Origin of the sequence: Diaphorobacter sp. MNS-0 (assembly GCF_019602835.1) — a bacterium.
Classification (GTDB): Bacteria; Pseudomonadota; Gammaproteobacteria; order Burkholderiales; family Burkholderiaceae_C; genus Diaphorobacter; species Diaphorobacter nitroreducens.
Genome location: NZ_CP080761.1, coordinates 3,557,648 through 3,612,891, shown reverse-complemented (window position 1 = coordinate 3,612,891; position 55,244 = coordinate 3,557,648). Strand labels below are relative to the sequence as shown.

Genomic DNA, 55,244 nt, shown 5'->3' with positions numbered 1-55,244 from the left:
GGGAGTTTGCGCCTTCGGTGAAACGGCACATGGCCGTTTGCTCTCCTGCGCCGGCCATCGTAGCGGCCCGGGCGCGGCGCCCCCAGCGGGCTAACCCTCAGACCATGAACACGCTCTCAGGGCGGGGCGCTGGGTGCATGCTCAGGGGTAGACCGCTTCGCCCAGGTTGAGCATGAGGCGGTTGGCCCAGGCGAACAGCGCGGCGGCGTGCACCGTGTCCAGGATTTCCAGGTCGCTCAGGCCCGCGGCGCGCAGCGGCGCGAGGTGCTGCGGCCCGAATGCACCGGGCGCGCGCGTGAGCGCGGCGCTGGCCTGCGCCAGGGCGCGCTCGCGGGCGTTGGTGCCGGCGCTGTCGGGGTCGGTGAAGATCTGCGCGATCACGTCGTTGCGCTTGGCCAGCTGCTCGAAGCGCTGCGCATGCACCGACGCGCAGTACACGCAGCCGTTGATGCGCGAGACCACGGTGGTGGCCACCTCGCGCTCGGCGCGCGGCAGGCCGCCAGGCGCATACATGATGGCGTTGAACGCCTCTGAGCGCTCGGCCAGCACGCGGGGCTGGTGCGCCAGCACGAGGTAGAAGTCCGACGTGCGTGCCTTGGGGTGGCTTGCGTCCAGCACGGCGTTCTGCTCGGCGCTGGCGGTGGCGGGGTCCACTACGGGCAGCCAGGCCTTCCAGTCCAGCGTCTCGCTGGTGTAGCCGGCCAGGCGCAGCGGCTCGCCGGGCGGGGGCAGGTTGGCGGGGTGCACGAAGGGCGCTTCTGGCGTTGTGGCGGCAGCGACCGGCTTGGCTGCGGTGCCCGCGGGGCCGAGGGCGGCCAGCGCCGCCACGCCGGCCACCAACCGCGCCTGGTAGGCCACGAAGCCGATGAGCTGCGCGAGCAGCACCACGTCCGGCGTGGCGAGGCCCGCCTGGGGCAGGGCGAGCAGGGCCGCGCGGTCGGCCGCAGCGGGCTGCGTGGCCAGCAGCTGCGTGAAATGCGTGATGGCTTGCCAGCGGGCATCCGCCGCGGGGGCGGGCAGGCCGGCCAGGCGCGCGCCGTAATGGTCGGCCAGCGTTGCCACGCCGCTGGCGGCCGCCACGGCCTGGGCCACGGACAGGCGCTCGGCCAGCGCCAGGCCCCCGGGCAGTGCTGGCGCGAGCAGCAGGTCTTCGCAGGCCTGGGTGGCGGTGATGGCCTTGGCGCGCTGTTGGCGCGCGGCCTGGGCATGGGGGGCATGGCCCAAACGGGCGAGCTGGTCGATGGTGTCGGTCATGGCGAAGGCAGGATGCGTTGGGAGGTGTCGGCGGGCGTCCATTCGTCGCCGAGCAGTTCGGGCTCGGCATAGGCCTGCAGCGCGGCGAAGTGGTGCTCCACGTCCTCGCGGTACAGCAGGCCGGCGATGCCGCTGGCCAGGCGCCGTGCGCCGTCGCTGATGGCGGGAATGTCGCCCGACACCGTGCCGTGTGACAGCGCCGCGGGGTAGCAGAAGCAGTGGATGCGGTCCAGGCCGGGGCAGGCGCCGGCGGCTTTCTCGCGGAATTCGAACACCGGGCCGAGGTCGGGCGAGTCGGACAGTTCGCGGTCTTCATCGCCGGCGGGCGGCTGGTAGCGCTCGCCCCAGGTGCGCACATGGCGCGCAAACGGCGCGAACTCGGGCTTTTGTGCCCAGTCGATCACGAAGCCTGTGGCGAGGACCAGGAAGTCGAACGCAAACGTGCCCTTGGCCGTCGCCACGTGCAGCGCGTCGCCCACCTGCGTGACGCCCTGCACCGCGCAACCGAAGTGGAAGAACGCATGGGCGTGCCGCGACACGCGCAGCGTGCTGCCGTGCGGCGGCGGCACCTGCTGCACGTTGATGTAATGGCGGATGCGCCACTTCCATGCGTCGGGCAGGTCGTGGTGCCCCTGCGTGAGGCCGGGCACGCCCGAGCCCTTGGACTTGTTCACCGTGGGCATCACCGCGCGGCGCGCGATCAGGTCCACGCTGGCAGCGCCGCATTCCAGCGCCGTGCCGGCGCTGTCCATGGCGGACGAGCCCATGCCGATCACGCCCACGCGCTTGCCCTTGAGCGTGGCGTAGTCCAGCACGTCGGACGAATGCGCCCACAGGCCGCCCTGCGCGGCGTGGGCCACGCCCCGCATGAACGCAGGGACCTGCGGGCCGCCCAGGCCGTCGCGGCCCGTGGCCAGCACCACGCGGCGCGCCAGCCAGGTGGCGTGGCCGGCGGGGGCCTGCACGTCCACCGCCACCAGGCCGTCGGCGCGTGGGTGCACGGCGGTGACGGTGTGCTCATTGCGCACGTCGGCCTGCGTCACGCGGCGGTACCAGCGCAGGTAGTCCATCCACTGCAGGCGCGGGATCTTGTCGAGCGCGGCCCAGGCCTCGCGGCCCCACTGGGCCTCGAACCAGGCGCGGAAGGTGAGCGAGGGCACGCCGAGCGCGGGGCCGGTGAGCTCCTTGGGCGAGCGCAGCGTGTCCATGCGCGCCGTGGTGGCCCAGGGGCCCTCGTAGTCGGCGGGCGCGCGGTCCAGCAGCACGGCGGCAATACCCTGCTGCGCCAGCGCCATGCTGGCCGCCAGGCCGGCCTGGCCGGCACCGATGATGAGCACGTCGGTGACGGGCTGCCCTTCATGGGCGCGTGGCGGCAGCCATGCGCGGGCACGCCAGTTGAGGGTGAGCAGGTCGTGCCGCAGGCGGTCTTCGAGGGCGGCCAGGCCGGCCGCCCCCAGGGGAAGCGAAAAAGACATGGAGGGCGTCGAAGAAAGCGTGGAGGGCGAAATCAGTCGATGCTGATTTTGGCGTCCTTCACCACTTGCGCCCACTTCGCGCGGTCCTTGTGGACCGTCTGGCGGAACTGCTCGGGCGTTTCGATGCGCACCGTGTTGCCCTGCGACTCGAAGCGCTGGCGCACGTCGGGCTGCTCCAGCACCTCGCGCAAGGCGGTGTTCAGCTTCTGGACCACGGCTGGGTCGGTGCCCTTGGGCGCGAAGATGCCGAACCAGATCGAGCTGTCAAAGCCCTTGGTGCCGGGCAGGCCGCTGGCGCCGATGGGCGGCACCTCCTTCACGGCCGCCACGGGCTTGGCCGTGGTCACCCCCAGCAGGCGCACCTTGCCGGTCTTGTAGTGCGGCAGCACGGTCTGCACCTGGTTCATGATGCAGCAGGTCTCTCCACGCAGCACCGAGGTGATGGCCTCGGGCCCACCTTTGTAGGGCACGTGCACCATGTTCAGGCCCAGGCGCGCATTCAGCTCGGCAAAGGCCATGTGCGTGCCCGTGCCGTTGCCGGTGGATGCGAAGTTGTACTTGCCCGGGTTGGCGCGCACGGTCTCGACGAACTCCTTGAGGTTCTTGGCGTCGATCACCGCGGGGTTGATGGTGAGCACGTTGGACACGTCGATCAGCGGGGCGACGGGCACGAAGTCGGCCTCCACGTCGAACGGCAGGTTCTTGTAGAGCGCGGCATTGCTGCCGTGCGTGGCGGCCGTGCCGAAGGCCAGGGTGTAGCCGTCGGCCTTGGCCCGGGCCACGTACTCACTGGCGATGTTGCCGGCCGCGCCGGACTTGTAGTCGATGACCACGGGCTGGCCGAGTTTCTGGCCCAGCGGCTCCTGCACCGCGCGCGCCACCACGTCCACGCCCGATCCGGCCGGAAAGCCCATGATCAGGGTGACGGGCTGCTTGGGCCAGTCCGTGGCCTGGGCGAGGGCGGATGTGACGGTCAGCAGCGTGGCCAGGGCGGCGGTGGCGTGGCGCAGGAGAGGCATGGCGAATTTCCTTGTGATGGGTCAGTGCAAGGCGGCGCCCTATCGTGTAGGCACAGCCGAAACACGCCCATTGTGGAGAAATTCACATGCGCACGCGCTATATGCATATGGACGGCCCGTCGCCGTCCCGGGCCATGCTGGGCGCGGACGACCGGCGCTCGGCCGTTCATCTCCGGTAGGGGTTGTCGGGCCGGCGGTCGTGGCGGTTGGGCACGCCGTCGCCATCGCGGTCCCAGCCGCCGCGCACGAAGCGCCATTGGTCACCGCGCTGCACCCAACGCGGCTGGCGGTAATGGTGGCCGTGGCGCACCTGCATCCACTGGCCGGGCACCCACACATGGCGGTGGCCGCGCCATTCCCAGTGGCCCTGCGACCAGACCATGCCGCGGCGCGGCGGGGGCACGCGCTCGTAGCGTGGAGGCGGTGGCGCGTGGTATTGCACCGCGTAGGCGGGCGGTGCCGAGTAGTGGGGCGTGCCGGCCTGGATCACGACGGTGGCGTTGGTGGCCGCATGCGCGGCGCCTGCCAATGACAGCAGGGCGACGAGGCTGCCGGCTGCGGCAAGGGTGGTGGTGCGGACCATGGCGTTCTCCTGTGTTGTGGGATGCGGCGCGGGGCGCTGCGGGAGACTCCATGCTGCGGGCCGCAGGTCAACGTTTCGGGCGCGTTGTTGCATCCCCGGCAAAGGTTTGTGAGCAGGTGTGACGGCGGCCTTTCGGCGGGCAGGACTCAGGTGCTGGTAGGGCTGAAGCCCTTGTCAGCGAAGCGGTACAAGCTCCTTTTTCAATAGTGAGAGAGGCGCGACCAGTGCGCGACCAGTGCGCGGCGAGGCGCCGCGGTGCTTGGCGCACCGCCCGCCACGCCACGATTGCTTGCATGTACCGTGGGATTGACCCCTCTGGGGCCGCCCCCCAAGATCAAACACCGCACACGGCTTGGAGAACTGGCGGGCTTGCATGGACACACCCAACTGGGCCCTGGTGGCCAATGGCTCGATGGCGCGCCTGCTGGAGCTTGACCCTGCGGCAGCCACGCACTGGACGGAAAGGCAATGCCTGACGCATCCGGCCGCCCGCCTGCATGGCAGTGCGGCGGGGCATGAGCCGCCCGGACATTCGATCGCAGGACGCAGCGGTCTGGCGCCGCGCAGCGAGGCCGCCGCGCAGGAGCGGCGCACCTTCGCGCGCGAGGTGGCCCACGCGCTGCGCGAGGCCGTGTTCGCGTCCAACCCCTTCCTCGGCGAGCTGATGGAACAGCTGGATGGTGTCACCCATCAGCGGCTGGTGGCCAGCCATGCAGAGGATCTGACGCACATGAGCTTGCAGGAGCTGGCGCGGCATTTGCAGGCGGAACGCGGCGGCTGACACGGCCCCGGTGTGAGGACCGACCATGCGCGCCATGGTGCTGGACGGACCCGGCCAGCCGCTGCGGCTGGCGGAGGTGCCGTGCCCCGTTCCGCAGGCAGGCCAGTTGCTGCTGGCGGTGCAAGCCTGCGGCGTGTGCCGCACGGACCTCCATCTGCGTGACGACGAGCTGCCGGATGCGGTGTGGCCCCTCGTGCCGGGGCATGAGATCGTGGCCCGTGTCGCCGGCCTGGGGCCGGGCGTGCGGGGCTGGCGGCAGGGACCGCGGGTAGGCGTTCCTTGGCTGGGGTGGACCTGTGGGCACTGCCGGTTCTGCACCAGTGGGCGCGAGAACCTGTGCGTGCAGGCGTGTGGGGGCGACGGATGGTCCAGTGTGGGCACCGCGAAGGGGGAAGTCAATGGCAGGCCGACTGCGTCGGGTTTTGGGTGTTTTAAGGCGCTGGCACCCGTCCATCAAGCGCCATAAGCTATTAATAAAGGAGCATCACGGCCTTGCGGTGCGGCGCATCTGGGCAAAGGCCTCGAACTCCCAGCTGCGCATGGCCAGCAGCAGGGTGTAGCCCTCGCGCTCACGCTCGGGCAGGCGCTGGTCGGCCAGGTGCTGCTGCGCGAAATCCTGCGCCACGCGCTGCAGCCGCTCGGTGAACGCGGGCGCCAGGCTGCGTGCGATGGAGCCGTGCACCAGCAGCACGCCCTCGCCCGGCGCGTCGAAGCCGCCGTTGAAGTAGTCCAGCAGTGCATGGTCGCGGAAGTAGTGCATCACCGGCCCGTGCGGGCGCCAGCGGAAGGTCTTGGCAAGCTTCAGGCGGTAGCGGTTGAGCGGGCGCAACTCGATGATGCCGATGCGGTCGAGCTGCGCCAGGTACTGGATGCCCTCGGCCTCGCTCAGCCGGTAGGTGGTGGTGATCTGCTCCAGGGTCCACTGGCTCAGCACGCAGATCGCCATCAGCAGCAGCTTCTTGTCGGCCACCACGGCCTTTTCCTGCTCCTGCGTCAGCTCGCTCAGCAGCGGCTGGCTGTCAGCCACGCGCCGCGCCAGGTCGGCAAAGTCCAGCCGCAGCACGCGGCAGATGGCGTCGATGCGCGACAGCGGCATGTCGCCCTTGGCCAGCATGCGCTTGACGCTGGACTCGGCCATGCCCAGCGCCTGTGCCAGGCTGGCATAGGTCATCTGGGCGGACTTGAGTTCCTTCTTCAGGGCGATGACGAGGTCGGCGGTGGTGCTCATGGGGTGCTGGAGGTGAAAAGTATCGAATGGCGATACCCTAAGTGTGATCCAAGCCACCAAGGCCCACAAGCGGCTGGCCTGTGCGGGCTTTGTGCGCACAATGCGCGGCACCTTCACACCCCAGCACACCGCATATGAGCGCGCAGCACCCCGTGACCTTGTCGCCCACCGCCCAGCCTGCCGAGGCGGCGGCGCACCCCAACCAGTTCGCGCTGCTGCGTCAGCGCCGCTTCGCGCCGTTCTTCTGGACGCAGTTCGCCGGCGCGGCCAACGACAACCTGTTCAAGTTCGCCTTCACGGTGATGGTGACCTACCAGCTCAGCGTGTCGTGGATGCCGCCGGCGCTGGCGGGACTGGTGATCGGCGCGCTGTTCATCCTGCCGTTCCTGCTGTTCTCGGCCACGGCGGGGCAGCTCACGGACAAGTACGAGAAGACGCGCATCATCCGCTTCGTGAAGAACCTGGAGATCGCCATCATGCTGGTGGCGGGCGCGGGTTTCGTGGCCGGCAGCGCGGCCATCCTGCTGGGCTGCGTGTTCCTGATGGGGCTGCATTCCACGCTGTTCGGCCCCGTGAAGTTCGCCTACCTGCCGCAGGCCTTGAACGAGCGCGAGCTGACGGGCGGCAACGGCATGGTGGAGATGGGCACCTTCGTCGCCATCCTGCTGGGCAACGTCGCGGGCGGTCTGCTGGTGGCGCTGCCGGGCATCGGCCACACCACGGTGGCGGTGGCCTGTCTGGCGCTGGCTTTGCTGGGCCGCCTGGTGGCGCAGTTCATTCCGCCGGCCCCGGCCACCGACCCGGGCCTGACGGTGAACTGGAACCCGGTCAGCGAGACGTGGCGCAACCTGAAGCTGGCGCACGGCAACACCGTGGTGTTCCGCTCGCTGCTGGGCATCTCGTGGATGTGGTTCTTCGGCGCGGTGTTCCTGTCGCAGTTCCCCAGCTTCGCCAAGGACGTGCTGCATGGCAACGAACAGGTGGCGTCGCTGCTGCTGGTGGTGTTCTCGGTGGGCATCGGCATCGGCTCGCTGCTGTGCGAGGTGCTCTCGCGCCGGCATGTGGAGATCGGCCTGGTGCCGCTGGGCGCCATCGGCATGAGCGTGTTCGCCATCGACCTGTACTTCGCCTCGCGGGCCCTGCCGCCGTCGGAGGTGCTCACCCTGGCGGCCTTCGCGGCGCAGCCCGCGCACTGGCGCGTGATGGCCGACCTCCTGCTGCTGTCGCTGTTCGCGGGCCTGTACAGCGTGCCCATGTACGCGTTGATCCAGATGCGCAGCCAGCCCACGCACCGCGCGCGCATCATCGCCGCCAACAACATCCTCAACGCGCTGTTCATGATCGCCAGTGCCGTGCTCGCGGGGGCGCTGCTGTCGGCGGGCTTCACGGTGCCGCAGATCTTCCTGTTCACCGGCATCGCCAATGCGGTGGTGGCGTTCTACATCTTCCTGCTGGTGCCCGAGTACCTGCTGCGCTTCGTGGCCTGGGTGCTGTCGCGCTGCATCTACCGTTTCAAGGTGCGCGGCGACGAGCACATTCCCACGGAGGGCGCGGCCATCCTGGCCTGCAACCATGTGAGCTTCGTCGATGCCGTGCTGCTGATGGCGGCCAGCCCCCGCCCCATCTACTTCATCATGGACCACCGCATCTTCCGCATCCCGGTGCTGGGTGCGCTGTTCCGCCTGGCCAAGGCCATTCCCGTCGCGCCGCAAAAGGACGATGCCGCCACCTACGAAGCCGCGTTCGAGCGCGCGGCCCAGGTGCTGAAGGACGGCGACCTGCTCGCCATCTTCCCCGAGGGCGGCATCACGCGCGACGGGCAACTGCAGGCGTTCAAGGGCGGCATCATGAAGATCATCGAACGCGCGCAGGCCGACGGCGTCCAGGCGCCGGTGGTGCCCATGGCGCTGACCAACCTGTGGGGCTCGTTCTTCAGCCGCATCGAGCAGGGCGGCGCCATGGTGCGGCCGTTCCGCCGGGGCATGTTCAACCGCGTGGGGCTGAACGTCGGCGCACCGCTGCCGGCTGCCGAGGTGCAGCCCGCCCTGCTGCGTGAGCGGGTGGCGGGGCTGCTTCAGATCAGCGCCTGAGCCAGCAGGCGCCCCAGAGCCTGCGCATCCGCTGCGGCTTCAGCCGTTGCGAAAAAGAAAGCTGTACGCGTTCAGGGCCGGCACGCCGCCCAGATGCGCGTACAGCACCTTCGATCCGGCCGGGAATTCGCCGTTGCGCACCCGCTCGATCATGCCGTGCATGGACTTGCCCTCGTACACCGGGTCCGTGAGCATGCCCTCCTGGCGAGCGCACAGGCGGATGGCCTCCAGCGTGCCTTCATTGGGCAGGCCGTATTCCGGGCCGCCGTAGCGCGTGTCCAGCACCACATCCTCGGCGGTGATGTCCTGGCCCAGCTCCACCAGATCGGCGGTGCTCTGCGCGATGCGCAGGATCTGCGCGTGGGTCTTCTCGGGCGTGGCCGATGCGTCGATACCGATCACCCGGCGCGCGCGCCCGTCGGCGGCAAAGCCCACCACCATGCCCGCCTGCGTGCTGCCGGTGACCGAGCACACGACGATGTAGTCAAACCGAAAGCCCAGCTCTTTTTCCTGCTGGCGCACCTCTTCGGCAAAGCCGACGAAGCCCAGGCCGCCATAAGGGTGCTCGGAGCAGCCAGCAGGAATGGGAAAGGGCTTGCCGCCGGCCTGCTTCACGTCCGCCATGGCCTGCTCCCAGCTCGGGCGGATGCCGATGTCGAAGCCCGCCGCGTCCAGGCGCACGTCGGCGCCCAGGATGCGGCTCATCTCGATGTTGCCGACGCGGTCGTACACCGCGTCGCTGTAGTTGACCCAGTTCTCCTGCACCAGCACGCACTTGAGTCCCAAATGCGCGGCCACGGCGGCCACCTGGCGCGTCTGGTTGGACTGGATGCCGCCGATGGACACCAGCGTGTCGTAGCCGCCGGCAATCGCCTCGGGGATCAGGTACTCCAGCTTGCGCGTCTTGTTGCCGCCGAAGGCCAGGCCCGAGTTGCAGTCCTCCCGCTTGGCGTACAGCTCTACCTTGCCGCCCAGGTGCTGCGACAGGCGCTTGAGCGGCTGGATGGGCGTGGGGCCGAAGGTCAGGGGATGGCGGGGGAATTTCTGCAGGTTCATGGCGGTGTTCCGGTCGATGGGGAAGGTGCCTTGCATCGTAGGAAAACCGCGCATTAACAGGGTTGTGAAATAAGATGATTTCAAGAATCAAAAAAAGTACTCAACGCCAAATAGCAGTATTTCATTTCTCCAATCAAGCCATGGCCGCAATAAAAAAACGCAACGTGAATGCCGCGGCAGAGGGTGCCGAGGTGGACCGCACCGACCGCGCCATCCTGCGCCTGCTGCAGCGCGACGCGTCGCTGTCCAACGTGGCCCTGGCGGCCAAGGTGCACCTGAGCCCGCCGGCCTGCCTGCGCCGCGTGGAGCGGCTCAAGCGGCTGGGCTTCATCGATGGCGTGGTGGCGCGGCTGAACCCGCAGGCGGTGGGTGCGGGCATGCTGGTGATGATCGGCGTGGTGCTGGACCGCTCCACGCCCGAGTCGTTCTCGGCCTTCGAGAAGGCGGCGGCCAAGATCTCGGGCTGCATGGAATGCCACGTGGTCACGGGCGAGTTCGACTACTTCATGCTGATCCGCACGCGCGACAGCGAGAGCTTCAACCGCCTGCATGCCGAGCAGCTGCTGTACCTGCCGGGCGTGCGGCAGGTGCGCTCGTTCATGGTGCTGCGCAACGTGCTGTCCACCACCGAGCTGCCGCTGGCGATCTGAATGCGGTATCGCATGGCGATACTTTTCGCCGCTGGATAGGTTACTGCGTCGGAATATCGGCTGCTTTGGCGCCGCGCGGCCGCAGCATCCGCCCCGTGTTCAACCAACGCCTGCGGGCACCGACCACCATGCATTCCTCTACCCCCACCCTCCAGCGCGACACGCGGGCCTGGCAGTTCCAGGTGTGGGCCTCGTTCGGCATCGCCGTGTTCCTGTGCGCCACCGGCCTGGCCTGGCTGCCGGGCGAGCGGCTGGAGGTGGCCTTCATGTTCATGGGCTACGTGTTCTGCCTGTCGGCGGCCTTCATGCTGGCCAAGTTCGTGCGCGACAACCAGGGCGCGCGCCGCGGCGCCGGCCAGGGTGGTGGCGACACCCCGCTGTGGAAGCTCGTCGTCTGGGGCGGCTTTGCCGTGGCCATGGGGCTCACCGGCTGGGGGCTGTGGGGCATGGCGATCAGCGCCACCTACAAGGCCTTTTTGGGCGTGAGCTGGCTATACCTCATCACCTGCGCGTTCACGCTGGCCAAGATGCTGCGCGACCGCCACGAGGCGGATCTGGCCGACGCCCGCCTGCGCAGCCGCCTGCAGGCCCGCACCGAGGCCGCTGAATGATGCCCGCCGCGCAGGAGACCCACATGCCAACCTTTTTTCGCAAAACCTTCGCCCCCGCGCTGCTGGCGCTGGGCCTGCTGTGCGGCGCGGCGCTGCCGGCGCGGGCGCACAGCGAGGCCTCTGCCGCGCTGTCGCTGATGCCGGTGGCCTCCGTGGTCGTGGCCGCGGGCGGGGCGTCCGCGGCGGCGGGCGCCGTGGTGGCCCTGCCGGCGGCGCTGTCGGTGGGCGGCGCGGTGCTCACGGTGAAGGCCGTGCAGGCCTCGGCCACGGGCACGGTGTACCTGCTGGAGCGTGCGTCGGACGGCGCCCAGGCCAGCGTGGAGGTCTCGGGCCGCGCCGCCGGTGCCGCCAGTGGTGCCGTGGGCACGGTGCTCACCTGCACCGTGATTGGCACGGGCGTGATCCTGTCGGCCGCGGGCGAGGTGCTGGCCTTCGTGCCCAACGCGCTGGGCCGCGCGCTGCTGCACAACGAAAGGCTCTGACCATGCGCACCCTGCACTGGATCGCGGCCGCCGCCCTGGCACTGGCGGGCGTGGCGGCGCATGCGGGCCGCTCCTGCGAGCCGCGCCAGCCCACGGCGCAGACCATCGCCCAGGGCATGCAGCTGGCGCAGCAGACGGCCCAGGCGCTGGACGCCAGCGGCGCCCGCGTGGTGGTGCTGGCGCGCGCGGGGCAGGACTTGTCCCGCTACGGCCTGCGCTACTCGCACCTGGGCTGGGCCTACAAGACGCCCGAGGGCCCGTGGCGCGTGGTGCACAAGCTCAACGACTGCGGCACCGGCGTGGCCGCCGTGTACCGCCAGGGGCTGGGCGAGTTCTTCCTGGACGACCTGTGGCGCCACGAGGCCGTGTGGGCCGTACCCACGCCCGCCGTGCAGCAGGCGCTGCTGCCCGTGCTGGCCGACGGCGCGCGCGCCACGCGGCTGCACCAGCGTGCCTACAGCATGGTGAGCTATGCGTGGGGCACGACCTACCAGCAGTCCAACCAGTGGGCGCTGGAGACCCTGGCCCTGGCCATGGAGCCCGAGCGCGCCCAGACCCGCGCGCAGGCCCAGGCCTGGCTGCGGCTGCAGGGCTACCAGCCCACGGTGCTGCGCATCGGGCCGCTCACGCGGCTGGGCGGGCGCATGACGGCGGCCAACGTCGCCTTCGACGACCATCCGCCCGCGCAGCGCTACGCCGACCGCATCGAGACCGTGACGGTGGACTCCGCCCTCGCATGGCTGCAGCATGCGCGGCTGGCGGGCGCCCCGCAGGTGCAGGTGCTGGGTCCGGAGAAGTTTTAAGCAAAAATGGGCTCCTGCGCTTATCCATAAAGCGCGAGCAGCTGCTATTTCAATAGCAAACATCGTGAGGGATCACACATGAGCAAGGCATTGCGACTGTCGGAGAAATGGTTTCGCCGCGGCCTGTGGCTGGTGGCGCTGGTGTTCGCCAGCTTTCTGATCGGGCTGGGCGGCACCATCGTGGGCGACCTGCCCAAGGTGGAGGCGCCCCTGCAGCTGGACGACTTCCTGGACCGCAACGCCGCCCAGGCGCTGCGCGCCCAGGTCAAGGAAGCGCGCCAGGCCGAGCAGGAGGCCCAGACCGCGCTGGAGCAGGCCCGGCTGCAGCACGCCAAGGCGCGCAGCGAGACGCAGGCCGAGCGGGAGACCTTCAGCAACTGGCTGGCCGCACGCCGCGCCACCCAGCGCGCCGAGCACGACCCCGAGGTGATCGCGCGCACCCAGGCGCTGGACGCCCTCAAGGCCCAGGAGCGCCGGGCCCAGCAGGCCGTGCAGGCACAGGACCAAGCCCTGCTGGATGCGCGCCAGGCCGCGCAGGCCGCGCAGCAGCGCCTGGGGCGCCTGGAGCAGGGCGGTTACGAGAAGATGGCCGCCGAGCGGCGCAAGGTGGAGCTGCGCGTGTTCCTCTACCGCCTGGCGCTCACGCTGCCGCTGCTGGTGGCGGCAGGCTGGCTGTTCGCCAAAAAGCGCAAGAGCACCTGGTGGCCGTTCGTGTGGGGCTTCATCTTCTTCGCGGTGTTCGCGTTCTTCGTGGAGCTGGTGCCCTACCTGCCCAGCTATGGCGGTTACGTGCGCTACGTGGTGGGCATCGTGGTCACGGCGCTGGTGGGGCGCTACGCCATCCTTGCGCTCAACCGCTACCTGGAGCGCCAGAAACAGGCCGAGGCCCTGCCCGAGCAGGAGCGCCGCAAGGAGCTGGGCTACGACGTGGCCCTGGCGCGCCTGGCCAAGGGCGTGTGCCCGGGGTGCGAACGGCTGGTGGACCTGAAGGACGGGGTGACCGACTTCTGCCCGCACTGTGGCATTGGCCTGTTCGACCGCTGCGGTGCCTGCGGCACGCGCAAGAGCGCCTTCGCCCGTTTCTGCCATGCCTGCGGGGCCGGTGCGGCGCCGTCCGGGGTGGCCTCGCCCGGTGTGGCCCCTGCGGGTGCTGTCCCCTCGGGCATGCCGCCCGCCGGCGCGGCCCCCACCGGTACGCCTCCCCACGGTGCGATGCCCGGCGCGGCAGGGAATCGCTAGGCGCAGGCCTGGTGCAGGTCCAGCGCGTTGGCAGCCGCCGCGCCGCTGGCCGTGTTGTCGAAGATGCACCACACGCTGCGCGCTGCCAGGGTGGCGACCCGCAGCCGTGCCGCAAGCGCGTCGACCAGCGCCGCGTCATAGGCCGAGTAGTACACGCGCGGTGCGCCGTGCAGCCGGCAGTAGACCAGGCCGGGCCAGCCGCCGGGCACTTCGCCGCCCGCGTGCAGCACCGGGTCGGCCAGCACGCGGCCGGCCTGCCAGGCGCGCAGCAGCGCGTCGCCCTCCGGCGTGAACCAGCTGGCGTGGCGCGGCTCCACGGCAACGCTGCGGTGGGGATGCCGTTCGCGCAGGCCGCGCAGGAACGCCTCGGCGACGGGTCGGTCGAGCCGCAGGCTGGGCGGCAATTGCACCAGCAGACAGCCCAGGCGCTCCCCCAGCCCCTGCACCTGTTCCAGGAAAGCCTCCAGCAGCGCGTCCGTGCCCTTCAGGCGCGCCGTGTGCGTGATGCTGCGTGGCAGTTTGACGCTGAAGCGGAACGCTGGCGGCGTGGACGCGGCCCAGCGCTCGTACGTGCTGCGCTGGTGGGGGCGGTAGAACGATGAATTGATCTCCACGGCGGGCAGCCGGGCGGCGTAGCGCTCCAGGTGCGAGCCTTCGGCCGGGAACCGGTGCCGGCTGCCCTGCGGCACGTTCCACCCCGCGGTGCCGATGTGCAGCGGTGCGGCCGTCGACGGTCGGGTGTCCATCGCGCCAGCATAGGAAGGATGGCGCGGCGCCGCGCGCGGAATGCGCCGGCCCTCGCCGTCAGCCGCCGCCTACGCGGCGCTATACGCCGCGTGCGCGCTCGGCCTTGAAGCGCGCGCGGAATGCGCCGAACTGGCCGGCCTCCAGCGCTTCGCGCACCTCGCGCATCAGGTTCAGGTAGTAGTGCAGGTTGTGGATGGTGGTGAGCATGGGCCCCAGCATCTCGCCGCAGCGGTCCAGGTGGTGCAGGTAGGCGCGCGAGAAGCCGCCGCGGCCCCCGTCGTTCCAGCTTACGCCCTCGGTGCCCGCGCAGGCGTGGCAGGTACAGCTCGGGTCCAGCGGCTGGTGGTCGGTCTTGTGGCGGGCGTTGCGGATCTTCAGGTCGCCATAGCGCGTGAACAGTGTGCCGTTGCGCGCATTGCGCGTGGGCATCACGCAGTCGAACATGTCCACGCCCTGGGCCACGCCCTCCACCAGGTCCTCCGGCGTGCCCACACCCATCAGGTAGCGGGGCTTCTCGCGCGGCAGGCGGTGGGGGGTGTGCGCCATGATGTCCAGCATCTCGTCCTTGGGCTCGCCCACGCTCACGCCGCCCACGGCGTAGCCGGGGAAGTCCATCTCCACCAGGGCTTCGAGCGATTCCTGGCGCAGGTTCTTGTACATGCCGCCCTGCACGATGCCGAACAGCGCGTTGGGGTTGCCCAGGCGCTCGAATTCATTCTTGGAACGCACCGCCCAGCGGCGGCTCATCTCCATGCTCTTGCGCGCCTCGGCCTCGGTGGTCTTGTGGCCGTTGGTCTCGTAGGGCGTGCACTCGTCCAGCTGCATCACGATGTCGCTGTTGAGCGTGGTCTGGATCTGCATGCTCACCTCGGGCGACATGAACAGCTTGTCGCCGTTCACGGGCGAGGCGAAATGCACGCCTTCTTCGGTGATCTTGCGCATGCTGCCCAGGCTCCAGACCTGGAACCCGCCCGAGTCCGTGAGGATGGGCTTGTCCCATTGCTCAAAGCCGTGCAGGCCGCCAAAGCTCTGCATCACGTCCAGGCCGGGCCGCATCCACAGGTGGAAGGTGTTGCCCAGGATGATCTGCGCGCCCATCTCGCGCAGGCTGCGCGGCATCACGCCCTTGACGGTGCCGTAGGTGCCCACGGGCATGAAGATGGGGGTCTGCACCACGCCGTGGTTGAGCGTGAGCGTGCCGCGGCGCGCGTGGCTGGAGGTGTCGGTGGCCAGGATTTCAAACTTGAGCATGGGCGCGATTGTCCCAGACTGCACCGGCGGGGATTGGTGCCCGTGGCGCCCCGCGCGGCCTACACTGACCCTATCGACACAGCATTGCAAGGAGGTGCCCCCATGTTCCGAATCCTGATCGCCGTTGATGGCTCCGAACTCGCGCTCGACGCCGTGCGCCATGGCGTGGCCCTGGTGCGCCGTGGCGGCCTGCAGGCCACGCTGGTGCTGGGCCACGTGCAGGAAGAGGCCTCGCTGATCGAGCTGGCCACGCAGGGCGCGGACGCTGTGGCCGCCGCGAGCGTGGAGGCGGGCCAGCACCTGATGGCGTCGGCCGTGGCGATGGTGGAGGCCGCGGGCGTGCCGTATGAGACCGAGATCGGCCTGGGCCCCGTGGCGGCCACGCTGGTGGACATGGTGGAGCGCTGCGGCTGCGACGCGCTCATCATCGGCGCGCGCGGCCTGGGCGGGCTGCGCGGCACGCTGCTGGGCTCGGTGTCGCAGGCGCTGGTGCAGCAAAGTCCCGTGCCCGTCACCGTGGTCAAGCATGCGGAGCCGGAGGAGCTGCCCGAGGATGACGACCAGGACGACGACCTAGGCGCGCAGGACTGACACCAGAAACAACGGGTCCCGCGGGACCCGTTGTGCTATTGAATCAAGAGCTGCTGGCGCAGAGGAGAAGGGCGTTCAGGCCGCTTTTTTCCATTGCTGCGCCGCGCGCTGCAGCTTGCCGTGCGGCAGGCTGGCCAGGCGCGTGAACATGCGCCGGCAGTAGCCGCTGATCCACAGGCATTTGTTGAGCTCGTCCACGGGCAGCGGGCCGGAGACGACCACGATGTCGTTGGCCACGTCCGCCGCGCCTGCGGCGCGCAGGCGCCGGCGCGTGTGCGTGGCCCAGGACTGGATGCGTGCCGGGCTGCCGTGCTGGTGCACCTCGCCGGTATGCAGGTCGAAGGCAATGGCCACGGTGTCGGTCTTGAGCTTGAAGCGACGCTCGCCCGTGACTGCGCTGGGCGTTTCGCGCATGTCGTACAGGTAGTAGCTGCCGGCCTTCAGCTGGTATTGCAGGTCCATGGTCGTCGTCCTCCGGGCTGCATTGTGCGGACGGCGCTGGCCGGTGATGGGGCGAATACCGCGCGAAAGCAGGCGCTTATTGCGCAGGGCGCGGGCCCGCCCCCGGCGGCGCCGGGGTGCGCCCGATTGTGTCGGCGCACCGCGGCGCCTTCAACCCGCCGGCCCGGTCAAAGGGTAACCGGTTGTGATCGGGCCGGCAGGCGCGCGTGGCGCGCCCGCCCATCCATTCGCGCTGTGGGGTTCAGAAATCCACCAGGCTCAGGCCCACGCTGAACACGGTGCGCTTGCGGTTGTAGTCGATCAGGCTGTCGCCGTAGCCCGTGAACAGCTGGGTGTGCAGGCGCAGGTTGGTGCGGTTGCCCACCAGGCTGGTTCCGAGGGTTTGCAGCCATTCCAGCCGTGCCGAGCCGCGCCCGGTGGCGCCCAGCGAATGCCGTGCGGTCAGCGCCAGGGTGTTGTCCTTGTCCACGTTCCAGGTCAGGCCCAGCTCGGCCCGGCCCACGTAGTTGCTGATGCCGGGGTTGTCGTCGCTGTCCGCGCTCTCGTGCAGGCGCTTCCACAGACGGCCGGTGACGGTCCAGCGGTTGTCCAGCTCCATGCCGGTCATCAGGTACACGCGGTTCCAGCTGCGCGACAGCGGCAGGCTCTGGCCGTTGGACTGGTGCACCAGGCCGATGCCGCTGTAGCGCCAGCGCCAGCCGAAGGGCAGCTTGGCGTCGGTGGGGTACACGTACATGATCTCGGGCTCGTGGTCCGTGTTGCGGAACGGCCGCGAGATGCCCGGCGAGAACAGCTGCCAGTACGACTGCTGCGTGTAGCCCGCCCACAGCGAGTCGCGCAGCGTGGGGTGGCCGCGCGTGAGCAGGCCCTGCGCGAGCTTGGTACGCACCGACAGCTGCACGCGCATCTCGGTCTTGCGGTAGTCCACCTCTCTGGTGGCGTTGTTGTCCGGGCTGCCCGAGGTGGGCAGGCGGTTGACGCTGGTGGCGCCCACGACGGACACGCTCATGGGCCAGTACCCGCGAAAGCGGAACGCCCCGCAGTCGCTGCCCGTCTCCAGCTCCCAGAAGCGCGACAGGGTGCTGTACTGGCCGTCGCGGCAGCCGTCCACCTGCGCCACGTCGATGATGCGCGTGGCCGGCAGCGTGGCGTCCACCGGCGGGGGCGGCGCCTGCGTGGCGGCGGCGGGCTGGGCGCTGGCCGAAGCGGGCGGCGCCTGCCAGCTCTGCTCGCCGGCCCACTGGTCAAAGCAGGCCAGGCGTGCCTGGCTGTCACCGGTGAGGGCGGCGCACTGGCGCCAGCCGGCCGCCCGGTTGACGGCGGGGGCTGCGGCGGTTTCGGCCAGGCTGACCAGCGGCAGGGCCGTGCCCAGCAGCGCGGTGGCCAGGCCCAGGCGGGACAGGGGGTGTGAAGGCTGTGTCATGGTCGGATGATGCGCGTGGTCGGTGACGGCTGGCATGCAGGTCAGGGCCGGGAAGGGGCCTGCTTGCGCAGGGTGAAGGTGTAGGGCCGGTCGGCCTCGTCGGTCCATTCGCCGCGGATCTCGCGCGCGCAGCTGCCTTCGACGACGTCGCCGCTCCAGCTGCCGCTGACCCGCGTGCCGTCGCGCGACTCTTCCAGGGTGAGCCGGCCCTGGTGCACGTCGCCCACCACCACCGAGGTGAAGCCCGGCCACTGGATGCGTCCCTTCACCGTGCCGTCCCATTCGGGGTGGGGGCCCAGTTCCAGCAGCACGGGCTCGGCCATGCCGTCCAGCCGCGCCTGCCAGCGGCCCACCAGTTCGGGCTGCTCCATCTGCGCGGCCGTGGGGCAGGCCGGGCGGGGAGGTTGAGAGGGTTTTTGGGCGCAAGCGCTTGCCAGTAAAGCGCTGGCAGCTATCAAAAATATAGTTTTCAACATGGGTTCAGGGTGTGGCGGGGCTGGGGGCGGCCTGGGCCTTGCGCGCGAATTCCTCGCGCAACTGGCGCAACTTGTCGCGTGGGTTCTCGCGCGCCGTGGCGGCGTCCAGTTTCATCTCGGCAATGAAGCGGCTGGGCTGGCAGGCCACCATCTCGCGCCCCTTCTTGCGTTTCTTGGTCCAGCTCACGGCCAGCGTGCGCTGGGCGCGGGTGATGCCCACGTACATCAGGCGGCGCTCCTCCTGCAGGCGCTGCAGGGTGTCGTCACTCACCTTCTGCTGGCGGCCGTCGTCATCGTCCAGCTTGAAGGGCAGCATGCCCTCGGTCACGCCGGCCAGGATCACGTGCGGCCACTCCAGCCCCTTGCTGGCATGCAGCGTGGACAGCACCACCATGTCCTGCTCCTGTTCGCGCTCGGAGATGGTGGACAGCAGGGCGATGGTCTGCGCCACCTCCAGCAGGCTCTTGGTCGCGGCCTGCACCGTCGCGCCCGCGGTGTCGTCGATCTGGCCGCCCGCGCGCTGCGCCATCCAGTCGCAGAACTCCAGCACGTTGCTCCAGCGCGCTGCGGCCACCTTTTCGCTGTCCTCGCTGTCGTACAGGTGCTGCTCGTAGCCCATGTCCTTGAGCCAGTCGGCCAGGAAGGCACGCGCGGCTTCGTGGCCGTGCGTGTGGCGTGCGCGGTGCTCCAGGTCGTTGACGGTGCGGCCGAACTCCAGCAGGCCTTCCAGGCCCCGCTTGGGGATCACGGCGGGCAGCATGGCGTTGAACAGCGCGCCGAACATGCTTTGCTTGTGCTGCGTGGCGAACTCGCCCAGCGCCGCCAGCGTGGTGTGGCCCACGCCGCGCCGCGGGCTGGTGACGGCACGCAGGAAGGCCGGGTCGTCGTCGTTGTTGATCCACAGGCGGAACCACGCGCACAGGTCCTTGATCTCTGCGCGGTCGAAGAAGCTGGTGCCGCCCGAGACCTTGTAGGGGATGTTGGCCTTGCGCAGGGCCTTCTCGAACGGTTTGGCCTGGTGGTTGGCGCGGTAGAGGATGGCGAAGTTCTTCCACGCCGGCGGTGGATTGCTGGCTGCCCGCAGGCCCTGGATGCGCGCCACGGCGCGCTCGGCCTCGTGCTCCTCGTTGTCGCAATCGACCACGCGCACGGGCTCGCCCTCGCCCAGCTCGCTGAACAGCGTCTTGGGAAACAGCTTGGGATTGGGCTGGATGACGTGGTTGGCCGCGCGCAGGATGGCGCTGGTCGAGCGGTAGTTCTGCTCCAGCTTGATGACGTTGAGCTGTGGGAAGTCCTGCGGCAGCTTCTTCAGGTTGTCCAGCGTGGCGCCGCGCCAGCCGTAGATGCTCTGGTCGTCGTCGCCCACGGCGGTGAAGCGCGCGCGCTCGCCCACCAGGTATTTCAGCAGCTCGTACTGCGTGGCGTTGGTGTCCTGGTATTCGTCCACCAGCACGTGGCCCAAGAGGCGCTGCCACTTTTCGCGCACCTCGGGGTGGTGGCGCAAGAGGCGCATGGGCATGCCGATCAGGTCGTCGAAATCCACGCTCTGGTAGGCCGTCAGGCGCTCCTCGTAGCGCTGCATGATCAGGGCGATGCTGCGCTCATGGTCGTCCTGGGCCATGGCCAGCGCCTTGCGCGCATCCCAGCCCTGGTTCTTCCAGTTGCTGATGGTCCATTGCCACTGGCGCGCGGTGGCCAGGTCGGTGGTGCCGCCCGCGCAGTCCTTGAGGATGCCGGTCACGTCGTCCTGGTCCAGGATGCTGAACGAGGGCTTGAGGCCCAGCACATGGCCGTCCTCGCGCACCATGCGCACGCCCAGGGCGTGGAAGGTGCACACCAGGACGTCCTTGGCCTGGCGGCCGATCAGGCCGGCGGCGCGCTCGCGCATCTCGGCCGCGGCCTTGTTGGTGAAGGTGATGGCGGCAATGCGCCGGGGCGCCAGGCCCGTCTCGATCAGCCGCGCGATCTTGTGCGTGATCACCCGCGTCTTGCCAGAGCCCGCGCCCGCCAGCACCAGGCACGGGCCCTCGGTGTAGTGCACTGCCTGCAACTGAGCAAGATTGAGACCGGACATGGATGCAGCGGGAGGAACGGGGCGCGCCTGCGCCGCGGGTTGCGGGGCGGGCGGCGGGTGAGAGGGAGAACAGCGGGTGTGCATGATAGCGGCGTGCGCCCACCAGGGTGATTGCCCGGGGTGGCACGCCCGGTGACAAGGCGTTTCAGCGCGCGGCGGCGCTGCGACAATCGCGCCCGTGCTGTCCGTCCTGCTGATCACCTTCCCCTTCTTCGCCCTCGTGTTGTGCGGCTACCTGGCCACGCGGGCCGGGGCGCTGCCGGTGTCCGCCATCGGGGGGCTGAACAGCTTCGTGCTGTATTTCGCGCTGCCATGCATGCTGTACCGCTTCGGCGCCAGCACGCCCATCGCACAGCTGCTGGACCCGGCCGTCGCCGGGCTGTACCTGCTGTGTGCGCTGCTCATGGTGGGCGGCACGGTGGCCCTCACGCTGCGGCGCCAGGGGTGGAACGATGCGGCCTTTGGCGCGCTGGTGGCTGCCTTTCCCAACACCGGCTTCATGGGTGTTCCGCTGCTGGTGGCGTTGCTGGGCGAGGCCAGTGCCGGCACCGTGATCGTGGTGCTGGCGGTGGACCTGGTGATCACCAGTTCGGCGTGCATCGCGCTGTCGCGCCTGGATGGCGCGGGTGCCCACGGCGTGGCCGTGGCGCTGCGCAACGCGCTGCGCGGCATGGCCACCAACCCCATGCCCTGGTCCATCGTGCTGGGCGGCGTGGCGTCGGTCCTGCAGTGGCAGCCGCCGGGCCCCGTGGACCAGACGCTGGCCATGCTGGCGGGCGCGGCATCGCCGGTGGCGCTGTTCACCATTGGCGCGGTGCTGGCGCGCTCGCAGATGAACCAGCAGGAATACGTGCCGCCGGGCCAGTACGTGCCGATCGCGCTGGCCAAGCTCGTCGTGCACCCGCTGCTGGTGTGGTGCCTGGGGCGTGCGGCGATGGCGCTGGGGGTGGACCTGTCGCCGTTCACGCTCACGGTGATGGTGCTGCTGGCCGCGCTGCCCAGCGCGAGCAACGTGGCGCTGCTGGTGGAGCGCTTCGGGGCCCACGGCGGGCGCGTGGCGCGCATCATCCTGGTGAGTACGGCGCTGGCTTTCCTCAGCTTTTCGGCCGCCGTTGCGCTTTTGGTTCAAAAATGAGAGCGCTTGGCGCAGGGTGGGACTGCGCTAGGTGTCGATTTGGCTAAAAAATATCCACCTGAAGCGCAGCCGTTGTACCGCGTGCGCCAGACCAACGGCCATTGGCAAGGACCTGGACCGGCCACGCCGCGCAGCGAGGGTGCCGTCCCCCTGCCCGTATTGCGACGCGAGGGGAGGGCAGGGGAAGGCGCGGGCGCCTGACGGGCAGACCTCAATACTCCCAGAACATGCGCTGCAGTTCCTGCGTGCTGGCGCCCTTGGCCAGCGCGAGCATGGTCAGGATGCGCGCCTTTTCGGGGCGCAGATCGTGGGCCACCACCCAGTCGTGCTTGTCGTCGGGCTGCTCGGCGTTGCGCAGCACGAAGCCGTAGGGCACCCGCGCCGAACGCACGATGACCACGCCCTTAGCGCGCGCGTCCTGCAGCGGCTTGACCATGCGGTCGGCCACTGAGCCGTTGCCCGTGCCGGCATGGATGATGGCCTTGGCGCCGCCGGCCACCAGCGCGTTCACGGCCGTGGGCTGCACGTTGCCGTAGGCATAGACGATGTCCACCTGGGGCAGCGAGGTGATGCTGTCGATGTCGAATTCCGATTGCGTGGTGTGGCGCTTCACCGGCGCGCGGAACCAGTAATTCTTCCCCTCCACCACCATGCCCAGCGGGCCCCACTGGCTCTTGAAGGCGCTGGTCTGGATGTTGATGTCCTTGTTCACGTCGCGCGCGGTGTTGATCTCGTCGTTCATGGTGACCAGCACGCCCTTGCCGCGCGCATCCTTGGAGGCCGCCACGCTCACGGCGTTGACCAGATTCAGCGCGCCGTCGGCCGACAGGGCAGTACCCGGGCGCATGGAGCCGACCAGCGCGATCGGCTTGTCGGTGCGCACTGTCAGGCTCAGGAAGTAGGCGGTCTCGGCCAGCGTGTCGGTGCCATGGGTGATGACGATGCCGTCCACGTCGCCCTGCTTGGCCAGTTGCGACACGCGCTGGGCCAGCTTCAGCAGGTGTTCGTTGGTGAAGCTCTCGGAAGCGATCTGGAACACCTGTTCGCCCGACACCTGGGCGACGTTGGACAGCTCGGGCAGGCCGGCCAGCAGCTTGTCCACGGGCACCTTGGCGGCCGTGTAGGTGGCGCTGTTCATGGCCGAGGCGCCGGCGCCGGCGATCGTGCCGCCCGTGGCCAGCACCACCACGCGGGGCTTGGCGGCGGCCGGCTGGGCCTGCGTGGCCGTCGTGGCGCGCGTGTCCTGCGCGTGGGCGAGGGTGGGGGCGCCGGCAAAACCGGCAACGGTGATGGCAGCGGCCACCAGCGACATGCGAAACGCTTGGAAGGTCATTGTGGGTTCCAAAAAAGAAAAGCGGTCTCGTGGACCGGGGGCGGAACTTTGCCCCGATGGCACAGCGCATGCCATGCGAGAAAACCCGCGGGCACCGCCCGCAGCGGTGGCGGCCTCAGATCGCCTGCGGGTCCACGTCCACCAGCCAGCGCACCAGGCCGCGGTGGCGCGGGCGCTCGGCATGCAGCAGCGGCTGCCATGCGGCCAGAAAGCGCTGCAGCGCACCGCGCTGGGGACTTTCCAGCAGCATCTGCGCGCGCTCCACATTGGCCACGCGCTGGATGGCGAGCGGCACCGGCGGGAACAGAAAGACCTGGTCCAGCCCCGGCAGCCCGGCGGCGCGCGCGGCGTCGCTGCCGGCCTGCAGGAAGGCCTGGGCCGCCTCCTGCGTGCGGGCGTCCGCGCGCACCAGCGCCTGATAGGCGAAGGGCGGCATGCCGGCTTCCTGGCGTTCGGCCAGCTGGCGCGCGGCAAAGGCCGGGTAGTCGTGGCGGCGCAGCGCGGCATAGACGGCGTGGTCGGGGTGCCAGGTCTGGATCCACATCTCGGGCGGGCTGCCCTGCGCGGCCACATAGCGCGCATCGCGCCCCGCGCGGCCCGCAGCCTGCATCAGCAGGGCGAACATGCGCTCGGGCGCGCGGAAGTCGCTGCTGAAGAGCGCTCCGTCGGGCTGCACGGCCGCCACCAGGGTGATGCGCCGAAAGTCATGCCCCTTGGCCACCATCTGCGTGCCGACCAGCACGTCCACCTCGCCGCTGTGCACCTGGGCCAGTTGCTCCTCCAGCGCCCCCTTGGCGCGGGTGGTGTCGGCGTCGATGCGTGCCACGCGCGCGGCGCGGCGGTCCGGGGTGATCACGTTGCGCAGCAGGGCGGCCAGTTGCTCTTCCAGCTGCTCGGTGCCGCGGCCCAGGGGCAGGATGTCCGGGTTGCCGCAGCTGGGGCAGGCGCGCGGCACGCGTTGCGTAAAGCCACAGTGGTGGCAGCGCAGCGTGCGGTCGCTCTTGTGGAACACCTGGTGGGCGCTGCAGTGCGGGCAGTCGCTCTTCCAGCTGCAGTCGTGGCAGTGCAGCACGGGTGCAAAGCCGCGGCGGTTGAGCAGCACGAGGCATTGCTCCCCGCGCTGCACCCGTTCGGTGATGGCGGCCAGCAGGGGGGGCGAGAACACGCCACCCGCCCCCGAACTGCGCGGCTGTTGTCCCATGTCCACCAGGCGCACGCGCGGCAGCTCGCCTGCGCCGGCGCCTTCTGCGGAGCCGATACGGCTGGGCATGTGCAGGCGCAAGTAACGGCCCGGGCCCCCCTCGCTGGCCGGGGTGCTGGCATGCCAGCTCTCCAGCGACGGGGTGGCGCTGCCCAGGATCACCTTGGCGCCCTGCTCGCGTCCGCGCCACAGCGCCAGGTCGCGCGCGGAGTAGCGCGCGCCCTCCTGCTGCTTGTAGCTGGCGTCGTGCTCCTCGTCCACCACGACCAGTGCCAGCCCCGGCAGGCTGGCGAACACCGCCATGCGCGTGCCGAGCACGATGCGCGCAGCGCCCGTATGCGCGGCGAGCCAGCTCTTCAGGCGCTGTGCCGGCGTCATCCCACTGTGCATGCTGACCACGGCCGCCTCGCCGTACAGGGGCGCGAAGCGCTCGCGAAAGCGCGCCTCCAGCTGCGGGGTGAGGTTGATCTCGGGCACCATCACCAGTGCCTGTGCGGCGGGATGGCCGGCCAGGGCGCGCTGCACGCAGTGCAGGTACACCTCGGTCTTGCCGCTGCCCGTGCTGCCGAACAGCAGGAAGGGGCCGCGCTCTGCATCGATTTGGGCTGTAGCGCTTGCCTGTTCTGCGGTAAGTGCTATTGTTTTTGCAACTGCTTCGGACGGGTGCGCCGGCGGTGCGGGGCGGCGCAGGCGCCGCGCCAACTGCTCGGGCGTGAGGTCGCGCAGCTGTGGGGGCAGGGCGGCCAGCGCCACCTCGCCCACCGCGCGTTGGTAGTAGCGCGCGGCGAAGGTCACCAGACGGCGCCAGGCGGCGTCCAGCGGCGCCACGCCTTCGAGCACGCCCGCCACCGTGCGCGGCACCATGCCCGGCGGTAGCGCCGCTGGCTCGGCGGGCGCGTCCCAGACCACGCCCAGCACCTCGCGCGCGCCCAGCGGCACGCGCACCAGTGTCCCGGGAGGCAGCGGGCGCGGGCTGGCATAGCTCAGCGGTTCGCCCACGCCACTGTGCGCCGGCGTGCTCACGGCCACGCAGAGCAGGCAGGCGGCGCTGTCATGCGGCGTGGTCGGGGGCGGGGAACGGTCAGGCATGGGCGGTGGGTGAAAACGCGGACGGCACCGGGGCGCGGCCCCGCATGATTCCACAAGCGTGCCCACTGCTACGAGAGATGCTGTGGATAACTTTGTTGAAAAGCAGCGTGCAACAGGCTGCGGGGCGCGCCCCGGTTGGACTGCGCGCTAGCGGATTTGTAGACGGCGCGATGCAAAAAAAGCTTATGAATCAACGTTCTTTGCTGCGCCGCAAACAGTGCCGCAGCGGTTGTCGGGCGACGCTCTGCGCAGGGGGCCGCAGTTGCCAGCATGTGAACAACTGGCGCTGTCAATAGGGAAGAGCATCCCCGGATGTGGTAGGCGTTGCAGCCACTGTGGGACTTTTCCTTCACTTCGTGCGGCAAGTGCTTGATTTTGCGAGGGAAACACAGGAAGTTCAGGTTTTCTGTGGATAACTTTGTTGATATCCCGGCTGGGCCGCCCGAAAGCCCTTGTCTGGCCGTGGTTTGCTTAGGGTGCCCACAAAATCGGCAGGTGCAGGACTTTCATATGAATCAACCACTTACGAGGTTCGCCGTGATTTGTTGCCGGTTGTTGCGCTGCTGGCTGCGGGCCGCGCGGCACGCCGGATGCGGCTGCCGCAGTGTGAATAAGTCATGCCGGCGCCGCAGCCCTGGTAAGTAGGCATTCACCGCTGCCGCAGGCTGCGTGAATAGCCATGCACGGCTTCCACCAGCGCGGCCACGTGCTCGGGCGGGGTGAACTGGCTGATGCCGTGGCCCAGGTTGAAGATGTGCGTGGGGCCGGTGCTGGTCTTGTCGGTGTGCGGCGTGCCGAAGCTGTCGAGCACGGCGCGCACCTGGGCTGCCACAGCCTCGGGCGGGGCGAACAGGACGTTCGGGTCGATGTTGCCCTGCAGCGCCTTGCCGGGGCCGTCCACCTGCCCGCCGACGATGGCGCGGGCCTTGCCCAGGTGGGCCGTCCAGTCCAGGCCGAGCACCTCGCAGTCGATGTCCTTCATGTCGTCGAGCCAGATGCCGCCGCCCTTGGTGAAGACGATGCGCGGCACGTCCTGGCCGTCCACGCCCGTGCGCTTGAGCTGCGCCAGCACGCGCCGGGTGTATTCCAGGCTGAAGTCCTGGAAGCACCCGTCGGCCAGCACGCCGCCCCAGCTGTCGAAGACCATCACGGCCTGGGCGCCGGCGTCGATCTGGGCGTTCAGGTAGGCGGCCACGGCGTCCGCGTTCACCGCCAGGATGCGGTGCATCAAGTCCGGGCGGCTGTACATCAGCGTCTTGACGAGGCGGTAGTCGTCGCTGCCCTTGCCCTCGACCATGTAGCAGGCCAGCGTCCAGGGGCTGCCCGAGAAGCCGATCAGCGGCACGCGGCCGTTCAGCGCGCGGCGGATGCTGGTGACGGCGTCGAACACATAGCGCAGCTTGTCCAGGTCGGGCACGGCCAGCGCGGCCACGTCGGCCTCGTCGCGCACCGCCTTGGCAAAGCGCGGGCCTTCGCCCTCGGCGAACGACAGGCCCAGGCCCATGGCGTCGGGCACGGTGAGGATGTCGCTGAACAGGATGGCCGCGTCCAGCGGGAAGCGCTCCAGCGGCTGCAGCGTCACCTCGGTGGCGTACTCCACGTTCGTGGCCAGGCCCATGAAGCTGCCGGCCTTGGCGCGCGTGGCCTTGTATTCGGGCAGGTAGCGCCCGGCCTGGCGCATCAGCCACAGCGGGGTGTAGTCGGTGGCCTGGCGACGGCAGGCGCGCAGGAAGGTGTCGTTCTGGAGGGGGGCGAAGCTCATGCGCGCGATTGTCGCAGGCCGGCTCCCGCAGGCCTTGGGCAAGCCCCGCGGGCTTGCCTCAGATCAAGGAAAGGGCGCTGCAGGACGATGCGCCGTCTCCTCACACGGGGGAACGGGTGGGGTCCGGGTTCCACAGCGTCCCATCGGCTCCGGCCTCCAGCAGCCGGGTCAGCAGCGGGTGCATCACCTTGCGGGCGCTGTAGATCAGGTGGAACTGCTCATGCACCTCGGGGGTGGTGCCCACGGGCACGAGGCCATGGGTCTGCTCCAGGTGCGCGCCCAGGGTCTCGGGCGCGGGCATCACGCCCATGCCGGTGGCAGCGAAGGTGCTGAGCAGGGCGCTGTCCTCGAATTCCCCTGCAATGCGTGGGCGGATGCGCTCGCGTTCCAGCCAGTGGTCGATGCGCGCGCGCAGCGCGGCGTGCTCGGTGGGCAGCAGCACAGGGACCACCGCCAGGCTGCGCGGGAATGCGTGGCGCGCGGCCTGCGCCCACAGCGGCGGGGCATACCAGCCAATGGCGCTGGTGCCCAGCAACTGGCTGGTGGTGCGCAGCGCCGGGTTCGGCGGGGCGGGGCGGTCGGCCAGCACCGCGTGCAGCTTGTGCAGCGCCAGCTCGCCCAGCAGGGGCTGGAATTCCCCCTCGTGGCACAGCAGGCGCAGGTGGGGCTCGTCCAGCACGGGCGTCAGCAGCCGGTGCACGGCCAGCTTGGCAATGCCGTCGGAGATGCCCAGGTTCAGGCGCAGCGTGGGGCCGCTGGCGGCCTCGCGCACGCGCTGGGGCAGTTGCTCGCCCAGGGCGAAGATGTGGTCGGCCTCGTGCAGCGCGGCCACGCCGGCCTCGGTCAGCATCAGGCTGCGGCCTTCGGTGCGCAACAGGCTCACGCCCAGGGCTTTCTCAAGCTCGCGCACCTGCGCGCTGATGGTCTGCACGGCCATGTCCAGTCGCTCGGCGGCGCGCGCCATGCCGCCCTCTTTGGCAACCACCCAGAAGTAGTACAGATGGCGGTAATTGAAGCTCTGGCTCATGGGCTGTGCTGGGCTGGATAGCGGGTTACTTCGTAAAAACCGAAGTCATCGTACTGATAAGGCAGGTTTTTATTCATTCATGCTGCCTCTACATTGCACCACCTCGGGCCGCTGGCCCAGTGGCACAAACCCTGTCGGGAGAAGGAATCATGGAAACCATAGGAACCTGGTGGATGTGGGCGGGCTTCGCCGTCTTTGTGGTGGCGGCGATCGCCGTCGATCTTTTGGTCATGGAGCGCCAGGGCGCGCACAAGGTCACCATGGGCGAGGCCGTGCGCTGGAGCCTGCTGTGGTTCGGCCTGGCCTTCGTGTTCGTCGCCATCCTGTGGTGGTACCTGGACGGCAGCCAGGGCCGCGAAGTCGCCAACACGGTGTCAATGCAGTTCATCACCGGCTATCTGGTGGAGAAAAGCCTGTCGGTGGACAACATCTTTGTCTTTCTGATGCTGTTCAGCTACTTTGCCGTGCCGCCGCAATACCAAAAGCGCGCGCTGATCATCGGCATCATCGGCGCCATCGTGCTGCGCACGCTCTTGATTCTGGTGGGCGCCTGGCTGCTGGCCACCTTCCACTGGCTGCTGTATGTCTTTGGCGCGTTTTTGGTGTTTACCGGCATCAAGATGTGGTTTGCCGCCGGCCAGGAGCCCGACATCTCCACCAACCCGGTGCTGGGCTTGTTGAGAAAGCGCATGCGCATCACCGACCGGTTTGACGGCGAAAAGCTCAGCACCATGATCGACGGCGTCAAGCACTACACCCCGCTGTTCGTGGTGCTGGTGCTGATCGGCACCACCGACATCATCTTTGCCGTGGACAGCATCCCCGCCATCTTCGCCATCACCAGCGACCCGTTCATCGTGCTGACGGCCAACATCTTCGCCATTCTGGGCCTGCGCGCGCTGTACTTCCTGCTGGCCGACCTGGCCAACCGCTTCCACCTGCTGGCCTATGGCCTGGCGCTGGTGCTGGTGTTCATCGGCGCCAAGATGCTGCTGATCGACTTCTACAAGATCCCGATCGGCTGGGCGCTGGCTGTCACGGCCACGCTGATTGCCGGCTCCGTCGTGCTGTCGCTGCGCAGCTCCAGCGGCGCGGCCCGGTCGTCGCAGCAGTCGCATGCAGAGCGGTAATTCAGGCGCCGAAGCTGGCGCGGTTTGCGATCAGCGGGCGTGCCCCCCGAAGCCAAGGGTCGCCTCGCTGGTGCCGTCGTCAAACTGCAGCACCCGCTCGGGCCAGCGCAGTGCGGCCAGCTTGAAGTGCGGCTGCGGTGCCAGGCCGTCCTTGCGCGCGCGCCAGCTGCCGCCGACGGAATAATCCACACAGAACACATTGCGGCGCAGGCCGTGCCAGGCCAGCGGGGCAATGGACTCGAACAGGTCCACATCCTCTTTGCCCACGGCGCTGCGGTCGATGGGGTGGCGCCGGCGCCAGTAGTGGCCAACGACCACGGGCGTGGCGTCGGCGTAAGTGTCCCACCAGGCCACGCGCTGCGAAAAACGCCATTTGCCGCCGGCAAAGAAGGGCTGGTCGCCCTTGCGCTCCACGCCTGATGTCAGCACCTTCACGGGGTTGAGCATCTGCTTGTTGGCTTCGTGCTCGGCGTGGGCATGCAAAAAGGGCGGCGGCGTGTCGTGCCGCTCCAGGTCGCCGCCCCAGGCGGCCAGTTCGGCGCGCATGCGCTCGCCCAGGTCGGTCTGGCGCGCCAGCGCGCTGGCGCGGCCCTCCCAGTCGTCATAGGCCGCGCGCAGCGCACCCTGGGGCAACTGCCGGGCGGCGCCGATGTGCGCATTGAGCCAGGCGGCATGCACCAGGCGCAGATCGCCGCGCTCCAGCGCCACGGGCAGGCGTGCCACAAAGTCCTGAATGCGCGGGCGATCTGCGGGGGTGGCGCGCGCAAACGGGGCGTACTTGGGTGCGTCGCGGTCGCTGCGGTGGTCAAAGAACCAGCCGGCGCCGTCCTTGGCATCGTCGCGCAGCAGGTTGATTTCGTGGTTGCCCAGCAACGCGCAGGCCCTGCCCGATTCGACCAGTCGCTGCACCAGGGCCAGCACGGCGGGGCTGTCGGGGCCGCGGTCGCACAGGTCGCCCATGAAGACCAGGGTGCGCCCCTCGGGGTGCACGCCCTGCGCGTCGTATTGCAGGTGCCCCAGCAGGGCGCGCAGCGCGCCGTATTCACCGTGCACATCACCCACGATGTCCAGGGGACCACAGGGCAGTGGCTGCACCAGACTCATCGGGCTTCTCCTTGCGTGCCAATGTGGTTGCCACCCTCCAGGCTGGCGATGCGCCCTTCCGGCACGGCGACCGTGGGGTGGCTGATGCGGCTGCGCACGTTGCCGAAAGTCTGCAGGTTGAACCGGCTGCCGGCGTGCTCGGCGTCGTCAGACACGCCTGGCTGGGCGCCCGCGTGGATGGCGCGCGTGCCGAAGCCGAAGGCACGGTCGGCTCCAGAGCCGGGTGGGGTGGATGCGGTCATGGTGTTATGGGTCAAATAGGCCTCTAGCGCTTATCCATCAAGCGCTAGCAGCTATCAATATGGGAGCTTGCGCAGGCGCTTGGACGAGATCACCTGGGTGTTCACGCCCATCCAGCCCAGGCCGCCGAACAGGCGTGCGTGCTCGATCTTCACGCAGCGGTTCTGGATCACGCGCAGGCCCGCGGCCTCGGCCTGCGCGCCGGCGGCCTCGTTGAACACGCCCAGCTGCATCCACAGGCATTGCGCGCCCACCGCGATGGCTTCAGCCGCCAGCGGCGGGATGTCCTCGCTCTTGCGAAAGCAATCCACCATGTCGATGCGCGCGCCCTGCGCGGCCAGAGCGGCGGAGGCCTCGGTCACGCTGGCGTAGGCGGTTTCGCCCAGGATCTGCCCGCCTTCGCGCGCGACCAGCGGGTTCACGGGAATCACGCGGTAGCCGTGCGCCTGCATGTACTTGGCGGCAAAGTGGCTGGGCCGGTGCCATTGCGGCGACAGGCCCACCACGGCGATGGTGTGGCACTGCATGAGCACGTCACGCAAAGTGCTGATGGTGTCGGGTGTGCGGAGCATGGCGGCAGTGTATGCACAGCCGTGGGCCCACGGGTATCCGCGCCACCCCTCAGGCGGTCGTGGCGCGGCGCTGGAGCCACCACCCCCACGCCAGTCCCAGCAGCGCCGCCAGGCCCGAGGCCAGCAGCACGCCGCGTTTGGCGGCGTCCAGCAGCGCGGCGCTGTCGAACGCCAGGGTGGCGATGAAGATCGCCATGGTGAAGCCGATGCCCGCCAGCAGCCCGGTCAGCAGCAGCCCGCCCCAGCCCATGCCCGCGGGCAGGGCGCACAGGCGCAGGCGCACCGCCAGCCAACAGGCCAGCAGCACGCCCAGCGGCTTGCCGGCCACCAGCGCCAGGGCCACCGCGGCCATGAGCAGGCCGGCGCCCGGCGCCGCCGGTTGCGCGCCGCCCGCACTGCCCAGCGCCACGCCGGCATTGGCCAGCGCGAACAGCGGCATCACGCCAAAGGTCACCCACGGGTGCAGGCTGGCCTGCACGCGCTGCACCGGGGGCGCGGGCTCGCGCCCGGCCAGTGCGTGCACCGGCGTCACCAGGCCCAGCACCACGCCGGCCAGCGTGGGGTGGGCGCCCGTCTGCCAGATGCCCCACCACAGCACCGCGCCGGCCGGCACATAGGCCCAGGCGCGGCGCACACCCAGCTGCTGCAGCAGCAGCACGCCCGCCAGGCCCAGCGCGGCGATGCCGAACATCGGCCACTGCAGCCCGCCCGAGTAGAACAGCGCGATGATGAGCACGGCCACCAGGTCGTCGATGATGGCCAGCGTGAGCAGGAACACCCGCAGCACCGGCGGCAGGCCGCGCCCCAGCAGGGCCAGCACGCCCACCGCGAAGGCGATGTCGGTGGCGGTGGGCACGGCCCAGCCGCTGCGCAACGCGGGCGGCACCAGCGCCAGGTACAGCAGCGCCGGCACGGCCACGCCGCCCAGCGCGGCCAGCACGGGCAGCAGCGCATCGCGCGGGCGGGCCAGGGCGCCTTCGTGCAGTTCGCGCCGGATCTCCAGCCCCACCACGAGGAAGAACACCGTCATCAGCGCATCGTTCACCCAGAAATGCAGCGACTGCGTGAGCTGCCAGCCGCCCACGGCGACCGACAGCGGCACGTGCCACAGCGCGTGGTAGCTGGCGGCCCAGGGTGAATTGGCCCAGGCCAGCGCGGCGGCGGCCGCGATCAGCAGCACGATGCCGCCCGCGGCATCGGCATGCGACAGGCGCGAGAGCAGGGCCGTGCAGCGGTCGGCCAGGGGAAGCAGGGCGGGCTGGCGCGGCGCAGCGCGCCGCGGGGTAAGGCGGTCGGTCATGGGCAGGCGGGGCCGCATGCTGCGGCCCGTGGTGCACAGGCGGCCCGACCTGCGCTGCAACAATCCTGCCCTGCCGCCCCATGCGGTGGACACCCGCGGGCAGTATAGGAAGCCGCGCCCAGCGTGCCCGCGCAATGCCCCGGCCCTACACTGGCTTTTTTCGCATGCCCAGGAGTTTGCGATGGTCCGTGCCACCTCTGCCGCTTTGCAAGGCGTATGTTTGGCGCTTGTCCTGGCCGCCAGCGCGGCGCAGGCGCAGCCGGCCGCGCCGGCCCTCTGGGTGAATGCGCTGGGCATGCCCTTCGTGCGCATCGCGCCAGGCAGCTTCCGCATGGGCAGCAGCGAGCCCGTCGACGCGTTGGCCCGTGCCTACCCGACGCTGGAGCGCTGGCGGTTTGAGCAGTTGGCCGACGAGGCGCCCGCCCATACCGTGCGCATCACGCGCGCCTTCTACCTGGGGCAGACGGAGGTCACGGTGGGGCAGTTCCGCCGCTTCGTGCAGACCTCCGGCTACGTGCCCGAGTCCGAGGCCGACGGCACGGGCGGCTACGGCTACAACCCGGCCTACGACCCCGCCGCCAGCGCGCGCGGCGACGCATTCGAGGGGCGCGACCCGCGCTATTCCTGGCGCAACCCCGGCTTCGCCCAGGGCGACGACCACCCGGTGGTCAACATCACCTGGCACGACGCGCATGCGCTGGCCGCCTGGCTCAGCGCCACCGAGGGCCACCGCTACCGCCTGCCCACCGAGGCGGAGTGGGAATACGCCTGCCGCGCGGGCACGCGCACGCGCTACCCGCATGGCGACGACCCGGCCGCGCTGGCGCGCCACGCGAACGTGTTCGACGAGGATGCCGCGCCCTACTGGCCGCGCTGGCGGCCCCAGGCCGCGCCGGGGCATGACGGGCATGCGTTCACCGCGCCCGTGGGCCGCTACGCGCCCAACGCCTTCGGCGTGCATGACATGCTGGGCAACGTGTGGGAATGGGTGTCGGACTGGTATGCCGAGGAGGGCTATGCACACTCCCCGCGGGACGATCCGCAGGGCCCGGCCACCGGCCAGGTACGCGTGCGCCGCGGCGGTTCCTGGCACACCTGGCCGCTGTACGCGCGCTGTGGGTTCCGCAACTGGAACACGCCCCAGACGCGCTACACCCTGGTGGGCCTGCGCCTGGTGCGCGAGATCGACCCGCCGCAATCGCCACGGCCACGCGGCGCGCGGCGGTGATCAGAGCGTGGACATGGCGGCGCGCAGTTCCGACTCGCCCAGGATCTCGGAGAACACCACCGGCGCCTTGCCCGGCGCATGCAGCACATAGACCGGCACGCCGCTGCGGCCGAGCTGTGCCAGCGCGGCGGTGATGGCGGGGTCGCGCCGTGTCCAGTCGGCGCGCAGCAGGGCCACGTTCTTCGTTGCAAAGTCCTGCAGCACCGCAGCGCTGGCCAGCGTGGTGTTCTTGTTGTACTGGCAGGTCACACACCAGGCGGCCGTGTAGTCCACGAACACCGGGCGGCCCTGGGCCACCAGCTCGTCGGCCAGGCCAGGGCGCCAGGACTGCCAGGATGTCACGCCGGCCACGCCGCTGGGGGCCGAGGCCGCGGCCATGGGTGCGCTTTCCAGTTCAATGATCTTTGGGCCCCAAAGCCATACCAGCCAAGCGCAAGCAGCTATTGAGAGAGGAGCGAGAACAGCCCGCGTGGCCCCGCGCAGCGTGAGCGCCCACACGGCCATGCTGAGCGCCACCAGCAGCGCCAGCAGCGCCGCCGCGCCGTTGATGCCGCTTTGCTGGCCCAGCACCCACACCAGCCACACCACGGTGGCAAACATGGGAAAGGCAAAGAACCGCCGCAGCGTGTCCATCCAGGCGCCCGGCCGCGGCAGCAGGCGGGCAAACGCCGGTAGCCAGCTGGCCAGCAGGTAGGGCAGAGCCAGGCCCAGGCCCAGCGCCGCAAAGATGGCCAGCGCCTGCCCAGCGGGCAGTGTGGCCGTGAGGCCCAGCGACGCACCCATGAACGGCGCCGTGCACGGCGAGGCCACGGCCACGGCCAGCACGCCGGTCAAAAACGAATCCAGCACTGGGTGGCGCGCCTGCAGCCCGGCCAGCGACGAGGGCAGCATGCGCCCAAACTCGAAAACGCCCGCCAGGTTCAGCCCGATCAGCGTGAACAGCGCCGCCAGCGATGCCACCACCGCCGGCGACTGCAGCTGAAAGCCCCAGCCCACGGCCTCGCCCGCGGTGCGCAGGCCCAGCATCAGCGCGCCCAGCAGCAAAAACGACAGCACCACGCCGGCGGTGTAGGCCAGCCCGCCGATGCGGTGGGCGCGCTGGTTGTGCGCATGGCGGGCAAAGCCCACCACCTTGATCGCCAGCACGGGGAACACGCAGGGCATGAGGTTCAGGATCAGCCCGCCCAGCAAGGCGCCGGCCAGCGCGGCCAGCCAGGCGCCCAGCGGCGCGGGCGTTGTTGCAGCCAGGGGTGGCACGGCGGCATTGGCATTGGCGGCGTTGGCCTTGAGCGCGGCCTCCAGCGCGGGCGACATGCCCTTCAGTGCCGCCACGGCGGGCCAGCCACCCGGCACGGGCAACTCGGCACGCCAGCCCTGGCCGCCATGGGCCAGCACCACCGGCATCGGCACGGGCCCGTCGCTGCGCTGGGGCGACAGCGGCAGGCGCGCGGTCCACACCGCGCCGTCCCACTGCTGCGTGGGCGTGGCGGCGGTCTCCACCACGCCCGTGGTCTCGGGGAACACCTCCAGCGTCTGGCCCTGCAGCGCCGGGGGCAGGCCGGCCACGCGCAGCAGCACGGTGTCGCCCTCGACCTGCGCGCTGCTGCCGCCTAGAGCCGGCAGATCGCGCGGGTGCGCCGCGGCGGCGGCATCGAACGCGGCGGCATGCAGCGCCGTCGTGCCTTGCAGCGGCAATTGCAGCGTGAAGCTGCCCTCTTCGGGGATGCACTCCTGGCGGCACACCAGCCACGAGGCCTTGAGCTGGAAGGTCGCTTCCTTGGCCAGCGGGCCGGGGTTGAAGGCCGGGGAGACGGTCATGGGCACGGGCAACAGCACCGTGCCCTCGTAGCCGTAGTTGGCCAGGTTGCCCAGCGGAATCTTCTTGGGCACGGGCCAGGCGACCTCGCCCGCGTCGATGCCCGCTGGCAGCTGCCACTCCAGTTGCGTGGGCAGGCCGGAGTCGCCCGGGTTCTTCCAGTAGGTGTGCCACTCGGGCTGGTGCGTGATCGACAGGCCCAGCCACAGCGGCTTGCCCGGGCCCACACCGTCGGGTGCCTGGGCCACCAGCTCGGCGCGCACATGCGGCGTGACGACGCTGCTGCTGCCCGCGGCGGCGGTTGTCTTGAGCTGAATTTGGCCGATGGCGACCGTGGATAAAGCGCAAGCAGCTATGAAAAAAAGAGTGTGCAGGGAGCGCTGCAAGGGGCGAAGGCAGGACATGGCGCAGGGTGGGAGCGGCGGGGACGGGGTTTGGTTCCTTGGGGGCTGGCGTTCAGGCGCCCAAGCCCAGCACCACGCGGCGCGACATGGCGCCCTTTTTCTCGATCTTGGTGACCACCACGGCGCCGATCTCGCCGGTGCGCGCCACATGCGTGCCGCCGCAGGGCTGCAGGTCGATCTGCGCGGCGTCGCCGTCGCAGGCGCCGCCCACGCGCACCGTGCGCACCGTGCCGGTGCCGCGCGGGGGCTGCACGCTCATGCTCTTGACGAGCTGCGGGTTGGCGTCCAGTGCCGCGTCGCTGATCGCGCCGATGATCACCGCATGGTCTTGCGCCACCAGGCGCGCGATGGCGGCGGTGAGCGCGTCCTTGTCCAGCGCACCGTCCATGTGGAAGTCCAGGCGCGCGTAGTCGGGCGTGATCGAGCAGCCGTTCACCGGCTGCGCGACGATGTGGCACAGCAGGTGCGTGGTGGTGTGAAAGCGCATCAGCCGGTGGCGGCGCTCCCAGTCGATGCGCGCCGTGACCGCGTCGCCCACCGCCAGGCCGAGCGCCTGGCCCGGCGCGGGCACATGCACGATGTCCGCGGTGGGCCGCCCCTCGGCGTCCTTGCCCTTGCGCGTGTCGGCGATGGCCAGTGCCGTGCCATCGGGGCGCAGCAGCACGCCGGCATCGCCGGCCTGGCCGCCGCCCAGCGGGTAGAACACGGTGCGGTCCAGCACCACGCCACCTTCGGGCGTGAGGGCGGTGACGGTGGCGCTGCATTCGCGCAGGTAGCTGTCGGCGCGGAAAAGGTCGTGGGTCATGGTGGGCAATGGTAGAGCGTCCGCCCAGGAGTGCGCGGACAGGCTCTAAGATGGCCCGCATGCGATATCCCTCCCGTTTCTGGGCCGATCTGTCCGCCCGCGACTTTGCCCAGGCGCAGGCCTCGGGCCTGGCCGCGCAGACCGTGGCGGTGCTGCCCGTGGCCGCCGTCGAGCAGCATGGGCCGCACCTGCCGCTGTCGGTCGATGCCACGCTGCTGGCCGGCGTGATCGACGCCGCCTTGCCGCTGCTGAGCGCTGACCTGCCCGTGCTGCTGCTGCCGGCGCAGAACGTGGGCCTGTCCACCGAGCACCTGTCCTACCCCGGCACGCTCACGCTGTCGCCCGCCACGCTGATCGCGCTGTGGACCGAGCTGGGCGCCTGCATCGCGCGCGCGGGGGTGAAGAAGCTCCTGCTGCTCAACGGCCACGGGGGCAACGTGGCGGCCATGGACATCGTGGCGCGCGAGCTGCGCCAGCGCCACGGGCTGCTGGTGTACGGCAGCAGCTGGTTCAACCTGGTGGACGAGGCCACCAACGCACGTGTTGCTGCGCAGGAGCACCGCTTCGGCATCCACGGCGGCGAGATCGAGACGTCCATGATGCTGCACCTGGCGCCCGCCACCGTGCGCATGGAGCATGCGCAGCATTTCCCCTCGACCTCGCAGGACCGCGCGGCGCGCTACGGGCTGCTGGGCAACGGCAAGAGCGCCAAGATGGGCTGGGCCATCGAGGACTACAACCCCGCCGGCGCCGTTGGCAATGCCGCGGCCGCCACTGCCACCCAGGGCCAGGCCATGGTGCAGGCTGCCGCAAGGGGGCTGGCCCAGTTGCTGGGCGAGCTGCATGCGCTGCCGCCCGAGACGGTGGCAAAAATTTAAGCAAAAATCGGCTCTAGCGCTTTTCCATCAAGCGCTAACAGCTCACTTTTCAATAGCAAACGTTCTCAGGCGTGCGTTGCCCAGCCGCGGTGTTCGGGCGTGTCCAGGTGCGGCAGCGTGTTGAAGGTCTGCAGCATCAGGCGTTTGGGGCTGATGCTGAACTCCGTGACCGCGCTGTTGCGGATGCGCATGTTCAGCGCGATCGTGACCTCGGGCGGGGTGCAGAGCACCTCGCCCACGGCGGTGGCGATGGGCCCGCCGCTGGAGACCAGCAGCACGTTGTGTCCCGTGTGCTGGCGCCGTACATGGTCCAGCGCCGCGCGCACCCCGCCAGAGAAATCGTCCCAGCAGGGCATGCCCGCCGGGCTGATGGTGCCCGCCATCCACTGCGCCATGGCATCGCACAGCAGGCGAAAGTGCTGCTTGTACAACTCGGGCGTGTCAGGGCGCGGCAACGGCATGGGATGCACGCAGTGGATCAGCGCATGGCTGTCGTATTCGTTGAGTCCCGGCATCAGCAGGGGCTCGGGCGTGCCCTCCAGCCCTTGCTGGATGCCTTGCAGCGTCTGCGCATGGCGCCGCAGCGTGCCGCACAGCACCGCATCGAACTGCAGCCCGCGCTCGCGCCAGTACGCGCCCAGGCGCACCGCCTGCTCATGGCCGCGCGGGCTGAGCTGGTCATAGTCGTCCGCGCCAAACGAGGCCTGGCCGTGGCGCACGAGGTAGAGGGTTCCCATGGTCTGGAATTGTGGCGAGGCCGCAGCCGCGCGCTTGTCGCGGCTGCGACCGGCGGCGCGCTAGGCGGCAAGCGCCGCCCGCGCCTGCGCCGCCGTGGGCAGCAGGCGGCGCTGCTGCAACTGGCCGAACCATTTGCGGAACATGTCCTCGGTGTCCATGCACGCATGAAAGCCCGCCTGGCGGATCTTCACCGAACTCATGATCACCGGCGGCAGCGGGGCGGCCCTGCCGTGGTTCATCTGGAAGTCGGCGTACGCTGCGCCCTGGCCGATGAAGGCGGTCAGATCGCGCGGCGCCGCCAGCTGGTACTTGTCCACCAGGCGTTCCCACGCGGGCTGCTGGTCGGCCAGCGCGGTGGCCAGCGACTGGGGCTCGGGCTCGCCCACGGGCATGCCCAGTGCGCCGGCAATGGTGGGCCAGACGTTCTGCCAGACGAACACGTCGCCGTTTTCCAGGTTGAAGGTCTCGTTGCGTGCGTTGGGCGCCTGCGCAGCCCAGGCGCAGGCCTGGGCGATCAGGTCGGCGTCGATGGCTTGGTTCACGCGCGCCGGGCCGCCGGGGTAGGCCAGCGGCAGGCCCTGTTCATGGCGCAGCCAGGCATAGACGCCGATGGCCGGGATGGGGTTCATGTTGCTGCCCGCCGCGTCGCCGAACACGATGCGCGGGCGCATGATGGTGAAGTGCCACGGGCCCTTGGCCTGGCGCTCGCGCAGGAAGTCCTCCTGCAGCCAGTAGAAGTTCTCGTGGGGGTCGCGCGGCCAGCGTTCGCGTGCGGGCACGGCGATTTGCGGGTGGATGTGCACGCCGTAGGCCTTGCCGCCCTGCATGATGGTCACATGGCGCAGCGCACCGCCCGGGCGGTCCAGCGGCTCGACCACGTTGCGCAGCATTTGCAGGTTGATGCGCATCTGCTCCTGGTCGCGCCAGCCGCCCACGAGGCCCCCGGGCTGCTCGTACACGGCGGCATAGACCACATGGGTGATGTCGTCCCGTGCGCCCAGCGCAGCCTGGCAGGCCGCCGCGTCCTGCAGGTCCAGCTGCAGCGCGGTGGCGCCCGCGGGCAGGGCGATGGCGCGGCGCGCCACGCCCACGGCGCGCCAGCCGGGCAGGGCGGCGAAGTGGCGCAGGCAGGCCTGGCCCACGACGCCGGTGGCGCCCACGACGAGTACGGTGTTCGTCATTTCTTCACCATGGGGCACTTGGACTGCGACAGGGGCAGGAAGGCCTTGTCGCCGGGCACGGTGGCCACGAGCTTGTAGTAATCCCACGGGTACTTGGACTCGGCCTGCGACTTGACCTCGAACAGGTACATGTCGTGCACCATGCGGCCGTCCTCGCGGATGCGGCCGTTCTTGGCGAAGAAGTCGTTGATGGGCGTGGCCTTCATCTTGGCCATGACCTGGGCCGTGTCGTCGGTCTTGGCGGCCTGCACGGCCTTCAGGTAATGCATGGTCGAGGAATAGGCGCCCGCCTGGCTCATGTTGGGCATCTTCTTCATCTTCTCGAAGTAGCGCTTGGACCAGGCGCGCGTCTCGTCATTCATGTCCCAGTAGAAGCCCTCGGTCAGCATCAGGCCGCCGGCGGTGCGCAGGCCGATGGCGTGGATGTCGTTGATGTACATGAGCAGGCCGGCCAGGGTCTGTTTGTTCTTGCCCGTGGTCAGGCCGAACTCGCGCGCGGCCTTGATGGTGTTCACCGTATCGCCCCCCGCGTTGGCCAGGCCGACGACCTGGGCCTTGCTGTTCTGCGCGCTGATCAGGAACGAGGCGAAGTCGGTCGCAGCGATCGGGTGGCGGGCCGCGCCCAGCACCTTGCCGCCCTGGGCCGTGACCACGGCGCTGGCCTGCTCCTGCAGGCTGTGGCCGAAGGCGTAGGGCCTGTTCACACTATTTTTGCCAGATGCGTTGCGATCAAAAAGGGCCAGGCGCAAGGCGCCAAACGAAGCTGGGGTGCTACCCCAGCGAGGCTTGGCAACGCCGCGAATGGCCCTTTTTGATCGCAACCCGGAGGGAACGGAGTGAAAACCGCGCCATTCGTCGTTGCCCTCCTAGCCAAGGCCCCGGCCTTGGCGTCGTCACGCGCCTAGATTGGCGCGGTTTTCACGCCATTCGCACTGGCAAAAATAGTGTGAACAGGCCCTAGTCGGCGGTGATGAAGAACCAGTCCTTTCCGCCGCGTGCGGTGATGGCGCTGGCCGTTACGTTGGCCAGGGCGTAGGTGTCGTACACGTAGTGCACGGTGCTGGGCATGCACAGGTCGCCCGTGAGGCGGTCCAGGCCGGGGCCGTTGAAGATGACGACCTTCTGCTTTTGCTTGGCCACCTCCAGCACCGCCAGCGCCGGCGCGGAGACGGCCACGTCCATGATGGCGTCCACCTTGCCGGTATCGAACCACTCGCGCGCCTTGCTGGAGGCGATGTCGGCCTTGTTCTGGTGATCGGCCACCACCAGTTCGATCTTCTTGCCCGCTACCTTGCCGCCGAAGTCGTCGATGGCCATCTGGATGGCGGCGGCGCTGCCGGGGCCGGTGATGTCGGCAAACGGGCCGTTCAGGTCGGTGAGGATGCCCAGGCGCACCACGTCGTCAGAAATTGCCGTGCCCTGGGCGGTGACGGTGGCCGTGGCGGCCAGCAGGACAAGGCCCGTGCACAGCGCGCGGCAGGCGCGGGTCAGGGGACGCGGAGTGAGGTGGACGGGGCGGTTCATGGTTGTCTCCTTCGTTGGTGTGTGTTTGGGGAATCACAGGGTGGCAATGGGGGTCACGGGCGAGCCCACGGCGCCCGGCAGGCGCAGCGGTGGCGCGGTGAGCAGGAAGCGGGTGCGCCCGAGGGCGTGCAGGTGGTCGGCCAGTTCCTTCAGGTACCACAGCTCGCCCAGCGGCAGGCCCAGCTTGAACAGGCAGTGCTCGTGCAGCGGCAGCACGGGGTAGGGCGCACCGTCCTCGGGCACGCGGCGTGGCGGGTGGCGCTCCACGGCGTAGTTGTCGGCGATCAGCGCGGCGATGCCGCTGTCGGTGATCCACTGCAGCAGCTTTTCGTCGCCGCCGTCCAGCGCGGCGCAGCTGTGGTGCAGGCGGTGCGCGTCGGGCTGGCGCTGCATGGACAGCACCAGCTCGGCAAAGCCGGTGCGCAGCAGCAGCATGTCGCCGGGCTCCACGCTGGCGCCGCTGCGCTCCATGGCACGCATGAGGTCGTCGTAGCCGATGTCGCGGAAGTCGGTGCCGTAGGCGCGCTCCAGGTCCACCAGCACGCCGCGCCCCTGCATGCCCTTCACGGCCAGGTGCTCCACGCCCAGCGCGCGGGCCACGCTCTCGTCCGGCGCGCGGCCGGCGCAGCACACGGGCTGGTAACGCGCCGCCGCGCCGTCGCCGTCGCGCGCGGGGATGCCATGGTCCTGCGGACCCAGGATGTGCTCGTGGCCGCGGTAGCCGTTGTAGTACACCGTGCGCGGCTGGCCATCGCCGTCGGGGTCGAACAGCGCGCCCACATGCGCCAGCGAGTCCCATTGCGTGGAGTACTGCAACGACAGCAGCACCTGGTCGTCGCTGACCACGTCGGTGGCGCCGGGGTACACATGGCCCAGCGGAAAGTTGACGTACGGAATGCCTTCGCGCCGCGTGGGGCGCAGTTGGGGCGGCAGGCGGCGCGCGTTCAGCACGTTGCCGCCGGGGTAGTCCAGCGGCAGCGACAGGCACAGGCTGATGCCCTCGCGCACTTCCTGCACGCCCTTGCGCACCTGCTCCGGGCCTATCAGGTTGGTGCGGCCCAACTGGTCGTCGGGCCCGAAGTCACCCCAGTTGGAGCCGGCGGGGCGTTGTCTCCATCGCATATTGGTGTCTCCAGCGCCGCGGATGGGTGCGGCTTGGAAGCAATGGTGTTGGCGCAGGCAGGGCTGCGTCAAACACCGCGATGAAAGTTTTGTTGGTTGAAATCACCCGCCGGGAAAACCCTGGCGTTCTCCGGCCGGCCTCGTGCGGCGTGTTTTGCAGGTCGAAACCCGCAGTCACTGCCCCAGCAGTACCCGGGCGAACAACGCCGCATCCACATTCCCGCCCGTGAGCGGCAGGCCTACGCACTGGCCGCGCAGGGCTTCGCGCTCCTGCAGCGCGGCAGCCAGTGCCGCCGCGCCCGCGCCCTCGGCCACGTTGTGGGTGTCCGTGAACAGCGCGCGCATGGCGGCAGCCACTGCGTCATCGTTGACCTGCACCACCCGGTCCAGTTCAGGCAGCAGCACGGCCAATGCGTCCGGGTCGGCCATGCGCACCGCCAGGCCGTCGGCGATCTGCGCGCTGACGGGCGACGCCACCACATGGCCCGCGGCGAACGAGTCGGCATAGGTGGTGGCGTGGCAGCTCACCACGCCCACCAGGCGCACTCCATGTCCCAATGCCCGCTTGGCCGCCACGGCAGCGCAGGCGCCGGAACCCAGGCCGATGGGCACATAGGCCACATCCATGTGCGGCACGGCGCGCAGGAATTCCCACCAGTAGGTGGCCACGCCGCGCACCAGGTCGGGGTGGTAGCTGGGCACCATGTGGGCGCCGCGTTCGGCGGCCAGTTGCAGGGCGTGCTCGCGGGCGGCCTGGAAGTCGTCGCCGTGCTCCACCAGGTTCACACCCAGTGCGCGCATGGCCGCGTTCTTCTCCACCGAATTGCCGTGCGGCACGACGATGGTGCAGGCCACGCCATGGCGTCGCGCGGCCCAGCCGATGCTCTGGCCGTGGTTGCCGCGCGTGGCGCTGATGACCTCGTGCGGCAGCTCACCCCGCTGCGCCAGCTGGTCGAAGTACGTCAGGCCGCCGCGGATCTTGAACGCGCCCACCGGGTTGTGGTTCTCGTGCTTGAGCCAGCACTCCGTGCCGAGGCGCTCGCCCAGCAGGCCCCAGCGGTACTGCGGCGTGGGCTGGAACGCCTGGTAGACGGTGCGTGCCGCGGCTTCGATGTCGGCCAGCGTGGGCAGCGGTGCTGCGGCGCGCGTCACAGCCGCGCCTCGCCGCGCACGCAGGTGACGGAGTGGCCGCCCACCCAGATCTGCGGGCCGTCCTGCTGCACATGCACGCGCCCGGCGCGGCCCAGCGCCGTACCCTGGCTGGCCACATAGCGGCTGGGCGCCAGGCCCGCGCCGATGAGCCATTGCGCCAGCGCCGCGTTCAGGCTGCCGGTGACCGGGTCTTCCGCCAGACCGTTGTTGCCCGGGAAGAAGGCGCGCACCTCGAACGCGATGCCCTCGGCATCGCTGGCACCCACCACGCCGACCTTGCCGCGCGGCCCCACCACGCCCACGTCCAACCCGGCCAGTACCGCGCCGTCGGGCCGCAGTCCGAGTACCTGCTCGGCCGAGCGCAGCATCACGCCGCGCCAGTTGGGGCCGTTGTCGCACCAGGCATGCGCCACGATGTCGTCCCGCGCCACGCCCAGGCCGCGTGCGATGAGCTGCACGTCGTCTTCGGCCAGCGGGCCGCTCTTGACGAGCGGGGGCGCGGCAAAGGCAAGCTGCTCGCCGTCGCGCCGCAGCGTGACCAGCCCCACGCCGCATTCCTGCACGATGCGCCCCGTGGCGCGCGGCTGGCCGCCGGCCTGCAGCCAGGCGTGGCAGGTGCCCAGCGTGGGGTGGCCGGCAAAGGGCAGCTCGCGCCCAGGGCAGAAGATGCGCACGCGGTAGTCCGCGCCGGCCGCATGACCCTCGGGCGTCGGCGGCAGCACGAAGGTGGCCTCGGACAGGTTGGTCCAGTTGGTGAACCGCTGCATCTCCTCGGTGGACAGGCCCTCGCCGTCCAGCACCACGGCCAGCGGGTTGCCGCGGTAGGGCGTAGCGGTGAAGACATCGACTTGCTGGAACGGGCGCAGGCGCATGGAACGGCTCCGGTGGTGGTGATAGAGGATGGGGCGGGCATGCGGCGGCGGCACCTGCGCGTGCGCAGGGCTGCAGCCACCTTCCCGCGCGGGAAGGTCAGGGTTTGAAGGGCGTCAGGCCGCTTCGCGGATGGCGGCGGCCAGCGCGGCAATCGCGGTGCGGATCTGGCCCTGTGACGCCGTCACGAAGGACAGGCGCAGCGTGCGGTCGTCCGGCTGGTCGGCGTAGAAGGCCGCGCCGGGCACGAAGGCCACGTTGCGCTCCACCGCGCGCGGCAGCAGTTGCAGCGCGCTCATGCCTTCGGGCAGGCGCAGCCACAGGAACATGCCGCCGTCGGGGCGGTTCCAGGTCACGCCCAGGCCCTGCATCTCCTGCTCCAGCGCGGCCACCATGGCCTGACACTGCTCCTTGTAGAGCTGGCGGATGGTGGGCACGTGGCGGTCCAGGAAGCCGTTCTTGATGACCTCGGACACCAGGCGCTGGTTGAAGCTGGGCGTGTGCAGGTCGGCCGCCTGCTTGGCCTGCAGCAGCTTGGGGTACATCTGGCGCGGCGCGACGACGTAGCCCAGGCGCAGGCCGGGGGCCAGCACCTTGGAGAACGAACCCATGTAGATGCAGCCCTCGGGGTTGCGCGCCGTCAGGGGTTTGGGGGGCGCCTGGTCAAACCACAGGTCGCCATAGGGGTTGTCTTCCACCAGCGGCAGGTTCAGCGCGGCGGCCTGGGCCACCAGGGCCTCGCGGCGGGCTTCGCTCATGGTGCGGCCCGTGGGGTTCTGGAAGTTGGGCAGCACGTACAGGAAGCGCGCCTTGTCCGCGCCGCTGCCCACCTTGGCGGCCAGGTCATCGACCAGCACGCCCTCGTCGTCGCTGGCCACCGCCACCACCTGCGGCTCCATGGGCGCGAAGGCCTGCAGCGCGCCCAGGTAGGTGGGTGTTTCCACCAGCACGCGGCTGCCCGCGTCGATGAGCACCTTGCCGATCAGGTCCAGCGCCTGCTGCGATCCGGTGGTGATCAGCACCTGGTCGGGGTGCACGTCCCAGGGCAGGAATGCGGCAATGGCCTCGCGCAGCGGGGTATAGCCCTCACTGGCCGCGTACTGCAGCGCCGATGCGCCGTCGGTGGCCAGCACGGACGCGGCCGCGGCGGCAAAGGATTCGATCGGGAAGGTCTTGGGCGAGGGCAGCCCGCCGGCCAGGCTGATGATGCCGGGCTTCTCGGTCACCTTCAGGATTTCCCGGATCACCGAGGGGTTCATCTTTTCGGCGCGTGCGGCCAGGGTCCAGTTCGTCATTCGTTTATCTCCAATGGCGCGCTGCTGCGCGCCGTCTATCCACTCAGAAATGCCGTTGTGCGGCGGTGTGCGGCCCTGCGGGTGGGGCAGCGCGCGCAGCATACGGCAACGGCGCACCGCCCGAGGGGCGCGGCGCCGGGTCCAGGGTTTTCACGGGGCGGCGGTTCACCGGCGCACCGGCATGCGCCGCCCCAGGGCCACGGTGGCCAGCACTGCCAGGCCAAACGACACGCTCACCGCGTCCAGCGACTCGCCCAGCAGCGGCACGGCAAACAGCATGCTCATGAACGGCTGGGCCAGTTGCACCTGGCTCACCCGCACCGTGCCGCCCAGGGCCAGGCCGCGGTACCAGGCGAAGAAGCCCAGCCACATCGAAAACACCGCCACGTAGGCAAAGCCGGCCCAGGCGGCGGCAGGCACCGCCGCCTGTGGCCATGCCAGCCAGGCCAGCGGCAGCGATACGGGCAGCGACAGCACCAGGGCCCAGCAGATCACCGCATCGGCGCGCATGTGCTGCGCCAGCCGCCCGCCCCAGGCGTAGCCCACGGCGGCGCAGGCCACGGCGGCCATCAGCAGCAGATCGGCCGGATGCAGCGACAGGCCCTGCCGGCCCGAGCGCAGCACCGCGAACACCACCACCAGCGCCGAGCCCAGCAGCGCGCAGGCCCAGAACGCGGCAGACGGTCGCTGGCGGTGCAGCAGCGCGCCCACGGTGGCGGTCGCCAGCGGCAGCAGGCCGATGATCACGGCCGCGTGCACGGCGCCCACGTAGCGCATGGCGATGGAGGTGAGCAGCGGAAAGCCGAACACCACGCCCAGCGCCGTCACGGCCAGCGGCCACCAGTCGCCGCGCTGCGGCAATGGCGCGCGCTGCCACAGCAGCAGCGCGGCCGACAGCAGCCCGGCCACTGCCGCGCGGCCCATGGCCAGGAACAGGCCGGACATCAGCGGTGCCTCGGGCGTGCCGACGGCCAGGCGCGTCATGGGCAGGGTGAGCGCGAAGATCGCCACGCCCAGCAAGCCCAGCAGCAGGCCGCGTGATTCCGAATCACCCCCTGAGTCGCTTCGCGCCTTCCCCCTCCAGGGGGACGCCGCCGGTGGCCTGGCCAAGCCAGCTCCACGGCGTCCGCTGGCTTGGCCTGCTCCGCGGCCTTTCGACCAATGAGGATGCGCCGGTCTCATGCGGCCACCATCCACAGCGCCGTGGCCAGCAGCACGACGGCCATCGCGCGGTTGAACCACAGCAGGCGCTGCCCGTGGGCCAGCCAGTGGCGCAGCAGCGCGCCGGTGGCCGCATAGGTGAAGTTGCTGGTCAGTGCGAAGAAGGCCATTGCCGGCAGCACCACGGCCATGCGCTGCAGGCTGTCGTCGCGCCCGATCACCCAGCCGGCCACGATGGTCAGTGCCAGCAGCCAGGCCTTGATGTTCACGAACTGCAGCGCCACGCCCTGCCAGAAGCCCACCGACAGGCGTGCCGCATCGGCCTCGGACAGGCGGCCCGTGTTCGACAGCTTGAACGCGAGCCACAGCAGGTAGCCGATGCCCAGGGCCTTGATGGCCCAGCGCAGCGCCGGCACCGCCACCACCACCGCGCCCAGCCCGGCGGCGCACAGCACCAGCAGCAGGCTCCAGCCCACGGGCACCGCCACCACGAAGCGCATGGCGGCGGGCAGGCCGCGGTTGGCGGCCAGCGCGGTGGACAGGGTGGTGTTGGGCCCGGGGGTAAAGCTCATGGCAGTGGCCAGCACCAGCAGGGCGGTGAATTCAACCAGGGGCATGGGTGGGGTCCATCGTTGGGAATGAAGTTATGCGATGCACTGTAGGGGCAAAGTCCATTACAGTACCAATACAGTCAAACCCCACAATTTCATGCACTGTATCGGCAATTGCATTGGCACAGTGCCGGCTCAGGAAACGCCTCCATGCTGACCCGCACCCCCGACCGCACCCTGACCGAACAGCTCGCCGAGCGCTTTGCCGAGCGCATCCGCGCGCGGCTGCTGCCCGCGGGCGCGCGCCTGCCGTCGGTGCGCGAATGCGCGCGCCAGCAGGGCGTGAGCCCCTACACCGTGGTGGCAGCCTACGACAAGCTACTGGCCCAGGGGCTGGTGGAGGCCCGGCGCCAGCGTGGTTTCTTCGTGCGCGATTTTGTGCAAAAACAAGCTCCGACGCCCGATGGGCAAGCGCTGACAGCTCCTACAAAAGGAGCAAAAAATGTGTCGCCGCTGACCGGTGTCGGCATGCGCCTGTCGGGCTCGCACATCAACGCCACGGCGCTGATCCGCGGCATGTTCCACCAGGCGTCGAGCAAGCCCCAGCCCGGTGCGGGCGTGCTGCCCATCGGCTGGCTGGACGAGGCGCGCTTCATGGGCGCCGCGGTGCGCAAGATCACCGGCAGCAGCGCGCTGCGCGACGGCTCCCTGAGCTACGGCGAGCCCATGGGCGAGCCCGCGCTGCGCGAGGCGCTGGCGCGGCGCATGGCCGACATCAACATCCACGCCCAGCCCGATCAGATCATGACCACCGTGGGCGCCACGCAGGCGCTGGACATCGTGAGCCGCACGCTGCTCAAGGCGGGCGACCCGGTGATGGTGGAGGAGCCCGGCTGGTCGGTGGAGTTCGCGCGCCTGGACGCGCTGGGAATGCGCGTGCTGCCCGTGCCGCGCGGCCCCGAGGGGCCGGACCTCGCCGTCATGGCGCGCTACTGCGAGCTGCATGCGCCCAAGCTGTTCGTGAGCGTGAGCGTGCTGCACAACCCCACGGGCTACAGCCTGTCGCCGGGCAGCGCGCACCAGGTGCTGCAGCTGGCGCAGCAGCACAACTTCCACGTGGTCGAGGACGACACCTACGGCCACATCGCCGCCGACCACGCCACGCGCCTGACGGCGCTGGACGGGCTGCGCCGCACCATCTACGTGAGCGGCTTCGCCAAGATCTTGGCGCCCAACTGGCGCGTGGGCTACCTGGCCGCGCCGCCCGACCTGGTGGAGCGGCTGCTGGACACCAAGCTGCTGTCCACGCTGACCACGCCCTCGCTGCTGGAAAAGGCCCTCGCGCTGTGCATCGAGCAGGGCCAGCTACGCCGCCATGCCGACCGCATGCGGCTGCGCCTGGCGCAGGCCCGCGCGCGCAGCGTGCAACTGGCGCTGGAGGCGGGCTGCAGCTTTGCCGCCGAGCCCGCGGGCATGTTCGGTTGGGTGGAAACCGGCGTGGACACCGACATGCTGGCCCAGCGCATGCTGGACGAGGGCTACCTCATCGCGCCCGGCGCGCTGTTCCACGCCACGCGCCGCCCCTGCACGCTGATGCGCATCAACTTCTGCACCACGCAGGACCCGGCGTTCTGGCGCACGTGGAAGAGAGTGGTCCAATCGGGCTGAAGCGCTTGATGGGCAAGCGCAAGCAGCTCTCTTTTACGTAGCGCTGGCGTCAACGCCGCGGCGGCGTGAGCCCCAAGGCGGTGTTCACCTTGTCCAGGTTGTCCACGTGTGCCTGCAGCATCTCTTGCAGCCCGGCGCGGATGCCCGCATCGTCCACCAGCGGCAGCAGTTCACGCAGCTTCTTGGCCACCCAGCCCTGGCCGCGGTTGAGGAAGGCCAGGCGCTCGCGCAGGTCGGGCACGGCCATGGCCTTGTCGTAGAAGTCGCCCGTGCGGCTGCCGGGCGTGCCCTCTAGCGTGCGGATGGCGCGCATCAGCATGCCGCACCACTTCACTTCGTCGCGGTGGATGGCGTCGATCAGCGCGCGCAGCGCTTCGTCCTCGGTTTCGGTGCGGCTGCGCAGCGCCACGCGCGCGCCGGCGCGCTCGGCCTCCAGCAGCTCGTCCAGCCGCGCGATGAGTGGGGCGTGGCGCTCGCGCTCCGCATCCCCCGCGTAGCACACGGGGGACGCCACGGCCACGGGCGTGTCGTTCAGCAGCCGCAGGTGTGCGGTGGCCTCCGCGGCGATGCGGCGCAGCCGCTCGCCCGCGGGTTCGATGGCCGTGATGCGCCCCACACCCTGGCCGGCGTACAGCGCCATGGCCTCGAAGTCGCCGGTCATGGAGCGCAGCGGCGAGTCGGTGCTGAACAGGTAGATGGGCCGGCCTTCCTCGTCGCCGATCACCGTGCGTGGGATGTCGCTTGTGGCGGGGAACGGGTCGCCGCGCTCGCGCCGCGTGACGCTGTTGGCCAGCACACGCACCGCGGCGTGGGGCGGCCAGTTGATGTGGAAGTCCTCGGTCAGCACGGTGTCGCCGGCCTGCGCGGCCACCAGCCGCTGCTTGTGCGCGTCGTGGGCGAAGGACTCGTGCGTGGCCATCAAGGCGGTCCCCAGCACCGCGGCCTGCGCGCCCTGGGCCAGTACGCGCGCCACACCCTGCCCATCGGCCAGGCCGCCCGCGGCGGCCACGGGGACGCTGGCCATCGCCAGTACCTCGGACAACAGCTCGGCCAGCGGCTGGCGCCCGCGCACATGGCCGCCGGCCTCCACGCCCTGCGCGATGAGCGCCTGCGCGCCCGCCTCTTGCGCCTGCAGCGCCTCGGCGGCGGAGCCGATCTGGTGCACCACGGTGATGCCCGCTGCGCGCAGCCGCGCGATCACGCCGGCATCCACGTCCCAGAACAGGCTGACCACGGGCACCTGCAGCGCGATGAGCAGGTCCACCTGCGCGCGCAGCAGGGGCGCGGGCGTGGCCGCGGGGATCAGGTTCACGCCGAAGGGCAAGGCCGTGCGCTGGCGCACCTGCGCCACCTCGCGCTCGATCAGCGCCAGCGGCTCGCGCACCATGCCCAGGAAGCCGAACCCGCCGGCCTCGGTCACCGCAGCCACCAGTTCGCTGCGCGACACGCCGCCCATGCCCGCGAGCACCAGCGGCAGGCGGCAGCCCAGCAGGCGGCACAGGGGGGTGGCGGGCGGGGCGTCGTGCATGGAGTTCTCCTGTGGGCTGGCGGCTATGGAAGAGCCGGCCATCATGCGTCCTGCACCACGCACGGCGCAAAGGCCATGCCGGCGCCATGGATGGAGTGCGCTATGAAAAAACTAGCTGCTTGCGCTGTCCAGGAAAGGGTTGCGCGGTGTTTTTGCTCAAAACGCCGGGGTGCCGCGCCGTCACGCGCCGGAGAACACCCCCAGCCCCGCGAGCATGACCAGCAGGATCAGCACCGGCGTGACCCAGCGCAGCAGCAGGCTCACGACGCGGGCCAGCCCCTGGTTGCCCAACTGCCCGTGGTTGGAGAGTTGCGCCGCGAATGCGCGCTCGCCCCAGGCCCAGCCGACGAAGAGCGCGATGGCGATGCCCCCCGCGGGCAGCAGCAGGTTGGACGAGAGGTAGTCCGCCCAGTCGAACAGGGTGCGCCCGCCCGGCTGGAAGGCGGCCAGCGTGCTCTGGCTCAGGGCGCAGCCCGCGCCCAGCAGCCCCAGGATCAGCAGCGTGAGCAGCGTGGCCCGGGGCCGGCTCAGGCCCCAGCGCTCGTGCAGGATGACGACCGGCACCTCCATCAGGGAGAGCATGGCGCCGGTCGCGGCGATGGCGGTGAGGAGGAAGAACGCCGCCAGCAGCACCGAGCCACCCGGCATCTGCGCGAACACCGCGGGGATCGTGATGAACACCAGGGATGGCCCCGCCGACGGCTGGAAGCCGAAGCTGAACACCGCGGGGAAGATCGCCATGCCCGCCAGCAGCGACACCGACAGGTCGGCCAGCATCACGCGCGTGGCGGTGGCCGGGATGTTCTGCTCGGCGGTGAAGTAGCTGCCGTAGGTCATCATCGTGCCCATGCCGATGGACAGCTTGAAGAACGCCAGGCCCATGGCGGTCAGCACCACCGCGGGCGTGATCTTGTGCCACTCGGGCGCGAACAGGAACGACAGCGCCTGGCCCGCGCCGGGCAGCGTCAGGCTGTAGCCGCCCAGCAGCACCAGCAGCAGGAACAGCAGCGGCATCAGCCGTTTGGTGGCGCCTCGATGCCGCGGGTGACGCCCAGCAGCAGGATGCCGCCGATGAAGGCCAGCACCACCCACTGCCACAGCAGCGCCTGCACCGGGTCCCGCACCAGGGCGTCGAAGCTGGCCTGCGTCTGCACCGGGTCGCTGGACAGCAGGCTGCCCGACAGGGCCTTGGCCACGTAGGCGAACACCCAGGCGACGACCTCGGAATAGAACGCCATGATCAGGAACGCCGCCGCCATGCCTGCCACGCCGATCAGCCACCACGGCGCGCCGCGGGGCTGCAACTGGCGCAGCGCAGAGATGGGATTGGCGCGCGCCTGGCGGCCGATGGCGATCTCGGCCACCATGAGCGGCAGGCCGATGAACAGCGTCGAGAGCAGGTAGATCAGCAGAAAGCCCGCGCCGCCGTTGGCCCCGGTGAGCGAGGGGAACTTCCAGATGTTGCCCAGCCCGACGGCGGAACCCAGCGTGGCGGCGAGCACGCCCAGGCTGGAGGAGAAGGCGCCGCGGCTGGTGGCTGCGTGGGCGCGGGAGGCGCCGGTGCTTGAAGGGCCGGATTTGCTCATGATTTGATAGTGGTCTGCGCGCCTGGATTGTGCGCTACGGCCCAAAAACACCACGGGCCGTGAGTCGCCATCAGTGCGCGTGCGGGCGCTCCACCACCAGCTCGGACAGCACGCGCAGCAGCGCGCGGTTGACGTATTCCAGCTCCAGCTCATGCGTCTCGCACAGCTGCCGGATGGCGCCCGCGTCGTCGCTCTCCAGCGCGCAGGCCATCTCCAGGCTGGGGGCGTAGGGGCCGGTGCGCAGCACTGCGGCGTCGTACACCCGCTCGGACAGCGGCACGCGGCGCAGGATGGTGCCCAGAGGCTCGCGCAGCACCTCGTCCAGCTGCGAGAACAGTCCGCTCAGGTACACCTCGCGGCGCAGGTCTTTGCCCACGCCAGCGTCCAGCAGGTGCTCGGTCAGGCGCGCGCGCAGCACCATGCTGGCGCGGATGGGGCGCAGATCGGGTTCGGTGGCAGCGTGCGGCAACTGGTCGGCCAGCCAGCGCCCCAGCGAGCCGTAGCCCATCATCACCAGACCGCGGCGCAGCGAATCCACGCCGGTGGACAGGCCGAGCGCAGCGGAGTTGGTGTAGACCATGAAGCGGTAGGCCAGCAGCGGATCCTCGCCCAGGATCTGCTCGAAGCGGTCGATGGACTGCTCGTCGTCGATGGCCTTCATGAGCTTGAGCACCACCTCGTGCGCGGGCTGGGGCTGGCGATGGCGCAGGCTGTAGAGCACGTCCTCCACGGGCCAGCCGGCCACGGCCAGCGCGCCGCCTTCGTCCAGGCAGTGCGTGAGCAGCGCGCGGCTGGCCACGTTGTCATACACCTGTCCGGCGATCAGCGGACTGCGCTGGCCGGCGGCACGGGGGCTGGCATCGCTGCGCCCCGCAGCGGCGGCCTGCAGGGCCTGCACGGCATCGCTGCTGGACAGGTGCAGCAGGCTGTTGTCGAACAGCCGCGCGGTGTCGGCGTCGGGCAGGTGGTCCAGCTCGCCGCGCCACACCAGGCGCAGGCCGCGGGCGTGGGCCTGGCGCGCGCGCTCGCGGATCGCGGGCACGTCCAGCCAGGCCTGGGGCACTTCGATCCAGGGCGCGCCGCGAGGGGCGTGCTCCAGCAGGTCCACCAGCAGCTGCTGCGAGCGAGCGGACAGCAGCAGCGGCGGCGAGCTGGAGGTCCACAGTTCCTGGATGGTGCGCAGCAGGTGCGGCGCATCCACCAGGGTGGCGCCCTCGCTGTGAACGTACAGCTGGATGCCGGCCAGCCGGCGCGCGGCATTCCAGAGGGGCCGGTAGCCCAGCACCAGGCTGCCAAGAACGGATTGGACCATGGGGTAGAAGTGTGGTCAGAGCGGGATGCGGGCCATTGTCACGCCAGTCGCGCGGGCGCGCACGTGGCGAAACCCTGCGTGCGCGGCGTCAGCTGATGAAATTGAAGAGCGACAGGCGCTGCACCTGCGCGTAGGACTTGAGCGCGGCCTCGTAGCCCACGCTGGCGTTCTGGAAGTCCGAGATACCCTGCACCATGTCGAGGTCCTCCGCGCGCGAGCGGTCGGCTTCGAGCTGGATCGAGCGCTTGTCCTGGTCGCCGGTGATGCGGTCGGCGCGGTTGAGCAGCTCGCCCGCATAGCCGCGCATGTTGTGCAGGCGTTCCATGCCGGCGTCGATGTTGGCCAGGGCCTGGCCGACGGCCTGGGCGGCGGCGTTGTTGTTGGCCGCGCCGCCGATGTCGCGGATGGCGCTGTCGATGGCGCTGGCGATGCCGGGGCTGGCGGAGAGCGTCACGGTGTCGCCCGGCGCAGGGGAGAACACCAGGTTGTTCGGCGGGAGTTTGACCGGGTCCTTGGTGGGCGTGGCGCTGATGTTGAACTTGAGCGTGGCGCCGCCGGGGGCGTCGATGCTGATGGGGATGATGGTTAGCTGGTCGGCCTTCAGCCCCTTGACGGTATGCTGGGGAAGCGGGGCGGGGAAGTTGGGGTTGGTGCTATTGATCTCGTAGGTCGCGTCGTAGGTGCCGTCGTAGGTGCCGTCGGGGTTCTTATTCAGCGTCACGCCGGTGAAGGCGACGGTATAGGTATAGGGGGTGGCCGGGGGCGCGGGCGGCACGGTCGGCGCGGGCTGCTGCAGCAGGTGAGCGTTGGTGACCCGCACGGCGTCGGTGGCGAAGCGGCGCCCGTCCTGGGGGTAGGCCGGGTCGGCGCTGGAAATGGCGGCGTTGTAGATGCCGTCGCGCTGAGGGTCGAACATCAGTGCCGCGTGCCCGTCCACGGTGGTGGGAATCGACGTGCCGCCGCTGGCCGCCTGGCCGGGCAGGCCGGCGAACAGGTAGTCGGGGTTGCTCAGCAGCGGGCCGGTGAAGGGCTCCAGCGCACTGCCCAGCGCGCCCAGCAGCGGCACGCCGTTGGTGTCCTTGCGGTTGATCACCTGCGTGAGCTGCTCGCGCAGGCTCTGGATCTGGTTGGCGTAGGTCTTGCGGTCCTCGGGCTTGAGCGCGCCGCCACCGGCGGCCACGACCAGCTGGCGAATCTCCTGCACCAGGCCCACGGCGTCGCCCAGGGTGGATTCGGCCTGGGCGATGGCGTTGCGCTGCACGTCCAGCGCGCGTTGCTCGGTCTGGATGCGGCTGATGCGCGTGAGCGCACGCTCGGCCTGTGCGGCGGCCACGGGGTCGTCGCTGGGCCGCACCACGCGCTTGCCCGCGGTGAGGTTCTCCTGCAGGTCCACCAGGGTCTTTTGCCGCGCGCTCAGGTTGCGCAGCGTGGCGTCGTACATGTTGGCGGTGCTGACGCGATAGAAAGAGCTGCTCATGGCGGTTCCTTTCAGCGGCCCATGGACTGGATCAGGTTGTCGAAAATGTTCTGCGCGATCTGCAGCATCTTGGCCGAGGCCTGGTAGGCCTGCTGGTATTGGATGAGCCGCGCGGCCTCCTCGTCCAGGTTCACACCGGAGACGGCCGTGCGGCTGGCTTCCAGATTGCTGGCGATGGAGTCCGAGAGCTTGGCCGCGTACTGGGCGCTCTGCGTGCGCGTGCCCACCTGGGCCATCAGCCCGGCGTAGCCGTCGGACAGCGTGGACTCGTCGAACATCTTCACGTCGCGCAGCGCCATGAGGGCCGATGCGTTGCCGGCGTTGCGGGTGTACCAGTCGCCACTGAGCTTGGCATCCCCAACGGTTACCGTGTCCCCGTCCTTGGGGGTGCCCTGCAGAGTGATGGACCAGCCGTCGATCCGAATCGGCTCTCCTGGCACATAGGGAACGACGGTCGTACCCGGGGTGTAGGGTGCTGGCGGAGGAAGGTTCAGCGGCTGGTCATTGGTACCCGTGATGACAAATCCTGAGGGTGGCGCGTCGCGGTACGTGAGCTGCACCCCTCCAGCGGGTGGGAGATTGAGCACGCCAGTGGCAACCACCTTGCCTGCAGTCGCATCCCAATGCTGGCCAGTGGCCTTCAGTTCCGCCAGTTGCAGCGAGCCCGCGTTGGAGGTGCCCATGGCCGAACTGATGGGGTTTGCCGCAGCCAGCTCGCGCGGCGAGTACACCAGTGCCTGTATGTTGGCCGCGGCGCTGG

46 protein-coding genes and 5 pseudogenes (1 of these 51 cut by a window edge) are annotated in these 55,244 nt (G+C 69.9%); 14 read left to right on the top strand and 37 right to left on the bottom strand.

The features are described from left to right. Positions 1-141: 141 nt before the first annotated feature. The 4 genes from K2L43_RS17125 to K2L43_RS17110 form a co-directional block, all read right to left on the bottom strand. The gene (locus tag K2L43_RS17125) at positions 142-1,254 is read right to left on the bottom strand and encodes a peroxidase-related enzyme (protein WP_220638101.1); all 1,113 of its coding nucleotides are present in this window, start codon (positions 1,252-1,254) and stop codon (positions 142-144) included. Further along, on the bottom strand, positions 1,251-2,729 hold the full coding sequence (locus K2L43_RS17120) for an NAD(P)-binding domain-containing protein (protein ID WP_220638100.1): 1,479 nt from the start codon (positions 2,727-2,729) through the stop codon (positions 1,251-1,253). The genes K2L43_RS17125 and K2L43_RS17120 overlap by 4 nt, the downstream gene beginning before the upstream one ends. Before the next feature lie 32 nt (positions 2,730-2,761). Beyond that, the gene (locus K2L43_RS17115) at positions 2,762-3,748 is read right to left on the bottom strand and encodes a tripartite tricarboxylate transporter substrate binding protein (RefSeq protein ID WP_011806970.1); all 987 of its coding nucleotides are present in this window, start codon (positions 3,746-3,748) and stop codon (positions 2,762-2,764) included. A gap of 166 nt (positions 3,749-3,914) precedes the next feature. Then, a complete protein-coding gene (locus K2L43_RS17110; RefSeq protein WP_103738087.1) occupies positions 3,915-4,331 on the bottom strand; it encodes a YXWGXW repeat-containing protein in 417 nt (138 codons plus the stop codon). A gap of 373 nt (positions 4,332-4,704) precedes the next feature. Here K2L43_RS17110 and K2L43_RS17105 point away from each other — a divergent pair, with 373 nt between their 5' ends. Beyond that, positions 4,705-5,112 (top strand): host attachment protein, encoded by a 408-nt coding sequence (locus tag K2L43_RS17105; protein ID WP_011806968.1) that lies wholly within the window; start codon positions 4,705-4,707, stop codon positions 5,110-5,112. Between the two features lie 25 nt (positions 5,113-5,137). Beyond that, a pseudogene (locus tag K2L43_RS17100) lies at positions 5,138-5,491 on the top strand (alcohol dehydrogenase catalytic domain-containing protein); the annotation flags it as partial. 105 nt (positions 5,492-5,596) lie between these two features. Here K2L43_RS17100 and K2L43_RS17095 read toward each other — a convergent pair. Continuing rightward, entirely contained in the window at positions 5,597-6,340 is a 744-nt protein-coding gene (locus K2L43_RS17095; RefSeq protein WP_047349278.1) for a helix-turn-helix transcriptional regulator, read from the bottom strand. A 134-nt stretch (positions 6,341-6,474) separates the two neighbouring features. Between K2L43_RS17095 and K2L43_RS17090 the strand changes: the two genes are divergently transcribed. Then, positions 6,475-8,430 (top strand): MFS transporter, encoded by a 1,956-nt coding sequence (locus tag K2L43_RS17090; RefSeq protein ID WP_220638099.1) that lies wholly within the window; start codon positions 6,475-6,477, stop codon positions 8,428-8,430. Between the two features lie 39 nt (positions 8,431-8,469). Here the strand turns inward: K2L43_RS17090 and K2L43_RS17085 are convergent, their stop codons facing one another. Further along, positions 8,470-9,486 (bottom strand): 1-aminocyclopropane-1-carboxylate deaminase, encoded by a 1,017-nt coding sequence (locus K2L43_RS17085; protein WP_015914408.1) that lies wholly within the window; start codon positions 9,484-9,486, stop codon positions 8,470-8,472. A gap of 140 nt (positions 9,487-9,626) precedes the next feature. On the opposite strand from K2L43_RS17085, the gene K2L43_RS17080 reads away from it, so the two are divergent. The 5 genes from K2L43_RS17080 (at position 9,627) to K2L43_RS17060 (ending at position 13,271) form a co-directional block, all read left to right on the top strand. Then, on the top strand, positions 9,627-10,136 hold the full coding sequence (locus K2L43_RS17080) for an Lrp/AsnC family transcriptional regulator (protein WP_015914407.1): 510 nt from the start codon (positions 9,627-9,629) through the stop codon (positions 10,134-10,136). Between the two features lie 128 nt (positions 10,137-10,264). Next, positions 10,265-10,747 (top strand): YiaA/YiaB family inner membrane protein, encoded by a 483-nt coding sequence (locus tag K2L43_RS17075; RefSeq protein ID WP_015914406.1) that lies wholly within the window; start codon positions 10,265-10,267, stop codon positions 10,745-10,747. Between the two features lie 23 nt (positions 10,748-10,770). Further along, on the top strand, positions 10,771-11,229 hold the full coding sequence (locus K2L43_RS17070) for a hypothetical protein (RefSeq protein ID WP_220638098.1): 459 nt from the start codon (positions 10,771-10,773) through the stop codon (positions 11,227-11,229). Positions 11,230-11,231: 2 nt separating this feature from the next. Further along, entirely contained in the window at positions 11,232-12,032 is an 801-nt protein-coding gene (locus K2L43_RS17065) for a DUF2145 domain-containing protein (protein WP_220638097.1), read from the top strand. A 78-nt stretch (positions 12,033-12,110) separates the two neighbouring features. Further along, the gene (locus K2L43_RS17060; RefSeq protein WP_220638096.1) at positions 12,111-13,271 is read left to right on the top strand and encodes a serine endopeptidase; all 1,161 of its coding nucleotides are present in this window, start codon (positions 12,111-12,113) and stop codon (positions 13,269-13,271) included. Here the strand turns inward: K2L43_RS17060 and K2L43_RS17055 are convergent. Together K2L43_RS17055 and tgt are read right to left on the bottom strand one after the other, a co-directional pair. Then, positions 13,268-14,017: a DUF72 domain-containing protein gene (locus tag K2L43_RS17055; RefSeq protein WP_220638095.1), complete on the bottom strand. Its 750-nt coding sequence runs from the start codon at positions 14,015-14,017 to the stop codon at positions 13,268-13,270. The genes K2L43_RS17060 and K2L43_RS17055 overlap by 4 nt on opposite strands. A gap of 79 nt (positions 14,018-14,096) precedes the next feature. After that, complete coding sequence (tgt, locus tag K2L43_RS17050) at positions 14,097-15,269, bottom strand: tRNA guanosine(34) transglycosylase Tgt (protein ID WP_220638094.1); 1,173 nt, start codon at positions 15,267-15,269, stop codon at positions 14,097-14,099. Between the two features lie 102 nt (positions 15,270-15,371). On the opposite strand from tgt, the gene K2L43_RS17045 reads away from it, so the two are divergent. Further along, entirely contained in the window at positions 15,372-15,860 is a 489-nt protein-coding gene (locus tag K2L43_RS17045) for a universal stress protein (protein ID WP_088888240.1), read from the top strand. 75 nt (positions 15,861-15,935) lie between these two features. Here the strand turns inward: K2L43_RS17045 and K2L43_RS17040 are convergent, their stop codons facing one another. From K2L43_RS17040 to K2L43_RS17025, 4 genes are all read right to left on the bottom strand, one after another. Next, positions 15,936-16,322 (bottom strand): hypothetical protein, encoded by a 387-nt coding sequence (locus K2L43_RS17040; protein ID WP_011806955.1) that lies wholly within the window; start codon positions 16,320-16,322, stop codon positions 15,936-15,938. A 241-nt stretch (positions 16,323-16,563) separates the two neighbouring features. Beyond that, on the bottom strand, positions 16,564-17,745 hold the full coding sequence (locus K2L43_RS17035) for a phospholipase A (RefSeq protein WP_220638093.1): 1,182 nt from the start codon (positions 17,743-17,745) through the stop codon (positions 16,564-16,566). A gap of 41 nt (positions 17,746-17,786) precedes the next feature. Next, positions 17,787-18,221 carry a hypothetical protein gene (locus K2L43_RS17030; RefSeq protein ID WP_220638092.1) on the bottom strand — a complete coding sequence of 145 codons (435 nt, stop codon included), beginning with the start codon at positions 18,219-18,221 and terminating at the stop codon, positions 17,787-17,789. A gap of 4 nt (positions 18,222-18,225) precedes the next feature. Continuing rightward, a complete protein-coding gene (locus tag K2L43_RS17025) occupies positions 18,226-20,295 on the bottom strand; it encodes an ATP-dependent helicase (protein WP_011806952.1) in 2,070 nt (689 codons plus the stop codon). Between the two features lie 178 nt (positions 20,296-20,473). Here K2L43_RS17025 and K2L43_RS17020 point away from each other — a divergent pair, with 178 nt between their 5' ends. Then, positions 20,474-21,430 (top strand): AEC family transporter, encoded by a 957-nt coding sequence (locus K2L43_RS17020; RefSeq protein ID WP_220638091.1) that lies wholly within the window; start codon positions 20,474-20,476, stop codon positions 21,428-21,430. Positions 21,431-21,641: 211 nt separating this feature from the next. Here the strand turns inward: K2L43_RS17020 and K2L43_RS17015 are convergent, their stop codons facing one another. From K2L43_RS17015 to K2L43_RS17000, 4 genes are all read right to left on the bottom strand, one after another. Continuing rightward, positions 21,642-22,763: an asparaginase gene (locus K2L43_RS17015; protein WP_015914395.1), complete on the bottom strand. Its 1,122-nt coding sequence runs from the start codon at positions 22,761-22,763 to the stop codon at positions 21,642-21,644. 115 nt (positions 22,764-22,878) lie between these two features. Next, positions 22,879-25,053, bottom strand: a complete 2,175-nt coding sequence (priA, locus tag K2L43_RS17010) for a primosomal protein N' (protein WP_220638090.1) — start codon at positions 25,051-25,053, stop codon at positions 22,879-22,881. A gap of 649 nt (positions 25,054-25,702) precedes the next feature. Then, positions 25,703-26,815 (bottom strand): uroporphyrinogen decarboxylase, encoded by a 1,113-nt coding sequence (gene hemE, locus K2L43_RS17005; protein WP_220638089.1) that lies wholly within the window; start codon positions 26,813-26,815, stop codon positions 25,703-25,705. 100 nt (positions 26,816-26,915) lie between these two features. Further along, on the bottom strand, positions 26,916-27,842 hold the full coding sequence (locus K2L43_RS17000; RefSeq protein WP_220638088.1) for a LysR family transcriptional regulator: 927 nt from the start codon (positions 27,840-27,842) through the stop codon (positions 26,916-26,918). Between the two features lie 149 nt (positions 27,843-27,991). Here K2L43_RS17000 and K2L43_RS16995 point away from each other — a divergent pair, with 149 nt between their 5' ends. Then, positions 27,992-28,972, top strand: a complete 981-nt coding sequence (locus K2L43_RS16995; protein ID WP_220638087.1) for a TerC family protein — start codon at positions 27,992-27,994, stop codon at positions 28,970-28,972. Positions 28,973-29,002: 30 nt separating this feature from the next. On the opposite strand, the gene K2L43_RS16990 is transcribed toward K2L43_RS16995, so the two are convergent. From K2L43_RS16990 to nhaA, 4 genes and pseudogenes are all read right to left on the bottom strand, one after another. After that, positions 29,003-30,076 carry a metallophosphoesterase gene (locus tag K2L43_RS16990; RefSeq protein ID WP_220638086.1) on the bottom strand — a complete coding sequence of 358 codons (1,074 nt, stop codon included), beginning with the start codon at positions 30,074-30,076 and terminating at the stop codon, positions 29,003-29,005. 29 nt (positions 30,077-30,105) lie between these two features. Further along, positions 30,106-30,318, bottom strand: a pseudogene (locus K2L43_RS16985) (bifunctional O-acetylhomoserine aminocarboxypropyltransferase/cysteine synthase); the annotation flags it as partial. 54 nt (positions 30,319-30,372) lie between these two features. Further along, positions 30,373-30,888, bottom strand: coding sequence for a CoA-binding protein (locus tag K2L43_RS16980; protein ID WP_220638085.1), 516 nt, complete (start codon positions 30,886-30,888; stop codon positions 30,373-30,375). A 49-nt stretch (positions 30,889-30,937) separates the two neighbouring features. Beyond that, a complete protein-coding gene (gene nhaA, locus K2L43_RS16975) occupies positions 30,938-32,188 on the bottom strand; it encodes a Na+/H+ antiporter NhaA (protein WP_220638084.1) in 1,251 nt (416 codons plus the stop codon). A 181-nt stretch (positions 32,189-32,369) separates the two neighbouring features. Here nhaA and K2L43_RS16970 point away from each other — a divergent pair, with 181 nt between their 5' ends. Next, on the top strand, positions 32,370-33,416 hold the full coding sequence (locus tag K2L43_RS16970) for a formylglycine-generating enzyme family protein (protein ID WP_220638083.1): 1,047 nt from the start codon (positions 32,370-32,372) through the stop codon (positions 33,414-33,416). On the opposite strand, the gene K2L43_RS16965 is transcribed toward K2L43_RS16970, so the two are convergent. Both K2L43_RS16965 and K2L43_RS16960 read right to left on the bottom strand, forming a co-directional pair. After that, positions 33,417-35,636 (bottom strand): protein-disulfide reductase DsbD, encoded by a 2,220-nt coding sequence (locus K2L43_RS16965; protein ID WP_220638082.1) that lies wholly within the window; start codon positions 35,634-35,636, stop codon positions 33,417-33,419. Positions 35,637-35,688: 52 nt separating this feature from the next. Beyond that, positions 35,689-36,441, bottom strand: a complete 753-nt coding sequence (locus K2L43_RS16960) for an alanyl-tRNA editing protein (RefSeq protein WP_220638081.1) — start codon at positions 36,439-36,441, stop codon at positions 35,689-35,691. Positions 36,442-36,491: 50 nt separating this feature from the next. Here K2L43_RS16960 and K2L43_RS16955 point away from each other — a divergent pair, with 50 nt between their 5' ends. Further along, positions 36,492-37,319 (top strand): creatininase family protein, encoded by an 828-nt coding sequence (locus K2L43_RS16955; protein ID WP_220638080.1) that lies wholly within the window; start codon positions 36,492-36,494, stop codon positions 37,317-37,319. A 65-nt stretch (positions 37,320-37,384) separates the two neighbouring features. Here the strand turns inward: K2L43_RS16955 and K2L43_RS16950 are convergent, their stop codons facing one another. The 10 genes and pseudogenes from K2L43_RS16950 to K2L43_RS16905 form a co-directional block, all read right to left on the bottom strand. Then, positions 37,385-38,056 (bottom strand): histidine phosphatase family protein, encoded by a 672-nt coding sequence (locus K2L43_RS16950; RefSeq protein WP_047349195.1) that lies wholly within the window; start codon positions 38,054-38,056, stop codon positions 37,385-37,387. A 60-nt stretch (positions 38,057-38,116) separates the two neighbouring features. Then, positions 38,117-39,238 carry an SDR family oxidoreductase gene (locus tag K2L43_RS16945; protein WP_220638079.1) on the bottom strand — a complete coding sequence of 374 codons (1,122 nt, stop codon included), beginning with the start codon at positions 39,236-39,238 and terminating at the stop codon, positions 38,117-38,119. Next, positions 39,235-39,930: pseudogene (locus K2L43_RS16940) on the bottom strand (ABC transporter substrate-binding protein); the annotation flags it as partial. The gene K2L43_RS16945 and the pseudogene K2L43_RS16940, both read right to left, overlap by 4 nt. A 268-nt stretch (positions 39,931-40,198) precedes the next feature. Beyond that, positions 40,199-40,762, bottom strand: a pseudogene (locus K2L43_RS16935) (ABC transporter substrate-binding protein); the annotation flags it as partial. Between the two features lie 33 nt (positions 40,763-40,795). After that, a complete protein-coding gene (locus K2L43_RS16930; protein ID WP_220638078.1) occupies positions 40,796-41,884 on the bottom strand; it encodes a cyclase family protein in 1,089 nt (362 codons plus the stop codon). 174 nt (positions 41,885-42,058) lie between these two features. After that, positions 42,059-43,036 carry a threonine dehydratase gene (locus K2L43_RS16925; protein WP_220638077.1) on the bottom strand — a complete coding sequence of 326 codons (978 nt, stop codon included), beginning with the start codon at positions 43,034-43,036 and terminating at the stop codon, positions 42,059-42,061. Further along, positions 43,033-43,908 carry a PhzF family phenazine biosynthesis protein gene (locus K2L43_RS16920; protein WP_220638076.1) on the bottom strand — a complete coding sequence of 292 codons (876 nt, stop codon included), beginning with the start codon at positions 43,906-43,908 and terminating at the stop codon, positions 43,033-43,035. Before K2L43_RS16920 ends, K2L43_RS16925 begins: the two co-directional genes overlap by 4 nt. Before the next feature lie 114 nt (positions 43,909-44,022). Next, positions 44,023-45,201, bottom strand: coding sequence for a PLP-dependent aminotransferase family protein (locus K2L43_RS16915; protein ID WP_220638075.1), 1,179 nt, complete (start codon positions 45,199-45,201; stop codon positions 44,023-44,025). Between the two features lie 165 nt (positions 45,202-45,366). Then, positions 45,367-46,311 (bottom strand): DMT family transporter, encoded by a 945-nt coding sequence (locus K2L43_RS16910; RefSeq protein ID WP_220638074.1) that lies wholly within the window; start codon positions 46,309-46,311, stop codon positions 45,367-45,369. 68 nt (positions 46,312-46,379) lie between these two features. Then, on the bottom strand, positions 46,380-46,979 hold the full coding sequence (locus tag K2L43_RS16905; protein ID WP_011806930.1) for a LysE family translocator: 600 nt from the start codon (positions 46,977-46,979) through the stop codon (positions 46,380-46,382). Between the two features lie 144 nt (positions 46,980-47,123). On the opposite strand from K2L43_RS16905, the gene K2L43_RS16900 reads away from it, so the two are divergent. After that, positions 47,124-48,581: a PLP-dependent aminotransferase family protein gene (locus K2L43_RS16900; protein ID WP_220638073.1), complete on the top strand. Its 1,458-nt coding sequence runs from the start codon at positions 47,124-47,126 to the stop codon at positions 48,579-48,581. 49 nt (positions 48,582-48,630) lie between these two features. Here the strand turns inward: K2L43_RS16900 and K2L43_RS16895 are convergent, their stop codons facing one another. The 5 genes and pseudogenes from K2L43_RS16895 to flgK all read right to left on the bottom strand — a co-directional run. Beyond that, positions 48,631-50,109 (bottom strand): nitronate monooxygenase, encoded by a 1,479-nt coding sequence (locus K2L43_RS16895; RefSeq protein ID WP_220638072.1) that lies wholly within the window; start codon positions 50,107-50,109, stop codon positions 48,631-48,633. A gap of 180 nt (positions 50,110-50,289) precedes the next feature. Further along, positions 50,290-51,695 (bottom strand): annotated as a pseudogene (locus tag K2L43_RS16890) (sodium-dependent transporter). A 70-nt stretch (positions 51,696-51,765) separates the two neighbouring features. Then, complete coding sequence (locus K2L43_RS16885) at positions 51,766-53,007, bottom strand: HDOD domain-containing protein (protein WP_103738062.1); 1,242 nt, start codon at positions 53,005-53,007, stop codon at positions 51,766-51,768. Positions 53,008-53,095: 88 nt separating this feature from the next. Then, positions 53,096-54,484 (bottom strand): flagellar hook-associated protein 3, encoded by a 1,389-nt coding sequence (locus K2L43_RS16880; protein ID WP_220638071.1) that lies wholly within the window; start codon positions 54,482-54,484, stop codon positions 53,096-53,098. A gap of 11 nt (positions 54,485-54,495) precedes the next feature. Further along, positions 54,496-55,244 carry the end of a flagellar hook-associated protein FlgK gene (flgK, locus tag K2L43_RS16875; RefSeq protein ID WP_220638070.1) on the bottom strand. Its footprint extends 1,270 nt past the window's final position, so only the last 749 of its 2,019 coding nucleotides appear in the window; its start codon lies beyond the right edge, outside the window; its stop codon occupies positions 54,496-54,498.

What these genes read in the sequence shown, in the direction of transcription:
- K2L43_RS17085 (WP_015914408.1), bottom strand. Translation starts at nt 9,486, where the DNA reads ATGAACCTGCAGAAATTCCCCCGCCATCCCCTGACCTTCGGCCCCACG.
- K2L43_RS17075 (WP_015914406.1), top strand. Translation starts at nt 10,265, where the DNA reads ATGCATTCCTCTACCCCCACCCTCCAGCGCGACACGCGGGCCTGGCAG.
- K2L43_RS17110 (WP_103738087.1), bottom strand. Translation starts at nt 4,331, where the DNA reads ATGGTCCGCACCACCACCCTTGCCGCAGCCGGCAGCCTCGTCGCCCTG.
- K2L43_RS16960 (WP_220638081.1), bottom strand. Translation starts at nt 36,441, where the DNA reads ATGACCCACGACCTTTTCCGCGCCGACAGCTACCTGCGCGAATGCAGC.
- K2L43_RS16955 (WP_220638080.1), top strand. Translation starts at nt 36,492, where the DNA reads ATGGCCCGCATGCGATATCCCTCCCGTTTCTGGGCCGATCTGTCCGCC.
- K2L43_RS17045 (WP_088888240.1), top strand. Translation starts at nt 15,372, where the DNA reads ATGTTCCGAATCCTGATCGCCGTTGATGGCTCCGAACTCGCGCTCGAC.
- K2L43_RS16915 (WP_220638075.1), bottom strand. Translation starts at nt 45,201, where the DNA reads ATGACGAACTGGACCCTGGCCGCACGCGCCGAAAAGATGAACCCCTCG.
- K2L43_RS16945 (WP_220638079.1), bottom strand. Translation starts at nt 39,238, where the DNA reads ATGACGAACACCGTACTCGTCGTGGGCGCCACCGGCGTCGTGGGCCAG.
- K2L43_RS16995 (WP_220638087.1), top strand. Translation starts at nt 27,992, where the DNA reads ATGGAAACCATAGGAACCTGGTGGATGTGGGCGGGCTTCGCCGTCTTT.
- K2L43_RS16920 (WP_220638076.1), bottom strand. Translation starts at nt 43,908, where the DNA reads ATGCGCCTGCGCCCGTTCCAGCAAGTCGATGTCTTCACCGCTACGCCC.
- K2L43_RS16930 (WP_220638078.1), bottom strand. Translation starts at nt 41,884, where the DNA reads ATGCGATGGAGACAACGCCCCGCCGGCTCCAACTGGGGTGACTTCGGG.
- K2L43_RS16965 (WP_220638082.1), bottom strand. Translation starts at nt 35,636, where the DNA reads ATGTCCTGCCTTCGCCCCTTGCAGCGCTCCCTGCACACTCTTTTTTTC.
- K2L43_RS16980 (WP_220638085.1), bottom strand. Translation starts at nt 30,888, where the DNA reads ATGCTCCGCACACCCGACACCATCAGCACTTTGCGTGACGTGCTCATG.
- K2L43_RS17080 (WP_015914407.1), top strand. Translation starts at nt 9,627, where the DNA reads ATGGCCGCAATAAAAAAACGCAACGTGAATGCCGCGGCAGAGGGTGCC.
- K2L43_RS17040 (WP_011806955.1), bottom strand. Translation starts at nt 16,322, where the DNA reads ATGGACCTGCAATACCAGCTGAAGGCCGGCAGCTACTACCTGTACGAC.
- K2L43_RS17025 (WP_011806952.1), bottom strand. Translation starts at nt 20,295, where the DNA reads ATGTCCGGTCTCAATCTTGCTCAGTTGCAGGCAGTGCACTACACCGAG.
- K2L43_RS16885 (WP_103738062.1), bottom strand. Translation starts at nt 53,007, where the DNA reads ATGGTCCAATCCGTTCTTGGCAGCCTGGTGCTGGGCTACCGGCCCCTC.
- tgt (WP_220638094.1), bottom strand. Translation starts at nt 15,269, where the DNA reads ATGCTCAAGTTTGAAATCCTGGCCACCGACACCTCCAGCCACGCGCGC.
- K2L43_RS17065 (WP_220638097.1), top strand. Translation starts at nt 11,232, where the DNA reads ATGCGCACCCTGCACTGGATCGCGGCCGCCGCCCTGGCACTGGCGGGC.
- K2L43_RS17115 (WP_011806970.1), bottom strand. Translation starts at nt 3,748, where the DNA reads ATGCCTCTCCTGCGCCACGCCACCGCCGCCCTGGCCACGCTGCTGACC.
- K2L43_RS17060 (WP_220638096.1), top strand. Translation starts at nt 12,111, where the DNA reads ATGAGCAAGGCATTGCGACTGTCGGAGAAATGGTTTCGCCGCGGCCTG.
- K2L43_RS17015 (WP_015914395.1), bottom strand. Translation starts at nt 22,763, where the DNA reads ATGACCTTCCAAGCGTTTCGCATGTCGCTGGTGGCCGCTGCCATCACC.
- K2L43_RS16950 (WP_047349195.1), bottom strand. Translation starts at nt 38,056, where the DNA reads ATGGGAACCCTCTACCTCGTGCGCCACGGCCAGGCCTCGTTTGGCGCG.
- K2L43_RS17105 (WP_011806968.1), top strand. Translation starts at nt 4,705, where the DNA reads ATGGACACACCCAACTGGGCCCTGGTGGCCAATGGCTCGATGGCGCGC.
- hemE (WP_220638089.1), bottom strand. Translation starts at nt 26,815, where the DNA reads ATGAGCTTCGCCCCCCTCCAGAACGACACCTTCCTGCGCGCCTGCCGT.
- K2L43_RS17000 (WP_220638088.1), bottom strand. Translation starts at nt 27,842, where the DNA reads ATGAGCCAGAGCTTCAATTACCGCCATCTGTACTACTTCTGGGTGGTT.
- K2L43_RS17030 (WP_220638092.1), bottom strand. Translation starts at nt 18,221, where the DNA reads ATGTTGAAAACTATATTTTTGATAGCTGCCAGCGCTTTACTGGCAAGC.
- K2L43_RS16970 (WP_220638083.1), top strand. Translation starts at nt 32,370, where the DNA reads ATGGTCCGTGCCACCTCTGCCGCTTTGCAAGGCGTATGTTTGGCGCTT.
- K2L43_RS17090 (WP_220638099.1), top strand. Translation starts at nt 6,475, where the DNA reads ATGAGCGCGCAGCACCCCGTGACCTTGTCGCCCACCGCCCAGCCTGCC.
- K2L43_RS16900 (WP_220638073.1), top strand. Translation starts at nt 47,124, where the DNA reads ATGCTGACCCGCACCCCCGACCGCACCCTGACCGAACAGCTCGCCGAG.
- K2L43_RS17125 (WP_220638101.1), bottom strand. Translation starts at nt 1,254, where the DNA reads ATGACCGACACCATCGACCAGCTCGCCCGTTTGGGCCATGCCCCCCAT.
- K2L43_RS17035 (WP_220638093.1), bottom strand. Translation starts at nt 17,745, where the DNA reads ATGACACAGCCTTCACACCCCCTGTCCCGCCTGGGCCTGGCCACCGCG.
- K2L43_RS17070 (WP_220638098.1), top strand. Translation starts at nt 10,771, where the DNA reads ATGCCAACCTTTTTTCGCAAAACCTTCGCCCCCGCGCTGCTGGCGCTG.
- priA (WP_220638090.1), bottom strand. Translation starts at nt 25,053, where the DNA reads ATGCCTGACCGTTCCCCGCCCCCGACCACGCCGCATGACAGCGCCGCC.
- K2L43_RS17095 (WP_047349278.1), bottom strand. Translation starts at nt 6,340, where the DNA reads ATGAGCACCACCGCCGACCTCGTCATCGCCCTGAAGAAGGAACTCAAG.
- K2L43_RS16990 (WP_220638086.1), bottom strand. Translation starts at nt 30,076, where the DNA reads ATGAGTCTGGTGCAGCCACTGCCCTGTGGTCCCCTGGACATCGTGGGT.
- K2L43_RS16895 (WP_220638072.1), bottom strand. Translation starts at nt 50,109, where the DNA reads ATGCACGACGCCCCGCCCGCCACCCCCCTGTGCCGCCTGCTGGGCTGC.
- K2L43_RS16905 (WP_011806930.1), bottom strand. Translation starts at nt 46,979, where the DNA reads ATGCCCCTGGTTGAATTCACCGCCCTGCTGGTGCTGGCCACTGCCATG.
- nhaA (WP_220638084.1), bottom strand. Translation starts at nt 32,188, where the DNA reads ATGACCGACCGCCTTACCCCGCGGCGCGCTGCGCCGCGCCAGCCCGCC.
- K2L43_RS16880 (WP_220638071.1), bottom strand. Translation starts at nt 54,484, where the DNA reads ATGAGCAGCTCTTTCTATCGCGTCAGCACCGCCAACATGTACGACGCC.
- K2L43_RS17120 (WP_220638100.1), bottom strand. Translation starts at nt 2,729, where the DNA reads ATGTCTTTTTCGCTTCCCCTGGGGGCGGCCGGCCTGGCCGCCCTCGAA.
- K2L43_RS17055 (WP_220638095.1), bottom strand. Translation starts at nt 14,017, where the DNA reads ATGGACACCCGACCGTCGACGGCCGCACCGCTGCACATCGGCACCGCG.